Origin of the sequence: Chryseobacterium sp. T16E-39 (assembly GCF_002216065.1) — a bacterium.
Lineage (GTDB): Bacteria > Bacteroidota > Bacteroidia > Flavobacteriales > Weeksellaceae > Chryseobacterium.
Window position 1 is genome coordinate 115,344 of sequence record NZ_CP022282.1, and the last position, 57,671, is coordinate 173,014.

General features: G+C 35.8%; 58 protein-coding genes and 1 tRNA gene (2 of these 59 cut by a window edge). 34 read left to right on the forward strand and 25 right to left on the reverse strand.

Annotated features, from left to right (window positions below; genetic code table 11):
• The 17 genes from CEY12_RS00480 to CEY12_RS00560 all read left to right on the forward strand — a co-directional run.
• Positions 1–56: the final stretch of a carbamoyl phosphate synthase small subunit gene (locus CEY12_RS00480; RefSeq protein WP_089025826.1), read on the forward strand. It extends 1,018 nt beyond the left edge of the window; only the last 56 of its 1,074 coding nucleotides appear in the window; its start codon lies beyond the left edge, outside the window; the stop codon is at positions 54–56.
• Between the two features lie 59 nt (positions 57–115).
• The gene (locus CEY12_RS00485) at positions 116–469 is read left to right on the forward strand and encodes a four helix bundle protein (protein WP_089025827.1); all 354 of its coding nucleotides are present in this window, start codon (positions 116–118) and stop codon (positions 467–469) included.
• A 59-nt stretch (positions 470–528) separates the two neighbouring features.
• A complete protein-coding gene (gene carB / locus CEY12_RS00490) occupies positions 529–3,711 on the forward strand; it encodes a carbamoyl-phosphate synthase large subunit (RefSeq protein WP_089025828.1) in 3,183 nt (1,060 codons plus the stop codon).
• Between the two features lie 148 nt (positions 3,712–3,859).
• A complete protein-coding gene (locus tag CEY12_RS00495; protein WP_089025829.1) occupies positions 3,860–4,330 on the forward strand; it encodes a hypothetical protein in 471 nt (156 codons plus the stop codon).
• 149 nt (positions 4,331–4,479) lie between these two features.
• On the forward strand, positions 4,480–5,064 hold the full coding sequence (locus CEY12_RS00500; protein WP_089025830.1) for a hypothetical protein: 585 nt from the start codon (positions 4,480–4,482) through the stop codon (positions 5,062–5,064).
• 177 nt (positions 5,065–5,241) lie between these two features.
• Complete coding sequence (locus CEY12_RS00505; protein ID WP_089025831.1) at positions 5,242–5,745, forward strand: hypothetical protein; 504 nt, start codon at positions 5,242–5,244, stop codon at positions 5,743–5,745.
• A gap of 48 nt (positions 5,746–5,793) precedes the next feature.
• Positions 5,794–6,399, forward strand: a complete 606-nt coding sequence (locus CEY12_RS00510; RefSeq protein ID WP_089025832.1) for a hypothetical protein — start codon at positions 5,794–5,796, stop codon at positions 6,397–6,399.
• A gap of 193 nt (positions 6,400–6,592) precedes the next feature.
• Complete coding sequence (locus CEY12_RS00515; RefSeq protein ID WP_089025833.1) at positions 6,593–7,744, forward strand: ATP-binding cassette domain-containing protein; 1,152 nt, start codon at positions 6,593–6,595, stop codon at positions 7,742–7,744.
• A 20-nt stretch (positions 7,745–7,764) separates the two neighbouring features.
• Positions 7,765–9,633: a hypothetical protein gene (locus CEY12_RS00520; protein ID WP_157676716.1), complete on the forward strand. Its 1,869-nt coding sequence runs from the start codon at positions 7,765–7,767 to the stop codon at positions 9,631–9,633.
• A gap of 142 nt (positions 9,634–9,775) precedes the next feature.
• Positions 9,776–10,246 (forward strand): DUF1203 domain-containing protein, encoded by a 471-nt coding sequence (locus CEY12_RS00525; protein WP_089025835.1) that lies wholly within the window; start codon positions 9,776–9,778, stop codon positions 10,244–10,246.
• A 65-nt stretch (positions 10,247–10,311) separates the two neighbouring features.
• Complete coding sequence (locus tag CEY12_RS00530) at positions 10,312–11,085, forward strand: isocitrate lyase/phosphoenolpyruvate mutase family protein (protein ID WP_172820999.1); 774 nt, start codon at positions 10,312–10,314, stop codon at positions 11,083–11,085.
• A gap of 2 nt (positions 11,086–11,087) precedes the next feature.
• Entirely contained in the window at positions 11,088–12,131 is a 1,044-nt protein-coding gene (locus tag CEY12_RS22785; protein WP_089025836.1) for a bifunctional transcriptional activator/DNA repair enzyme AdaA, read from the forward strand.
• A gap of 45 nt (positions 12,132–12,176) precedes the next feature.
• Entirely contained in the window at positions 12,177–12,710 is a 534-nt protein-coding gene (locus CEY12_RS00540; protein WP_089025837.1) for a Crp/Fnr family transcriptional regulator, read from the forward strand.
• 54 nt (positions 12,711–12,764) lie between these two features.
• Complete coding sequence (locus CEY12_RS00545) at positions 12,765–13,316, forward strand: DinB family protein (protein ID WP_089025838.1); 552 nt, start codon at positions 12,765–12,767, stop codon at positions 13,314–13,316.
• Between the two features lie 74 nt (positions 13,317–13,390).
• Positions 13,391–13,996 carry a DUF2911 domain-containing protein gene (locus CEY12_RS00550; protein ID WP_089025839.1) on the forward strand — a complete coding sequence of 202 codons (606 nt, stop codon included), beginning with the start codon at positions 13,391–13,393 and terminating at the stop codon, positions 13,994–13,996.
• A gap of 4 nt (positions 13,997–14,000) precedes the next feature.
• Complete coding sequence (locus CEY12_RS00555; RefSeq protein ID WP_089025840.1) at positions 14,001–14,531, forward strand: GNAT family N-acetyltransferase; 531 nt, start codon at positions 14,001–14,003, stop codon at positions 14,529–14,531.
• Positions 14,528–14,887, forward strand: a complete 360-nt coding sequence (locus tag CEY12_RS00560) for a cupin domain-containing protein (protein WP_089025841.1) — start codon at positions 14,528–14,530, stop codon at positions 14,885–14,887. Before CEY12_RS00555 ends, CEY12_RS00560 begins: the two co-directional genes overlap by 4 nt.
• A 692-nt stretch (positions 14,888–15,579) precedes the next feature.
• Here CEY12_RS00560 and CEY12_RS00565 read toward each other — a convergent pair.
• The 3 genes from CEY12_RS00565 to CEY12_RS00575 form a co-directional block, all read right to left on the reverse strand.
• Complete coding sequence (locus tag CEY12_RS00565) at positions 15,580–16,317, reverse strand: dienelactone hydrolase family protein (RefSeq protein WP_089025842.1); 738 nt, start codon at positions 16,315–16,317, stop codon at positions 15,580–15,582.
• Positions 16,318–16,657: 340 nt separating this feature from the next.
• Positions 16,658–17,269: an HAD family hydrolase gene (locus CEY12_RS00570; RefSeq protein ID WP_089025843.1), complete on the reverse strand. Its 612-nt coding sequence runs from the start codon at positions 17,267–17,269 to the stop codon at positions 16,658–16,660.
• 276 nt (positions 17,270–17,545) lie between these two features.
• The gene (locus tag CEY12_RS00575) at positions 17,546–17,980 is read right to left on the reverse strand and encodes a type I restriction enzyme HsdR N-terminal domain-containing protein (protein WP_089025844.1); all 435 of its coding nucleotides are present in this window, start codon (positions 17,978–17,980) and stop codon (positions 17,546–17,548) included.
• Between the two features lie 6 nt (positions 17,981–17,986).
• Here CEY12_RS00575 and holA point away from each other — a divergent pair, with 6 nt between their 5' ends.
• From holA to CEY12_RS00605, 6 genes are all read left to right on the forward strand, one after another.
• Positions 17,987–19,024 (forward strand): DNA polymerase III subunit delta, encoded by a 1,038-nt coding sequence (holA, locus tag CEY12_RS00580; protein ID WP_089025845.1) that lies wholly within the window; start codon positions 17,987–17,989, stop codon positions 19,022–19,024.
• Positions 19,025–19,322: 298 nt separating this feature from the next.
• Complete coding sequence (gene trxB / locus CEY12_RS00585; protein WP_089025846.1) at positions 19,323–20,264, forward strand: thioredoxin-disulfide reductase; 942 nt, start codon at positions 19,323–19,325, stop codon at positions 20,262–20,264.
• A gap of 228 nt (positions 20,265–20,492) precedes the next feature.
• A tRNA-Ser gene (locus tag CEY12_RS00590) sits at positions 20,493–20,577 on the forward strand.
• Between the two features lie 349 nt (positions 20,578–20,926).
• A complete protein-coding gene (locus CEY12_RS00595) occupies positions 20,927–21,946 on the forward strand; it encodes a lipase family protein (RefSeq protein WP_089025847.1) in 1,020 nt (339 codons plus the stop codon).
• A 549-nt stretch (positions 21,947–22,495) separates the two neighbouring features.
• Positions 22,496–23,116 carry a DUF6134 family protein gene (locus CEY12_RS00600; RefSeq protein ID WP_089025848.1) on the forward strand — a complete coding sequence of 207 codons (621 nt, stop codon included), beginning with the start codon at positions 22,496–22,498 and terminating at the stop codon, positions 23,114–23,116.
• A 235-nt stretch (positions 23,117–23,351) separates the two neighbouring features.
• Positions 23,352–25,025 (forward strand): hypothetical protein, encoded by a 1,674-nt coding sequence (locus CEY12_RS00605; protein WP_157676717.1) that lies wholly within the window; start codon positions 23,352–23,354, stop codon positions 25,023–25,025.
• Between the two features lie 141 nt (positions 25,026–25,166).
• Here the strand turns inward: CEY12_RS00605 and CEY12_RS22425 are convergent, their stop codons facing one another.
• The gene (locus CEY12_RS22425) at positions 25,167–25,313 is read right to left on the reverse strand and encodes a bacteriocin-like protein (protein WP_172821000.1); all 147 of its coding nucleotides are present in this window, start codon (positions 25,311–25,313) and stop codon (positions 25,167–25,169) included.
• 30 nt (positions 25,314–25,343) lie between these two features.
• Complete coding sequence (locus tag CEY12_RS22170) at positions 25,344–25,487, reverse strand: bacteriocin-like protein (RefSeq protein WP_157676718.1); 144 nt, start codon at positions 25,485–25,487, stop codon at positions 25,344–25,346.
• A gap of 350 nt (positions 25,488–25,837) precedes the next feature.
• On the opposite strand from CEY12_RS22170, the gene CEY12_RS00610 reads away from it, so the two are divergent.
• Positions 25,838–26,713, forward strand: coding sequence for an alpha/beta fold hydrolase (locus tag CEY12_RS00610; RefSeq protein ID WP_089025850.1), 876 nt, complete (start codon positions 25,838–25,840; stop codon positions 26,711–26,713).
• Positions 26,714–26,808: 95 nt separating this feature from the next.
• Here the strand turns inward: CEY12_RS00610 and CEY12_RS00615 are convergent, their stop codons facing one another.
• The 7 genes from CEY12_RS00615 to bla all read right to left on the reverse strand — a co-directional run bounded on the left by CEY12_RS00615 (position 26,809) and on the right by bla (position 32,898).
• On the reverse strand, positions 26,809–27,930 hold the full coding sequence (locus CEY12_RS00615; protein ID WP_089025851.1) for an agmatine/peptidylarginine deiminase: 1,122 nt from the start codon (positions 27,928–27,930) through the stop codon (positions 26,809–26,811).
• Positions 27,931–27,998: 68 nt separating this feature from the next.
• Positions 27,999–28,814, reverse strand: a complete 816-nt coding sequence (locus CEY12_RS00620) for a GyrI-like domain-containing protein (RefSeq protein ID WP_089025852.1) — start codon at positions 28,812–28,814, stop codon at positions 27,999–28,001.
• 107 nt (positions 28,815–28,921) lie between these two features.
• Positions 28,922–29,317, reverse strand: coding sequence for a DUF3574 domain-containing protein (locus CEY12_RS00625; protein WP_089025853.1), 396 nt, complete (start codon positions 29,315–29,317; stop codon positions 28,922–28,924).
• Positions 29,318–29,499: 182 nt separating this feature from the next.
• Entirely contained in the window at positions 29,500–30,009 is a 510-nt protein-coding gene (locus CEY12_RS00630; protein WP_089025854.1) for a transposase, read from the reverse strand.
• A gap of 2 nt (positions 30,010–30,011) precedes the next feature.
• The gene (locus CEY12_RS00635) at positions 30,012–30,467 is read right to left on the reverse strand and encodes a MarR family winged helix-turn-helix transcriptional regulator (protein WP_089025855.1); all 456 of its coding nucleotides are present in this window, start codon (positions 30,465–30,467) and stop codon (positions 30,012–30,014) included.
• Between the two features lie 214 nt (positions 30,468–30,681).
• A complete protein-coding gene (locus CEY12_RS00640; RefSeq protein WP_089025856.1) occupies positions 30,682–31,710 on the reverse strand; it encodes a rod shape-determining protein in 1,029 nt (342 codons plus the stop codon).
• A gap of 432 nt (positions 31,711–32,142) precedes the next feature.
• Positions 32,143–32,898: a subclass B1 metallo-beta-lactamase gene (gene bla, locus CEY12_RS00645; RefSeq protein ID WP_089025857.1), complete on the reverse strand. Its 756-nt coding sequence runs from the start codon at positions 32,896–32,898 to the stop codon at positions 32,143–32,145.
• A 189-nt stretch (positions 32,899–33,087) separates the two neighbouring features.
• On the opposite strand from bla, the gene CEY12_RS00650 reads away from it, so the two are divergent.
• Positions 33,088–33,687 carry a DUF6624 domain-containing protein gene (locus tag CEY12_RS00650; RefSeq protein ID WP_089025858.1) on the forward strand — a complete coding sequence of 200 codons (600 nt, stop codon included), beginning with the start codon at positions 33,088–33,090 and terminating at the stop codon, positions 33,685–33,687.
• Positions 33,688–33,696: 9 nt separating this feature from the next.
• Here CEY12_RS00650 and CEY12_RS00655 read toward each other — a convergent pair whose 3' ends face one another.
• Positions 33,697–34,395 (reverse strand): LytR/AlgR family response regulator transcription factor, encoded by a 699-nt coding sequence (locus tag CEY12_RS00655; protein WP_089025859.1) that lies wholly within the window; start codon positions 34,393–34,395, stop codon positions 33,697–33,699.
• A complete protein-coding gene (locus tag CEY12_RS00660) occupies positions 34,395–36,155 on the reverse strand; it encodes a histidine kinase (RefSeq protein WP_089025860.1) in 1,761 nt (586 codons plus the stop codon). Before CEY12_RS00660 ends, CEY12_RS00655 begins: the two co-directional genes overlap by 1 nt.
• A 14-nt stretch (positions 36,156–36,169) precedes the next feature.
• Here CEY12_RS00660 and CEY12_RS00665 point away from each other — a divergent pair, with 14 nt between their 5' ends.
• A complete protein-coding gene (locus tag CEY12_RS00665) occupies positions 36,170–38,542 on the forward strand; it encodes an outer membrane beta-barrel family protein (RefSeq protein WP_089025861.1) in 2,373 nt (790 codons plus the stop codon).
• A 33-nt stretch (positions 38,543–38,575) separates the two neighbouring features.
• Here CEY12_RS00665 and CEY12_RS00670 read toward each other — a convergent pair whose 3' ends face one another.
• The gene (locus CEY12_RS00670) at positions 38,576–39,046 is read right to left on the reverse strand and encodes a hypothetical protein (protein ID WP_089025862.1); all 471 of its coding nucleotides are present in this window, start codon (positions 39,044–39,046) and stop codon (positions 38,576–38,578) included.
• 275 nt (positions 39,047–39,321) lie between these two features.
• Between CEY12_RS00670 and CEY12_RS00675 the strand changes: the two genes are divergently transcribed.
• Positions 39,322–39,747 (forward strand): HIT family protein, encoded by a 426-nt coding sequence (locus tag CEY12_RS00675; protein ID WP_089025863.1) that lies wholly within the window; start codon positions 39,322–39,324, stop codon positions 39,745–39,747.
• 26 nt (positions 39,748–39,773) lie between these two features.
• Here the strand turns inward: CEY12_RS00675 and CEY12_RS00680 are convergent, their stop codons facing one another.
• Complete coding sequence (locus CEY12_RS00680) at positions 39,774–41,420, reverse strand: serine hydrolase domain-containing protein (RefSeq protein ID WP_089025864.1); 1,647 nt, start codon at positions 41,418–41,420, stop codon at positions 39,774–39,776.
• 182 nt (positions 41,421–41,602) lie between these two features.
• Between CEY12_RS00680 and CEY12_RS00685 the strand changes: the two genes are divergently transcribed.
• Complete coding sequence (locus tag CEY12_RS00685) at positions 41,603–42,313, forward strand: DUF2071 domain-containing protein (protein WP_089025865.1); 711 nt, start codon at positions 41,603–41,605, stop codon at positions 42,311–42,313.
• A 28-nt stretch (positions 42,314–42,341) separates the two neighbouring features.
• Entirely contained in the window at positions 42,342–42,677 is a 336-nt protein-coding gene (locus tag CEY12_RS00690; RefSeq protein ID WP_228409755.1) for a TfoX/Sxy family protein, read from the forward strand.
• Positions 42,678–42,719: 42 nt separating this feature from the next.
• On the opposite strand, the gene CEY12_RS00695 is transcribed toward CEY12_RS00690, so the two are convergent.
• Positions 42,720–43,772, reverse strand: coding sequence for a serine hydrolase domain-containing protein (locus tag CEY12_RS00695; protein ID WP_089025867.1), 1,053 nt, complete (start codon positions 43,770–43,772; stop codon positions 42,720–42,722).
• Between the two features lie 185 nt (positions 43,773–43,957).
• On the opposite strand from CEY12_RS00695, the gene CEY12_RS00700 reads away from it, so the two are divergent.
• Positions 43,958–45,766 (forward strand): serine hydrolase, encoded by a 1,809-nt coding sequence (locus tag CEY12_RS00700; protein ID WP_089025868.1) that lies wholly within the window; start codon positions 43,958–43,960, stop codon positions 45,764–45,766.
• Between the two features lie 130 nt (positions 45,767–45,896).
• Entirely contained in the window at positions 45,897–47,147 is a 1,251-nt protein-coding gene (locus tag CEY12_RS00705; RefSeq protein ID WP_089025869.1) for a chloride channel protein, read from the forward strand.
• An 85-nt stretch (positions 47,148–47,232) separates the two neighbouring features.
• Here CEY12_RS00705 and CEY12_RS00710 read toward each other — a convergent pair whose 3' ends face one another.
• A complete protein-coding gene (locus CEY12_RS00710; RefSeq protein ID WP_157676719.1) occupies positions 47,233–48,252 on the reverse strand; it encodes a serine hydrolase domain-containing protein in 1,020 nt (339 codons plus the stop codon).
• 162 nt (positions 48,253–48,414) lie between these two features.
• On the opposite strand from CEY12_RS00710, the gene CEY12_RS00715 reads away from it, so the two are divergent.
• On the forward strand, positions 48,415–48,819 hold the full coding sequence (locus tag CEY12_RS00715; protein ID WP_089025871.1) for an ACT domain-containing protein: 405 nt from the start codon (positions 48,415–48,417) through the stop codon (positions 48,817–48,819).
• A gap of 3 nt (positions 48,820–48,822) precedes the next feature.
• Here CEY12_RS00715 and CEY12_RS00720 read toward each other — a convergent pair whose 3' ends face one another.
• The 6 genes from CEY12_RS00720 to CEY12_RS00745 form a co-directional block, all read right to left on the reverse strand.
• Positions 48,823–49,740 carry a helix-turn-helix domain-containing protein gene (locus CEY12_RS00720; protein WP_089025872.1) on the reverse strand — a complete coding sequence of 306 codons (918 nt, stop codon included), beginning with the start codon at positions 49,738–49,740 and terminating at the stop codon, positions 48,823–48,825.
• A gap of 81 nt (positions 49,741–49,821) precedes the next feature.
• Entirely contained in the window at positions 49,822–50,718 is an 897-nt protein-coding gene (locus CEY12_RS00725) for an SDR family oxidoreductase (RefSeq protein WP_089025873.1), read from the reverse strand.
• 105 nt (positions 50,719–50,823) lie between these two features.
• Positions 50,824–51,615 (reverse strand): SDR family NAD(P)-dependent oxidoreductase, encoded by a 792-nt coding sequence (locus CEY12_RS00730; protein WP_089025874.1) that lies wholly within the window; start codon positions 51,613–51,615, stop codon positions 50,824–50,826.
• A 51-nt stretch (positions 51,616–51,666) separates the two neighbouring features.
• A complete protein-coding gene (locus CEY12_RS00735; protein WP_089025875.1) occupies positions 51,667–52,248 on the reverse strand; it encodes a TetR/AcrR family transcriptional regulator in 582 nt (193 codons plus the stop codon).
• A 178-nt stretch (positions 52,249–52,426) separates the two neighbouring features.
• Positions 52,427–53,335: a helix-turn-helix domain-containing protein gene (locus CEY12_RS00740; RefSeq protein ID WP_228409756.1), complete on the reverse strand. Its 909-nt coding sequence runs from the start codon at positions 53,333–53,335 to the stop codon at positions 52,427–52,429.
• A gap of 82 nt (positions 53,336–53,417) precedes the next feature.
• Complete coding sequence (locus CEY12_RS00745) at positions 53,418–54,401, reverse strand: aldo/keto reductase (protein ID WP_089025877.1); 984 nt, start codon at positions 54,399–54,401, stop codon at positions 53,418–53,420.
• Between the two features lie 278 nt (positions 54,402–54,679).
• Here CEY12_RS00745 and CEY12_RS00750 point away from each other — a divergent pair, with 278 nt between their 5' ends.
• Entirely contained in the window at positions 54,680–55,624 is a 945-nt protein-coding gene (locus CEY12_RS00750; RefSeq protein ID WP_089025878.1) for an alpha/beta fold hydrolase, read from the forward strand.
• 406 nt (positions 55,625–56,030) lie between these two features.
• A complete protein-coding gene (locus tag CEY12_RS00755; RefSeq protein ID WP_089025879.1) occupies positions 56,031–57,122 on the forward strand; it encodes a DUF5700 domain-containing putative Zn-dependent protease in 1,092 nt (363 codons plus the stop codon).
• Between the two features lie 276 nt (positions 57,123–57,398).
• Here CEY12_RS00755 and CEY12_RS00760 read toward each other — a convergent pair whose 3' ends face one another.
• Positions 57,399–57,671, reverse strand: the 3' portion of a protein-coding gene (locus CEY12_RS00760) for an NAD(P)H-dependent oxidoreductase (protein WP_089025880.1). Its footprint extends 360 nt past the window's final position; only the last 273 of its 633 coding nucleotides appear in the window; the start codon falls outside the window, past its right edge — the gene reads right to left on this strand; it ends in the stop codon at positions 57,399–57,401.

Consider the following 57,671-nt stretch of genomic DNA (forward strand, 5'->3'; position numbering starts at 1 on the left):
ACGCAAACTATTTGTTTGACGAGTTTATTGATTTAATGGAGGACTTTAAGAAGTAAAAAAGATTTCAGATATTAGACATCAGACATCAGACTTTTGAAAATTAATTAAATGGGATATGCACAATTTTGAGAAATTACTTTTTTGGCAAAAATCAATACAGCTTGCAAAGGAAGTTTATATCATCTGTGCAGATTTGCCAAAGGATGAAAAGTTTGGTTTGGTTTCTCAAATTAAGAGGTCTGTAATCTCTGTTCCGTCAAATATAGCTGAAGGAGCTGGTAGAAATAATGATAGAGAATTTTATCATTTTCTGGGTATAGCAAACGCATCCTCTTTTGAATTGCAGACTCAGCTTATTTTAACGAAAGAGTTAGAACTACTAAATGAAGAGAAGGTTGATGGTTTAATATCACAGCTAAATGAAATTCAAAGAATGATTTATACATTCAAATCTAATTTAAAAAAGTAAAACACAATGTTGGATGTCTGAAATCTGATATCTAACATCTTGTATCTAAAAAAAGAAAAATGGCAAAACGTACAGATATAAAAACAATTTTGGTAATCGGTTCCGGTCCTATTATTATTGGGCAGGCAGCGGAATTCGATTATGCAGGAACGCAGGCTTGTTTGTCTTTGAGAGAAGAGGGCTACAAGGTAATTTTGATCAACTCAAATCCTGCAACGATTATGACGGATGTGGAGATCGCTGATAAAGTGTATATCGAGCCGATATCACTTCAGTTTGTAAGTCATATCATCAGAAAAGAACGTCCGGATGCGTTACTTCCTACTCTGGGAGGGCAAACCGGATTGAATATGGCGGTAGAATTGGAAAAATCAGGGATTCTTGAAGAATGTAAAGTTGAAGTGCTGGGAACTAAACTTTCAGCGATCAACAGAGCGGAAGACAGAGATTTGTTCCGTGAACTGATGAGAGAGTTGAATGAGCCGGTTCCTGAATCTGATATTGTAAACACAGTGGAAGGAGCGCTTAATTTTGCTGAAGAAATCGGATATCCGGTTATTGTTCGTCCAGCCTTTACAATGGGGGGAACCGGAGGAGGAATCGCTTCCAATGAAACTGAACTAAAAGAGATCGCTGAATTAGGATTAAAATACAGTCCGGTAACGCAATGTCTTATTGAGAAATCAATTGCAGGTTTCAAAGAAATTGAATATGAAGTAATGCGTGATGCGAACGATAATGCAATTGTGGTTTGTAACATGGAAAATATAGATCCGGTAGGAGTTCACACAGGAGATTCAATTGTTGTAGCTCCTTCACAGACACTTTCCGACAGAGAATATCAATTATTGAGAAATGCTTCTCTGAAAATCATCAGAGCATTAGGAATTGAAGGAGGATGTAATGTTCAGCTGGCTTTAGACCCACACTCATTCGAATACTATATCATCGAAGTAAACCCAAGGGTTTCCAGATCATCCGCTTTAGCAAGTAAGGCAACAGGATATCCGATTGCCAAGATTGCTGCTAAAATTGCAGTTGGACTTACATTGGATGAGATCATGAATCCTGTTACAGGAAAAACATACGCTTGTTTTGAACCCGCATTGGATTATGTGGTAACTAAATTTCCTAGATTCCCATTCGATAAATTCGAAACTGCTGACAGAAGACTTTCGACACAAATGAAAGCTACCGGAGAAGTGATGGCGATCGGAAGAAACTTCGAAGAGTCTTTACAGAAAGCAGTTCGCTCCCTGGAAACAGGTTTAAGACATTTAGGATTAAAAACAAAACAGGCTGCAGCATTAACTCCGGAAGATATCGAAAGAAGAATCAGAGTTTGTGATGACGAAAGACTATTCATCATATGTGATGCCTTAAGAAGAGGATATGACTGGGAACAGATTGTAGAATGGAGTAAGATTGATAAATTCTTCATTTATAAACTAAAAAAACTGGTTGACTTCGAAAAAACAATTGCTGAGCATAAATTTGACAAGGAGATTTTAATTCAAGCTAAAAAATTAGGTTTCTCAGATCAGAATATCGCTCACTTATGGGAATCAACACAAAGAGAGGTGTATAATTTCAGAAAAGAAAACGGAGTAGTACCAGTTTATAAAATGGTAGATACCTGCGCCGCAGAATTTGAAAGTGAAACACCTTACTTCTACGGAACTTATGAAGAGGAAAACGAAAGTATAGTTTCTGATAAACAAAAAGTAATTGTTTTAGGTTCCGGACCGATCAGAATCGGACAAGGGGTAGAATTTGATTATGCAACAGTGCACTCAGTATGGGCAATCAAAGAAATGGGGTATGAAGCGATCATTATCAACAACAACCCTGAAACGGTTTCTACAGATTTCTCAATTTCAGATAAGCTATACTTCGAACCTTTAACGGAGGAAGATGTAATGAACATCATCGACCTTGAGAAGCCAATGGGAGTAGTTGTTCAGTTTGGAGGACAGACAGCAATTAATCTGGCAGATAAACTGGCAAGCTATGGAGTGAAGATCTTAGGAACTTCACTGGAAGATCTTGACAGAGCTGAGAACAGAGATAAATTCGAAAAAGCCCTACAGGAAATGGGAATTCCTCAGCCTTTAGGAAAAACTTCAACCTCTAAGGAAGAAGCAATCAAAATTGCCAACGAAATCGGATATCCGGTTTTGGTACGTCCGAGTTATGTATTAGGAGGACGAGCAATGGAAATTGTATACACCGAGGCTGAATTAGCACATTATATGGAATTTGCGGTAGATGCAAGCCCGGAACATCCGGTATTGGTAGACCGTTATATTACTGGAAAAGAAGTTGAAGTAGATGCGATCTGCGATGGAGAAACGGTAGTCATTCCGGGAATTATGGAGCACATCGAAAGAGCAGGGGTTCACTCCGGGGATTCTATTGCGGTATATCCACCACAGAATGTTTCTCAAAAAGAAATCGATACTCTGGTAGACTATACTCAAAGGTTAGCAAAAGGATTAAATGTCATCGGATTAATGAACATCCAGTATGTTCTATTCGAAGGAAATGTCTTTGTGATCGAAGTAAATCCACGTTCATCAAGAACGGTTCCTTTCCTGTCAAAGATTACAGATGTGCCAATGGCTAACCTTGCTACAAAAGCAATTTTAGGTCAAAAGCTGAAAGATTTAGGATACGAAAACGGATTGGTTCCTAATAAAGAAGGAGTCTATGTAAAAGTTCCTGTATTCTCTTTCTCAAAATTAACGAAAGTAGACATCTCTCTGGGACCTGAAATGAAGTCTACAGGAGAAGTTATGGGGAAAGACACCACTTTGGAGAAAGCACTTTACAAAGGCTTGATCGCAGCTGGAAGAAAAGTTCCTATGCATGGTTCTATTCTATTTACAGTAGCGGATAAGCATAAGGAAGAAGCTGCTGACCTTGCGGCAAGATTCCATGAAGTTGGATTCAGAATCTGGGCTACAGAGGGGACAGCTAAATTCTTTGAGGAAAAAGGAATTCCTTGCAAAATAGGATATAAAATCGGTGAGGAAAATGTAAACCTTATCGACCTGATCCAAAAAGGAAAAGTACAATATGTAGTCAACACAATGACCAAAGGAAAACAAGTTGAAAGAGACGGTTTCCAGATCAGAAGAATGAGTGTTGAAAATGGAGTACCATGTTTAACATCAATGGATACAGTAGAAGCAATCTTGAAGGTGATCGAAAGCATGACTTTCAAAATGGATGCAATGTAATCTGTAAAAATCGAATATACATTAAAGCCTCGTAAGTTTTCTTGCGAGGCTTTTTGTTGAAAATCAAATTATTTGTATAATTTAGGCAATCATATTTTTATTGTGTAGGAATTCGAATGACGTCAAATACTTTTCCATAAAAAGATACATGAAGCACGCTATTAAATTGATATTTTACGGTTTAACTTTATTTTTATTATTTCAATGTTCTAATTATAGTAAAGAATTTGAGGATGAATTTAAAAATTCTGTTTCCGATGCTGATCAAGTACTATTTGAAGGTGACATATTACACCCTGCTTATGCATACATGAAAAATGGAAAATTGAAGGGTCTCGAATTCATTAGTCATCCTGAATGTGGGAACTATACCAGAAGATATTTTTTTTCAAAAAATGAAAAGATCAAGAAAATTATTGTTGAAAAAGATTATTTTAATGAAAGCTGCGGAAAAACTTTTGATTCTGTGTATGTAATCTATCCAATTACACAGAAAGTCATAGTTTATACAAAATTTACCAAAGGAAAAGAGATTAGAAGTGATATAATACAAAAGGAAATAATCTCGGTTGAGAGATATATAAAAGAATCGAAAAGTTGGAAATACATTAATAAATAGGGGTTCTTAAAACTGCTTTTAAATGTTTTGTAATATTCATTCTTTTTATTTTATCAAAAAAACAGGATAAAAATTAGGTTATAAGGGAATAAAAGTAATTCGATAAATATGTAAATTTAGCGCGTTAAAAATTTACTAAATAAAATTGAATGAAATCAAAATTTAAAATTCTTGTTTTAAGTGTTTCGTTAACGTCTTTAACGAGCTGCGCATTATCTAATTCTGTTCAGAAGATTAATTATCAATCCAACTTAAAAATTGATAATAAATTAACTTCCAGTAAAGTTGTTCAAATCGATCCAATGAAAGATACCAGAGGGTATCAGGATAACAAAGTTATTTTCTATAAGAAAAATATGTACAACCAAACCATGTCTGGTGCCTATATGGCTGAACAACCTGTTGCAGAAATTCTGACTGATGCAATAAAAAATGGACTTAAAGAAAAGAATGTTAACTTAAATAGCGATAACAAAAGTTTTACATTAAAATCAGAATTGCAAAAAATGGATTATGAAGCCATTTCCGGATTTTCTACTGTTCAGCTTATTCCTCAGATCACCGTAAAATTTCAGTTGATTGACAATGATGGAAAAGTTGTATGGACTGATTTGATAACAGGAAAAGCAAACACAAAAGGTGCTAAGTTTGAGAAATTTCTTCCACCAGCTATAGATAATCTTGTAGATCAGCTCGTTAACAGCCAGGATTTCCTGAATACGATCAAAGAATAACAGGTATTTAATACTAGAAAAACAGATATTTTTAACCCCGTAAGTTTTTTACGGGGTTTTTAGTTGATTTAAATATATGTTATCTTTTTTTGCTGATTTATTTATAAATTAGAGCGTTAAAATTCAAGCTGTTAATAATAATAAAAAACTAATAGAAATTTCTTCAAATTAAAAACCATGGCAGAATATAACGCAAAATCAAGTAATGCTTTGTCTTTTGAAGTAACAAAAGACGATCAGCTAATCGGGAGACTTATGTACAAAAGTTGGTTTAAGTTTAATGCTACAGTGGAAATTGTGAGTGATCTCAGTTATCAGATTGAGCCGAAAGGATTTTGGGGAACAACCATTGAAGTAAAAGACAACGAGCGTGTTTTATTAAAGTTCCGAATGAATTGGAACGGAGAAATTGTTGTACAGACCTACTTTAATAGTTTGAAGAAAAGCTATGTTTTTAAGCATAGAGGTATTTTTAAAGAATCATTTGTGCTGGCAGATGAAGAGGGAATTGAGTTTTTAGTGATGAAGCCGGATCTGAGATGGAGCACCATGAATTATGAATATCAGATTACTACATCTCCTGCTTTTGATACCCTTTCCAATAAAGAATTATTATTGATTAATTCGTTGCATTGTGCCAACTATTATATGTCTATGATGAGTTCTGCAGCTATTGTATAATCAAAGAATACTTGATCAAATTTACTATTTTATAAAGTTTAGTCTTAAATGAAATTATCTCAAAGAAATTTATTAAAAAAACAAGTAATAGAATTTTATGACACAAAAATTCATATAAAAACAAGGTATTTAGGGAATAAAAATGAGTTTGATGTCAGTTATGAAAGTATTCTACCTAATAAATATGATGTTAAGACAAATAATCTAATACTCTTTGGCGTTTCTGCCTTTTTCTATTTATTATCTGGAGCGGTGTATTACTGGAGATTTATTGAAGGTGATCAAACCGTTGAAGGAGAAGCTTCCATTGCATGGTTCATTGTTGGTACAATATTACTTTTTATTGCTTTAAGATCTATTGAAAATATTTGGAAAATAAATATTGTGAATAATCAATTTATTAAGATTTATAAGGATAGTCCGAATAAAACAGAAGTAAATAGTTTCATTACCAATATGTTTAAGCAAAGAAATAAATATTTAATTGAAACTTATGGAAAAGTAAACTCCAATTTAAACTATGAAAAACAGTACAATAATTTTGTGTGGCTGAAGAATATGGAAGTTATAAGTGAGCCTGAATTTTTTGAAAAACTTAAGGATTTGGATTTCACATTTGGAAAACAGAATAATAAGATTGGATTTTCAAAATAGTTAATGAGAGGATTAAAATGAAATAAAATATGTAAAAGTTAATAAATAGAGGGGTTTTCGAAAAATAGAAAAACCCTCTATTTATTAACTTTTTTATGTGATAAAAAGCTTTGGTGTTTTTATTTATCTGAATTACTAAAACCATTCAAAATTTATATCTTTAGAAAGTAAAAAATTAATAATTAAACACTAAATGACGAAACACCAGCAAAGAATCACGGATGTCTATCATTTTTTTGATAATAAAGACATAGTTCTTGGATTCAGAAAGTTGCTAGATTGTGCAATGGACACTCAAAATATGGAAATTTACAAAGAGGCCATTGCTTTAACCGACTGGAAAGAACAATATCCTGATCATATCGAAGAATTTATTATCAGCTCTAAAAATCTTCTTCAAAAAATTGAACAAATTCCTGTTTCAGAATACCCCGTGGAAAATTCTGTACTTTGTGCGACACATATTTCAAAATCTTATGGAAGCAACAGATTTTCTTTAGGGCCAGTTTCATTGGAAATAAATAAGGGCCAGGTTTATGGATTGGTAGGGGAAAATGGAAACGGAAAGACGACTCTTTTGAGGATTCTCGCCAAAGAAATTTCCCATAATCAGGGACAATTAAAATATTCATTTAAAACTGAACCCAAAAATGAATATGACCTTCGTTCAAAATTGGTCTATATTCCCCAAAGAACAGCAAAATGGTATGGAAGTCTCAAAGACAATCTGAAATTTGTTCTTGCAAACTATGGAGTGAATCCCGAAGAGAATGAAACCAGAACATTGATGATGATCGCACGTCTTGGTTTATGGAATTATAAACACCTGAAATGGAGTGAGCTGTCTTCTGGATATAAAATGCGTTTTGAACTGGCACGTACTCTTTTAAGAAAACCTGAGATTTTGCTTTTAGATGAACCATTGGCTAACCTCGATGTTGTTGCCCAACAGGTTATTCTGGAAGATTTGAAGGCTCTTGCCAATTCTGTGAACAATCCTATTGCTTTAATTTTAAGTTCACAACAATTATACGAAGTGGAAAAGGTTTCAGATAAAGTGATTTTTCTGAAAAACGGACAATACAAAGATAATTCTGATCTTAAGAATACTGAGGAAAACCATCTTATTATTGAGATTGATACTCCAAGTTCAAGAGAAAACCTCCTGGAAATTTTTAAAACTCTAAAATTAGAAAAACTCAACTATAACGGCGGAGTTTATGTTGCTTACTTTCCTATGGAAACGGAGTTTTATGATGTAATGGCAGCATTAGGAAATACCAAAACTGACATTGTTTATATCCGTAATATTTCATCTTCCACAAGAAGATTTTTCGTTAGCTAATCTTCTTTAATTCGATCACAATGCAAAAAATACATCAATTCAATCAATATCTGCTGGAGCGATATCCAACGATCTGGAATACAAAAATTATATGGATGCTTCTTATAAGTATCCTCATTCATATTCTTTTTTTCGCAATAGGGTACTGGTCTCATATGGACCCAAGGTCACTTCAAACCTATAGCGTAACAGACGATTACTTTAAAAGTGGCGTTATTTTCATCCACCTTATCATATCGATCTTAATGATCGTGGGTTGGCTGATCACCATGTTTAGAAATAATGCTTTTAAGAATTTTTATCCGGCTTCAAAAGGAAAGCTATTTGGACAGTTTGTTCAGTATTTTATGATCCTCTTTGCCTGTACGACGTTCTATTTTTCATATATGATTGGTTTCAGAATGTTTATCAACCACCAATATCCTGATAAGCGAATAGAAAAAAGTGTGGATGTTATTAACAGGGCTGCTCCTTTTCTTTCTCAGGATCTTGAGCAATATACACTGGATAACAGGAAGTTTCCCAGTGCATTTTCCGATTTATTCTGTGAAACAGATATCAATAAAATAGATACAAATAAAAAGTATTTTATTTATTATAATAGGGTGTATCAGTTTTACTCTACATACTCCAAAGTGTCTGATAAACAAGATTTGCGAGGGGATTTTATCGTACCTGAACCTGAAAAAAAGAAGAAAACACCTGTTATCTATTTAGAGCTGGATGGAAATAATACCACATTTTATTTTAAAAAAGAGGTGGTGGATCTATCACAGTATGTCAAAACAACTGGTCTGAGTTATTATAATTTTTCTGATGTTTTTTATGATAATAGTCCAAAAGGTGTTCGTTATCAGAGCGGAAACTATCATGAATATCGGGAAGAAAATTATACAAATAAGGCCTACAAACAAAAGGCATTTGAAATTAATAAAAGAACAAGCGAGCTTCTAGATAAAGGTAATTCAGCTGAATTAGAAAGTTTGCTTTCTGAATTTTTGAAAATATCCAAAGCATATAAAATACAGACGAATCTTGAGGCTAAAGAATGGGCTAAAATGATCTATTCTTCTCAAAATAATAATTTTGAACCTACCTATTTTATACGAAAAGTAAAAGATTATCAGGGAACCGGTGATCCGACTGCCTTAAAGCAATATGAGGCAGATTATGCAGTTTCGGAAACTGAAGCCGTGGTCGCTGATAATGGGACCATTGTAAAAGATTCAGTTGCGATAACGGCTCTTAACCCTGAAATCAATAAACAGATTTCTCCTGAGAAATACTTTAAAAATCACCTTACCAACTCCTATTTTTATACGGATTCTCTAAAAGATGTTCTAAATAATATTAATACAATAAAGAACTTTGATTTCTTTTCAGAGTACATTCATATCTATCTATGGATCGCTTTTTTCCTTGCTGCTTTTATTTTTAGTTTCAGAATCGTTGGATTACGGTCACTACTGTTTAGTGTTATAAGTATAGGTGTATTGATTTTGGCTATTACCTTATTATCTGTTTTGTATTCTTTTTTGAAGGTCGGAAAAGGGGAGTTCTTTGCTTCTTATCTTACACTGGCTGTTTCTGTGATCATTCTTATGGTACCCATATTTATGATGAGAAAAGCCGGAAAAATGATTTCTTCCATTTTTCTTACGATTTCAATGACGGGCTTTGCTCTATTTGTATTTCTGATCTTTGGAATTATCAGTCTTCATCAGAAAGAAAATTGTATGGATACGAGAACCGTGCATTCTTATATTGAATGTCCCACGGTTATTGATGCGATAGGACTTAATTTAAGCTATATTATCTTAGTATGTGGTTTTGTGTTTATGTATTTCTATACCACAATTCTTCAGAAATGGAAAGCAATGCCTCAATAGCTTAAACAAGATAAAAATCCTCATTTGTATTAAATGAGGATTTTTATTTTTTTAATTGATCATATAATAAGGTGTCGAAAAATACTTGTCTGTTTTTCGGTTGTAGTATGGATTTTCTGTATCTAAATTTGAAATAAAAAATATGACTAATTTTAGATTCGAAGCACTGAATGATGTAGACTTTGCTTATTTGAATGATTTATCAGAAACTGAACTTTCAGAAAAAAATATAAGAAAGTTGAAAGTAGACAAGTTTCCAGGTTTTCCGTGTAGGGTTACTTTGGAGGATGCAAAAGTTGATGAACATGTTTTTCTTCTTAATTATGATTTTCATAAGGCAGACTCTCCCTATAAAGCAAGCGGACCTATTTTTATAAGGGCAAACAAAGCAACCAGAATTTATGAGATCAATGAGGTTCCAACCATGTTTAACCACCGGCTTCTTTCTATTCGGGGTTATACCAAAGAAGGAATCATGCTTTTCGCAGACGTTTTCGAAGGAAAACTTTTGAAAGAAAAGATTCCGGTTATTTTTGAAAATCCGGACATTCAATATATCCATATTCACAATGCAAAACCTGGATGTTTTGGTTGTGCTGTAGCAAGAGCTTAAAAATACTTGTCCATTTTTCGGTTGCAAAATAAAGCATACTGTGATTAACTTTATAAAAAAATAAAATGACAAATATTCAAATTTTCAGAGATTTACATCATACTATTGAACCACTATTGATCGGGAATGTATGGAATGTACAAAGCGCTAAAATATATGAACAGCTAGGATACAAAGCACTGGCCACTTCAAGTTCTGCCGTAGCAAATAGCTTGGGTTATGAGGATGGAGAAGGGATGAGTTTTGATGAATATTTCTATATTGTTGAAAGGATATTAAAATCTGTACGTATTCCTTTATCCGTCGATTTAGAAGGAGGATATGGTAATACAAGTGATCATATTGTTTCTAATATTGCGAGGTTAGCAGCAATGGGAGTGGTGGGTATTAATATTGAAGACAGTATCGTGGTTGATGGTACAAGGAGATTATTAACCCGTGATGAACTCTATGAAAAATTCCAGCCTGTTGTATCAAAACTGAAAGAAAATTCTATAGAAATTTTTATCAACTTCAGAACAGATCCCTTTTTATTGGGAATTGAGAATCCTGTTGATGAAACATTACAGAGAATAAAGATTTTTGAAGAGCTTGGAATGGACGGTATTTTTGTTCCTTGTATCACTTCTGAAAATGATATTGAAACCATTGTCAATGCTACAGAAACTCCAATCAATGTAATGTGTATGCCCGATTTGCCCGATTTTAAAACATTAAAAAATTTAAAGGTTAAAAGAATTTCTTCAGGTAATTTTTTAAATGGATATATTTATAATCGTTTGGAGGATATGGGCCGTGTGGTTCTTACAGAACAAAGTTTTTCACCTATTTTTATTTAATTATGAGACTTACAGAGGATAGAATGTATCAGGCCTCTTTGGATAAGGATTCTACTTTTGAGGGAACCTATTGGATGGCTGTAAAAACGACAGGAATATTCTGCCGGCCTACCTGCACGGCCAGAAAGCCAAAGAGAGAAAATGTAGAATTTTTTCTGGACACTAAAGAAGCTATTCATCACGGTTACAGAGCATGTAAAGTATGCAGGCCACTCGAAAAACTGAATGAAACACCTTCTTACATTCAGGCATTACTAAATGAACTCATGCACGATGAATCTTTGAAAATTAAAGATGCCGATTTGCTAACCAGAAATATTGAACCGGTGACTGTACGTCGCTGGTTTCTCAAAAACCATGGGATTACTTTTCAGGCCTATCAGAGAAAACTGAGAATGAATAAAGCTTTCAAAAAAATAAAGAATGGAGAAAGTATCATTGAGGCAGCTTTAGACTCCGGATATGAGAGCCTGAGTGGCTTTAATGAACGTTTTAAAAATATCGTTGGTGTTTCTCCTAAACATACCAAAATGCAGGGAATTATTGATCTTAAAAGAATTGAAACTCCACTGGGAACAATGTTTGCCTGTGCCGTAGATGAAGGAATTTGTCTGCTGGAATTTACAGACCGGAAAAACATGGAGAAGCAGTTTGTATCACTATCGAAAGCATTAAATGCAGAGATCGTCCAGGGAGAGAACAAGCACTTTCAACAATTAGAAAGAGAATTGGAAGAGTATTTTAATGGGAAAAGGAAAACGTTTGATGTTCCATTGTATATGACAGGGACTGAGTTCCAGGAAAAAGTATGGAATCTTTTATGCGAGATCCCAATGGGAGAGACCAGGACATACAAGCAACAATCAGAGTTTTTAGGAAATCCAAAAGCTATCAGGGCTGTTGGCACGGCTAATGGGATCAATAAAATAGCCATTCTTGTTCCGTGTCACCGTGTCATTGGGTCGAATGGAGATCTGGTGGGATATGCAGGCGGAATCTGGAGGAAACAAAAATTATTGGAATTAGAGAAAGCGATATTGTTCTGATTTTATTTAATTTTATAGATTATTCTATTAGGCTATTTTGAATCTATGAGTTCTGTAAATATCATCCAAACACTTATTGATGCTGATCTTTTTCGGACTCAAAAAACAATTCAACGATATGATTTTCTGAAAATAAAAGAAGAGACTGACACCAATGTCTATTTCGTGGAAGAAGGAAGTGTCCGAATCTTTATCATGGATGAAGATGAAGAGCGGATTATCAGGTTTGGATACACCGGAAATATCATTGTTTCTTTGGATTCATTTTTATCTGACAAGCCATCGGATTTCTATATTCAGGCTATTAAAAAGACGAAAGTGAAAATAGCTTCAAAGAAAGATTTTTATGAATTTATCCAGTCAAGTGATGCGAATTTGAGACTATGGACTTTTATTTTAGAGGATCTTGTTTTGCAACAGATCGAAAGAGAAAAAGACCTGCTGATCAATTCTCCCCGTGAGCGTTTTGAAAGAGTTTTAAAGAGAAGTCCAAAATTATTTCAGGAAATCCCTAATAAATATATTGCCAACTACCTTCGAATGAGTCCCGAGACGTTATCAAGATTAAAAAAATCTTGAGTTCAATCAATATTTAAAGATCTTTAAATACAGAAATTTGTATAAAAAGAATCAATGAAAATTTCTTCGTCACAATTAATTTCCGAATTAAAGAGTATTACACAAAGTAATATCCAGTATATAGAAACAATTTTGCAGAAAACTGATCAGGAGGAGCTTAATCAAAGGACCTCTGAAAACTCCTGGAGTGCTCTCGAATGTATTGAACATCTTAATCTTTATGACTGTTTTTATATCCCGGAAATTTCTAAGCGAATCCACGCTTCCAAGACTTCTCCAAAAGCAACTTTTTCACCAGGGATATTAGGAAACTATTTTGCAAAATCAATGCTTCCCAAAGAAAAATCGAATGCCATGAAAACTTTCAAAGCAATGAATCCCATTCATAGCAGACTGGATAAAAATGTTATAAAGAAGTTTATTGAAGGGCAACAGCAACTACTCAACCTATTGGATAAAGCAAAAGATATTGATCTGGAAAAAACGAAGACAAGCATCAGTATTTCCAAGCTGATCAAGCTGAAATTAGGGGATACTTTACGATTTGTAATTTACCATCAAGTGAGGCATATCGAGCAGGTAAAAAAAGTACTCAGAAATGTTTAAAATTAAGAAAAAATTATAAGGATTGGGAAAGGCTGTCTTATTTTGATTTCGTATTTTTAGGCAAAAATTTACACGTGAAAAAATTACTATTTGCAGTTTGCCTGTCAGTGTCAGCTTTAAGTTTTGCTCAGGACTATTCTGTACCGGCGGCAAGTCCGCGTCAAAAGGTGGAACAACAGTTTTCTATGTCTAAGATAAGTATCGATTACGGAAGACCTGGAGTAAAAGGACGTAAAATTTTCGGGGAGCTGGTTCCTTACGGACAAGTTTGGAGAGCAGGAGCGAACTCATCAACAAAGATCACATTCGGACAGGCTGTTAATTTTGGTGGAAAAACAGTTCCGGCCGGGACTTATGGTTTATTTATTGTTCCAACAGAAAAAGAATGGAAAGTTATCTTGAATAAAGATTTCCAACAGTGGGGAGCTTACACCTATGACGCAAAACAGGATGTGGTGGATATTACCGTACCCGTAAATAAATTAGCGGATAAACAGGAGTGGTTTGAGATTACATTGAATCCTACAGACGAAAATTCTGGAAATCTGGTTATTAAATGGGATATGGCTCAGGCTGAGGTGGCTTTAAAACCGGCTAAATTAGATGCTGTTATCAAAATTTCCGATAAACTAAAAGAAATCAAAAAAATAGAAACTGACGCAGCTAAAACAAAAAGCTAAGACTATGAATTTTTCGATTCAACCTATTTTAGAAGATAAAGAATTTCAATTAATCCCCTTAATACAAGGGGATTTTGAATCTGTATATGAGGTAGCATCCGATCCCAAAGTTTGGGAGCAGCATCCAAATAAAGACCGTTACAAAAGAGAGGTTTTTGAAAGTTTTTTTCAAGGCGCTATGGAAAGTAAAGGTGCTTTTAAAATCATAGATAAGACTTCAGGAGATGTATTGGGAAGCAGCAGATATTATAATTTTGACGAAAAAGATAACTATATTTTTATAGGTTATACTTTTTATGGAACGAAATGCTGGGGAAAAGGAGTTAATCCAAAAATTAAAAAACTAATGCTGGATTATATCTTTCAGTTTGTGGATAAAGTCCATTTTCATGTAGGCAAAGAAAACCTTCGTTCTCAGATTGCTATGGAGAGATTGGGTGGAGAAAAGATTGGAGAGGAGGAAGTTGCTTATTTTGCTGAACCTACCAGAACCAATTTCGTCTATGAAATTAAAAAAGAAAACTGGGTAAAATGAAAAAATATAAAATTCAAAAATCCCCGTTTGTAGTTCCTACAACAGACGGAAAATTAATTGAAGAACATTGGGGAAATTCTACCCAGAATTCCAATGTGTCTATCGCTCATATGGTAGCACCTCCTGATTGGAGTGAGCCACACCAAACCCCACAGTTTGATGAGTTTACCATCATTATTTCCGGTAAAAAACAGTTTGAAATAGATGGTGAAATTGTCATCCTTGAAAAAGGGCAAAGTATTCTTGTGGAGAAAGGAGCGCGAGTGCGATACAGCAACCCTTTTACAGAACCATGCGAGTATATTGCTATTTGTCTTCCCGCCTTTTCTATGGATCTTGTGAATAGAGAGGAGTAGTTGGGAGTGGGAAGTTGAAAATGGAGAGTTGAAAGTAATGGAAGCTTGATGAGGGAGTATGAGTGTTTGAGTGTATTAGGAGAGTATTAGAGTAGAAGAAATTTCGATCTTTTTATAGCCTGGGGTGTGTTTGAGGGATCATCTGAAATGGTGTTTATAACGGACTATTGTCATTCAGAGCGAAACGGAGTGTAGTGTGGAATCTCTACACTATTTTTATGTTATCATTTCTACAAAACAAACCCCAATGCTCTTAGAAGGAAACTTTAGTTATTTTAAGTTTAATACTTACTGCATATGAAGAGCACTTAAGTTTTAAAGAAATCTCTGATTTCTTTTTATATTCACGCTTCATAGGCGAAGCCCATCTTTGCTATCTTACATTCTACACTATAATCATCAATCTTTGCGTTAAAAAACTTGACAATAATTAATCGCAAAGACGCAAAAGGTCTCAAAAGTCTTATGCTGTAAGATCGCGAAGGCGTTTCACTCAGCAAAGGCTCTCGTCAATATGTGATAAAGCAATATTTTAGAGCGATAGATTGACCATCAATCTTGTCTTCAGAGCACGAAATTAAACCCTGCAAGCGCAGTATGGAATCCAATCAGTGCATTAATGTCACAAATTTAAATACAATGATTTACCAATTGTTACACTTTTACACTGGTAAATTGTTACATTAAAAAAATTACTTCAAAACCTCCTTCAAAAACATCAACGTATGATTCCATGCTCTCTTCGCCATTACTTCATTGTAATCCGGAGATTTTGGATCTGTGAATGTATGTTTTGAATGTGCATAGGTGATAATCTGCCAATCTGCACTTCCTTCATTCATTTCTTTGATGAGGTTATCATAATCCTGTGGAGTAACCCCCTTGTCATCAGCTGGGTTTTCAATTAGCATCTTCGTTGAAATAGGGCCGTTTTTTCTTGTCTGGTCCTTACCAATACTTCCATGAATAGAAATAACTCCTGCTACAGGCATATTGGCTCTTGCTACTTCTAAAGCTCCGGTTCCACCAAAACAATATCCGATAACAGCAAATTTAGTGGCGCCATTTTTCTTCAATTGTTCTAATGCCAATGAAATACGTTTCTGATATTCTGTATAGTTTTGTTTATAGTGTCCTGATGCTTTTCCTGCTGCATCGCTGTCGGCAGGGATATTTCCTTCTCCATAAATGTCTGCTATAAAAGCAATATACCCTTGTTTTTCAAGTTCTGCAGCTGCAGTTTTAGCTTCGTCATCAATTCCTTTCCATGCAGGTAATATCAGTACCCCCGGAAGTTTTTTTCCGGCATTGGAGGTTACCATTCCATTCAGTTTTTGTGAGCCGTCCTGATAGGAAACCGATTTAAGATTCTGGCTGAATAATACTCCTGATGTCATGAAAATAGTGGTTAGTAAGATTGAACGTATCATAGTTGGTTATTATTTAAAAGTTAGTAGAGTTATTTGAATTAATGTTATGTATGTCAATGATTGTTAAAAGGTGAAATTGCAAAATTGCTGAATTGCAGAATCGCTTTTATGGTAGTTCATATTAACCATCCTCATTTTTTAATAAGTGAAATTGCAAAATCGTGGAATTGCAAAATCGCTTTTACACCAGTCAGTACCAACAATTCTCTATTTCTTAACCCTGTATAAAGTATTTGCTAAGATCGCGGATCTTGTAATCCGTACCTCCAGTCTTGAACCATCTAAATTAATAAAATAACTTATAATGAGGAGTAATAAAATGCTAATAATTGGATCTTTATCAGATTTTCAATCCCAAATCAATCAGTTCTTTTTCTAAATTAGTTTCGGGAAAAACCTGAATGGTATGGAAGCCCAAGGTTTTTGCCATTTCTATATTTTTGGGGTTATCATCAATGAAAACTGATTCATCAGCCTGAATATTGTAACGCTCCAATAATAGATGCCAGATCTTAGGATCCGGTTTTATTAGTTTCTCGGCTCCTGAAACGACTATTTTACCTCCGAAAAGTTGAAAGAAATCATAGTTTTCCAAAGCGTAAGGAAATGTTTCTTCAGACCAGTTCGTGAGTCCATAAAGGTGATAGTCTGTTTTGCTTAGTTTTTTCAGAACTGCCACATTTTGTGGGATATCACTTTTTAGCATGACATGCCAATTGTCATAATAGGCTCTTAATTCTTTTTCCCAATCCGGAAATTTCATAACCTGAATATCAGTTCCTTCCATAAGGCTTCTTCCCCGGTCTTGCTCTTCATTCCATTCTGACTGAGCGATATGGGTGAGGAAGTATTCCATTTTATCGTCATCGTTGAAATAGGTTTTAAAAAAATACCTCGGATTCCAATCCATAAGAACGCCTCCAAAATCGAATATAATGTTTGTGATACTCATATTAACTGTTGACTTTTATTTAAAAACAGAAAAAATTTAAAGCCTGTTATTTTGAAAAGTAAAACTCACATAAGACAAAAAATCATAGATTTTCAGAAATGTTTATGCGTTCTTTTATGGTGACTTTAAATTAATGTAGCTTAAATTTATGGAAATTTAATATCATGATCACTATCGGATGTATTTTAAAATTATGAATTATTAGTTAACCAAATAAGTTGTTTTTAACAACGAAGTATTAAAATTTAGCTATATAATCACCTCTTTTTTGAACAATTAATGATCGGCTTTATAAAACTGATATTGGTCATTTTCATAATAGGCATTAATATGCTGTAAACCATTCGTAAGAATAATTTCTTCAGCACCAATAATAGAATTATACCTTGCGGTCTGTTCAAAAGTTTTTTCTGTTAATTTGATCTGGGGAGCTTTACACTCGATCAAAATTTTTGGCTGAGTTTTTTCTGTGATCAGAAGGTCAATTCTTTTGGTGAGGCCATTTAAAACGATCTTCTTTTCTGTAATCAACGCAGATACAGAATAAGACTTTACCGTAAGATAATAGTGTATCCAATGCTGTCTTACCCATTCTTCAGGGGTAAGCAAAAGGTAAGTTTTACGAACTAAATCATAAATAAAAAACTTATCTTTGTCCTTCTTGAATTTAAAATCAAAAGTTTCTCTAAAATTCAGTTTTGGAAGTTCCATTAAAAGATGAAAGAATTAGATTTAATCCTCAAAAATATTAAAAATAAAGAAGTTTTACCGATTTATTTTTTCCACGGAGACGAACCTTATTTTATTGATGTTGCTATAAAGGCGCTTGAACATAACTTTTTGGAAGAAGATGAAAAGGCGTTCAATCAGACAGTGACCTACGGGAAGGATACTTCCTATCAAGAGATTCTTTCTTTAGCAAGACAGTTTCCTATGATGGGAGACAAGCAGGTGATCATTGTAAAAGAGGCTCAGGATTTAAAACTCAATGAAGAAGAAAACAGAATTCTGGAAGCTTATGTAGAAAATCCGGTGCCTTCTACGGTTCTGGTTTTTGCTCATAAACATAAGAAACTCGATAGCAGGAAAAAAGTAACAAAGGCTCTAGATAAAGCCAAAGTGCTTTTCCTCAGTGAATCGATCAGAGATAATAATCTTCCAAAATGGATTGCAGATGAATGTATTCAGTTAAATATCAAAACTGCACCTAATATTTCACACCTTTTAGCCGAATATTTAGGTAATGACCTGTCCAGAATTGCCAACGAACTTGGTAAATTAAAGATCATTCTTAAAGAAGGTGAAGTTCTGGATGGAACAATTATCGAAAACCATATTGGCATTAGTAAGGAATACAATGTATTTGAACTTCAAAAGGCTTTAGGAACAAAGAATGCTAATGCAGCATTTAAAATTGCCCATTTTATGGGAAAAAATCCTAAAAATAATCCTTTTGTAATGATGTTGGCCAGTCTGTATAACTACTTTTCAAATGTAATTATTTATCAGACGATGGCAGGGCAACCCCCACAGGTAATTGCTTCTCAAATGGGAATTAATCCTTATTTTATCAAAGATTATGCTGAAACAGCAAGATTATATCCTTTAAAGCATGCGACAAGGGTTGTTTCTATTTTAAGGGAATTTGATATGAAAGGAAAGGGACTTGGGGCTGTGAATATGAGCGAAGGAGAATTGATCAAGGAATTGGTGTATAAGATTATTAATGTAGATAAGTTTAAGATGAAGGTTTAAGGGAGTGGAAAGTGGAGAGTTGAAGGTTGAAAGTGTTTGAGAGTAAGAGTGTTTGAGAGTGTTAGATTTTGAGGGTGTTAGGGTGATGGAATTAAAAAAGATTACTTTTATAACACTGCATTTTTAAGCGATTTTACGATTCAGCAGTTTTACAATTTTACAAACTCAAAACCCATTACAACGATCATCGACAACCGACATATTGATTATTGACAAGTATCATTAAAATTCCTTTAATAAAACATTTAAAATTACGAAATTAGCGAACTTTAATTTTAATCTTTTTGAAAAGTAAATTATGGAGCAAAATATTTTAGATTGTGTAATCGTTGGATCAGGGCCTTCTGGATTTACAGCGGCAATTTATGCGGCAAGAGCAGATCTTAAACCTGAATTGTTTACAGGTTTGGAGCCAGGCGGACAATTAACAACAACAACGGAGGTTGATAACTTTCCCGGATATCCTGCAGGTATTACAGGTCCTGAAATGATGATGGATTTGCAAAAACAGGCAGAAAGATTTGATACCAAAGTTCATTATGAAATGATCACGAAAGCCGAGTTTTCTAAGGAAGTAGGAGGGGTACATAAATTATATGCGGGAAACAAGGAGATTTTGGCAAAAACGGTAATTATCTCTACTGGGGCTACTGCAAAGTACCTGGGTCTGGATGATGAGAAAAAATATAATGGTGGAGGTGTTTCTGCATGTGCTACTTGTGACGGATTTTTCTATAGAGGAAAAGACGTTGTGGTAGTAGGAGCAGGAGATACAGCAGCTGAAGAAGCGACTTATCTTGCTAAATTGGTGAATAAAGTGACCATGTTGGTGAGAAAAGATGAGTTCAGAGCTTCAAAAGCGATGATCCACAGAGTTCAGAACACACCTAATATTGAAGTGAAATTTCACCATGAGTTAATTGGTATTGAAGGTGAAAATAATTTGGTAGAAAGAGCGGTAGTGATCAACAATCAAAATCAGGAGAAATCTACAGTTGACGTTCACGGAATTTTTATCGCTATCGGTCACAAACCGAATACAGGTATTTTTGCCGGACAAATTAACCTTGATGAGAACGGATATATCGTGACTGAAAAAGGATCTACAAGAACGAATCTTCCTGGTGTTTTTGCGGCAGGTGACGTTCAGGACCATATATACAGACAAGCAATTACAGCAGCAGGAAGTGGATGTATGGCGGCAATTGATGCTGAGAAGTACCTTGCAGAGTTACATTAATACTCAAATCTGATACAATATATAGTAGACGCATCATGAATTTGATGCGTTTATTTTTTATCCTGTTTTAGGAGATTTTGCTGGCTAGTAAAGAGCTGGCTGAAAATAATCGAATTGATTTCTAGTGGATTATTTCATTTTGTTAAAATTTACCGGGAAATTATTTTGTCAGAATTAAAAAACATTCTATATTTGCACCACTGAAAACGACAGTATAACTGAAGTTAAGGAGAGATGGCAGAGTGGTCGATTGCGATAGTCTTGAAAACTATTGACTGTAACAGGTCCGGGGGTTCGAATCCCTCTCTCTCCGCTAAGAGGTAAAACTTAAAAAACAAAGAACCTACAATTTGTAAAAATTGTAGGTTTTTTGTTTTTTTGGAGATATATTCAAAATTTTCAAAAATGCTCAAAAAAGTTGTGGCAAAATCGTGGCACTCTTAAATCTCACAAAAAATGTCGTAGAATTGAGATTAAATGCTTGTAAATTAAATATTAGGAATATTTAACGACTTGATTTTAGAATGCATTAGTTCGACATTTATTAACTTTTAATAGTGTAGGTTATCCAGATTATATTTAAATTTAGATTATGGAAAAGTGTTAATTTCAGGTTTCATATACCTCAAATTTCATTCTTTACCAATAAAAACTAATATACTATGGAACAACAAGAAAAACCAACGGTAGCAGCTGTTGCTACTGAATCTGACAAAGTAAATGCCCTTAAGTATGCCGGCGCTATTCAAATGGCGGTCGGTGTTGGTAAATACGCTCCGCCGGACCAGGACTATTATCCTGATAAGGAAGCATATTATAAAGTATATAACGATCCTAGCTTTGCCCTTGTGCGAGATGTTGATTTTTTGGCTAATTTCAATATACAATACACAATACAGGTCAAGGAAAATGTGGCCACGATGGACGGCAAGGAGATCGTAATATTACCGGAGGAGTACTTATCCTACTATGGTTATATCGCAATGGAAGCAAATCCCACCGATCCTAAAAATCCGATTTGCGTGGTAGCCTTTCGTGGTACACAAACTCTTTTTGAATCATATGAAGATAAAAGATTTGCAGAGGAGTCCTTCATAGAGTATGACAATATGGGTAAATGCAAAATCCCACAAGGCTTTCATGAAATGTTGAAAAAGGCCCAGATTGTACCGCTGAAGAATAGTGGAAATACTGGCCGGGCTTCGTTATTTGAGTTTGCAAGAAATCCGGGCGTCCTTTTTGGAGGGAACGCGCCCAAATATATAACGGCTATAGGATATAGTCTGGGTGCTACAATGGCTACTTATTTTGCTGCACTGGCAACCTTGAAAGGCAGGGATAATGTCCGCCTCTTTACCTTTGCATCGCCAAGGGTAGGAAACTTTAATTTTATTACCTGGGCTGCCCAACTAATTAAAGAAAATAACATAGTTCGAAGTTATAACAGTGCCGATGAGGTTCCTACACTTCCTGACTGGCCTAGTATCAATGGTAATCGTTGTTTACATGTACCTGGTAAAGAATTTCAAGTGGATTCTACTAATGATTATAAACATGTTAGACCTGGTCCGGAATGTGCACATCAATTGTCCGTTTATATGTACCTGATGGACAGTAGTAAAAACCCCAATGTTGTTGGTGCTGGCGGTCATAAAGATTGTATGCCCGTAACAGAAAAATAGTAAAGGAGGGTGTCTCAAAAGGCACCCTCCTTTTTTGGGGATCTCCTGGATAGTTTTTTCTGTTCTTATGGTATGCCCGGAGGAAAAACACACTCCGTCATATTTAAAGCCTCTTTGCAACACCAGACTTGTATGCAAAAAAAATAGTGTAGGTATTAGGCGTTCGATTGTTATTCCTTTCAGTCCGCTACAAATGAAACTTTAGAAATTTATTAAGCCAGCAATTTGTGAAAATTGCTGGTTTTTTATTTTTCTATAAGTAGTATCTTCAAAAATGCTAACTGTTTTAGTTTACAACTCCTTTCAATACAGGAATGCTTTTATATGAATTTTTCAATTCTAATTTTAGTTACTACTTTAAAAAATTCCCATCTTACACATCTAGCATGTAAAAAACAATGTTCAGGATTATAAATTAGAACGTTGTTTCGTGATTAAGTTGTTTATTTTTAGTTTGTTATGTTATTTTTAAATAAAAGGTTCGCATTTATCCTATGGAACATTCCAAGGTTTCCCCATACCTAATTTTGCATCATAAATATCTTTATTATGAAAGCACTCCTGATTTTTTCGGTCATGTTGTTTAATTATTTTCAACCCGATATTGCACCACCGACCAGCAAAGAATATCTGAATTATTCTATTATAAAAGACAATAAAATCATTGGTAATATCCGTGTGGAACGTTCTTTGAAAGACGATGTTACCGAATATCTTTTTGAATCCCGAGCCAAAGTAAAAATACTTTACAGTATTGAGATTTATGACAAAATGGGGGTCACCTTTAAACAGAATATTCTGCAGCAGGCCAAACTTTATCGAACAATGAACGGGAAACTGAAAGTGAACAATACTGCTACCTGGAACGGAAGTTTTTATAATCTTTCGGACAAAGATGGAGCCAATGGTTCTCTAAAACAGTCTATTTTCAGCTCTACGGCAAGTCTGTATTTTAATGAGCCTGAAAAAATAAAATCTGTTTTTTCAGAGAAATTCCAAAAAATGATTCCTATCCAGAAGATTAATTCTAAAAAATACAAGATCGATCTGCCGAACGGAAACACTACTACGTACACATACAACAATGGAATTTGCACTTTGGTCGAGGCCAATACAGATTTTGCAAACTTAAAGTTTGTTCTTGATACAAACCTAAATAAGATCAATTAAAGAGCCATTACAATTGAATGTTATTTACTGGATAAATTCAAAATTAGAATTCTTTCTCAGGATCCTATCTCACTATTTGTTTAACATTTATTGCAGACGTGAGATAATTTTTGGTCAACTCAAAATTCATTAATGAGTGTATTTATGACCAGTATTTTCTTACCTTAGTAAAAGGTTTCACGTTTCTCGTAGGATCTAAATAAGAAATTTTTTTGAAAACTATAAATAGATATTCATGATGTTTCAACGTTCTCTAATTATTTTCGTCTTCTTATTCTTAGGTGTACAACAAGGTTATGGTCAATCAGCTGATATTAACCTTAAATTTAGGTATGAGAATAAAGTTAATCCTACAGGTATTGATGTATCTTATACTTTGTCCGAAGATTTTAGCAATAACACGGAGAGATTATTATTTTTATTAGATAAAATGTATCCATTACAAAGGAGTAGTGATACCGTGTCTAATTTGCAGGTAAAAGATAGGCTAGGAGTATTTCCTCTTAAACTTCAGACAGGTGATAAGTCAAATAGTTCAGACTATATAAACTGGAAGGCTCTACGTGCTCAGAATGGACCATTAACGGTTTCATATTATGTACCACTGGCGCCACGAATTGCTTTGAAAAGTGGACCTGTAAAAGACTTACAGGCTGCAGGGGATGGATTGTCAGGGGCAATCGGAAGTTTTCTGTTATTTCCTGACCATTCAAAGAAAATTACGATTAATCTCCATTGGACGTTAAATAACGGTCAGGAGGCTGTTTGCAGCCAGGGTTTTGGGAAAAATGTTTCGTTCCAGACATCTGTGATTGATCTTTTTGAAACACAATTTCTGGCAGGAAGCCTGTATTCCCATGCAAGCGCTAAAGCAAATATGGGATTTAGTATGTATGGACTGGGGCAGGAAATAAACAGTGAGTTGAATGCTTCTGCGGATTGGTATGAGAAGGCATATACAACCATAAGAGATAGTCTGAATGGGCCACCCACTTCCCCTTTTTATTATTTTTTCAGGTCTTACGACGGTAATCCGATGTCAAGTGGAAGGGCTACGAATGGATCGTTTCTTCTGTACCTTCCTAAACAAATGTCAATGAATGATGAAGATACAAAAGTACTATCAGCTCATGAAATGATCCATGTTTTTGTCTCGGACCTTATTGATCCTGATGGACTGACAGATTGGTATGTAGAGGGTATTGCCGATTATCTTTCAGTAAAATTATTGTACGATGGACAATTGATTAGCGAAAAAAAATATCTTGAAGTAGTCAATGAACAGGCAGCTGAATATTATACGAATACATTGAGGAATACACCGAACAAAAAAATACCAGAGGTTATGTGGTCGGGTACTAATGCATGGACTACGCCTTATACCAGAGGATCAATGTATTTTGCTGACCTTGAGGGAAAACTAAGGATGCACAAAACGAAAGTCACTGTGCTTGCACTGATTAACACATTGGATTCTATGAAAAAACGAGGAGAGCCAATCACTTCTGATTCATGGGTAAGCCTGCTGAAGAAAGAGGCCGGAGCATGGGCTGTAGCGGATTATGAAAGCATGTTGGCAGGCAATCTACTGATTCCGGTAGATAATGCTTTTGGTGAGAAGTTTAAAAGAAAACCTGTTAAGGCAAGATTTTTTGACCTGGGTTTTGAGTATCCAAAGTCTATCAAAGCTGGTGAGCAGATTAAAAATATAAAAGTCAATTCCCCTGCTGCAAGAGCTGGATTACAAGACGGGGATACGATCAACAATGCGGTAGACCTTATTCCGTTATACAGAAGTTATTCAAAATCTTTAACTATTGAGGTAAAAAGAAACGGTAAAGTAATTCCAATCACCTATGAGCCTCGTTCAACATCGGCCACTGCCTATATGTGGACGATTGCTAAATAGAAACAGCTGGCTAAAAATATTTAATCCAATCATTTGAGTAAGAGTATCTTTGGAATAATTACTTAATTTAAAGAGTTTGGTATAAATAAAAAACCTGCTATTAATTACTAATAACAGGTTTTTATTTTTACAATAAAGTTTTTAACTTAATATTTCACATGGTGCAAAACAATACAGCCATGGACATCTTTTTACTCCTGGAGGTGGACAGCATATTTCAGCACAGGTTACGGCTCCACCATTAGTGATCTTCAATTGATCTCTTGAAATTTTTTTTAAATTTTTCATAATAAAGTAATTTGGGGTTAAATTTGAAATTTATGGCTGATTTCCGCCACCACATCCGTCATATGCCGTGCACTGCCATTTGCCATTGATTAAGCATATTTGACCACCTGGACAGTTGATACCACCCTTAATTGTTTTCAAATCCTGTTTGTTGATTTTCTTTAAATTTTTCATAATAAATTTGGTTTAGTTCTATGCTAAAATTAATCAATTTTTATTAATAGAAATTAAGTTATCAAGAAAATGTTTTTGTTTAATTGCTTTTTATATAGTGGTTTTTACTTTTGTTTCGCAGGTATAGTGAAAATAATTTCTCATTTATGGAATCGATTAAATATCCGGAAAGGCTTTTGTTAATTGAGTTTTTTTTAAGCTAATGAACATCCTAAGGGCAAATGTTCCTTACGTAAAATCTTGCCTTATGGCAAGCTCGTTTTCATTGTGATTTGGTAATTTTGGTTAAGAGATTTGAAAGTGTGAGACTTGTATAATCAGAATATATAAACCAAAATCTAAATATTACTATGAAAAATTTAATCAAATTCAATCAACTCTTTAAACCATTGCTAATGGTTTTTGTTATGATGCTTACAGCATCATCATTATATGGACAGAAAATCAAACCGTCAAGTAGTGGATACGTACCTGTAAATGGTATCAAGATGTATTACGAAGTGTATGGAGAGGGTAAACCGATCATTTTATTGCATGGTGCTTTTATGACAATTGATATGAACTGGGGGCAGCTGATTCCGGAATTATCAAAAAATAGAAAAGTAATAGCAGTTGAATTGCAGGGACATGGACATACAGAGTTTTCGGAAAGGAAATTATCTCAGGCTACTTTAGCAAGTGACGTAGTAGGGCTAATGGACTACCTGAAAATTGAGAGTGCCGATGTTGCGGGCTATAGTTTTGGGGGGGCAATAGCGTATCAGTTTGCTATTCAAAACCCTAAAAGACTAAATAGTTTAGTGATTATTTCTGCCACCTATAAAAGTAGCGGCTGGATACCCGAAGTAGGCAATGCTTTTAAGAAAATGAAACCTGAAATGTTTACAGGTAGTCCTTTACAGACTGCATATGACGCTGTAGCACCTGATAAAACAAAATGGACAAAGTTCTTGCAACAGATGATGGCCACTGCCGGAGAACCATTCGATTTAGGTGATGCTAATATTGCGAAAATTTCTGCACCTGTATTAATTATAGCTGGAGATAATGACGGACTGGATAAAATTGAGTTGATGAAAACCTATAAATTACTAGGTGGTGGTGTTTCTGCGGATATGGGAGCGATGCCAAAATCACAATTGGCTATTGTTCCCGGACAGGGGCATGTAAGCCTGATGATGCAGACTTCAACAATTTTAAACTATTTGAATAATTTTCTAAAATAAACCAATGCTTTTGAAAAAGACAGATTAATTTCAACTTTAAAAACACTTAAGGTAAAAAGCAAAAGCGTATTCATTTTGAATACGCTTTCATTTTTCTATCTTGGCTGCTGTTGTGTTACACAATGCACCATTCCACCATTGGCAAATAGATTACGGCAATCGATTCCAACTACTGTTTTATCTGGGTACAGCTGTTGGATTATTTGATTTGCAACTACGTCGTTAGGGTCATTGTAATTGGGAACCAATACCCGGTTGTTTGCAATATAATAATTGATGTATGATGCGCGGCCAACATTTTTCCCATAAGTAGTCATCACATCATTTCTTGTCAAAGGAATCTTAACAAATTGATAAGTGGTACCATTTTTACCTGTTGCACTGTATAATTTATCAATATCATTATCCGGAACCTGCCAATAGGCAAGATCGTTAGAATTCATGGTGATAATTGTGGATGAATTGACAAATCTGGCAAACCCATCAATGTGCATATCTGTGATATCGAGGCCTGCTTTTCCTTCCAGCCAGATAAATTTAGTTATGCCTAAATTTTTGGTAAATATTGCTTCTGCCTGTTGTTGAGTCATTCCAGGATTTCTATTGGTATTAAGGATGGAGCTTTTACATGCCATTAATACCCCATTTCCATCAATTTCAACGCTGCCTCCTTCATTGATCATGACGGCATTAAGATTTACTTTTGGAGTACCATTGTCAGCTGCGATTTTAGAAGGAATTGTATTACAGTTGTTAAAATCAGCCTTATTACCCCAGCCATTAAATCCCCAATCCTGAATAAATAACTGTCCGTTTTTATCCTTTACATAGATGGGGCCATTGTCTCTTACCCAAACATCATCGGTTGGATAAAGCTTAAAATTGATGTTTGATAATGAAACTCCGGCGTTATTTAGCAGCCCCTCAATACGTTCTTTTTCTACACCATCATACGCAATGATATGAACCTTTTCACTTTGAGCAAGTTCTTTGGTCATAGCGACCCAGGTTGCATCCAGTCGGTTACGATAGGTCATACCGTATTGATACTGATGTGGCCATTGAAGCCATGTTCCCTCGTGGGGAGCCGATTCTTCAGGCATCTTGTAAACAATAGCATCGGGGCCGGTTGTATTTGAATTATCCGTAGACTCTCCCTGAGTACAGGAAAATAAAACAATAGGTAATAATAAAAGTGTGATTTTCTTTTGTTGCATAATTAATCTATTTTGATAGGACAAAATTAGATCGATAAATGCGCTCAGAGTTGTCCGGAATTGACAACTTACTTCAACGGCAACAAAATATAAGTTAATTGATCTTCCCGACCATCAGTATGTTTTTCATACTTTTCTATGATCGGGGAATGAGAGAATTCAAGACCGGAATTAAAGATCCATCGGGAATAGATCTTCGCATAGGTTTCGTCTATTGTTTCATAACCGCCATGGTGAGCAAAACGGGCATATTTACCTCCAAATATCATTTTTGAGGGTAATTTTTTATGTTTTGACTGCGATGTTGAACATGCATCATAGCGACAGTTTATTTCAGTTTTAATTAATGGCTCATCAACGATTACCCCAAAATATTCCGTCTCTGAAATAGGAAATTCATTTTGCATAAACTTTTCCCATAACCATTCGATTTCCTCATTGTTGTAATAGGTTTGAATGCTCTGATAATAGATCTGCATTGGCTTGAGGTATACCATTTCGGGTTCTAACAGGATGTCCGATGTTACTGGAATCAGATCGGGACCGCAAAGTAGCTTTTCCTTGCTTAATTTTGCTGCCTTTGGGGAAATCCCAAAATGCTGCTTAAAAGCTTTGGAAAAAGAGGCAATATTTGCAAAACCCACTTCAAGAGCAATAGAGGTAAGGCTTTCCTTACTGTAAAGAATTAATTTGTAAGCATTTTCTACTTTTAATCTTTGCTGGAAAGCACCGATGGTTTCCCCACAGCTATACTTAAAAATACGTTGTATATTTCTGTAAGAATAATGCGATACATCTTCCAGATCCTTAACAGAGATTGGTTCGTCATAATTTTTCTCGATAAAATGTATCGTCCTGTAAATACAATTCATCTGCTCTTCCATAAGCAAAGATATTTCAGATGAAAGCTACAAAAAATAAAGATAGGCTACTATACTTTTAGATTGATCGGGCAAACCTTTCATTTTTTAAGAAATAAATAAAATGAAGATTATGTTTTGCTGATAAACTTAACCCTAGGTTTACTATCTATCCTTAATACACTTTGTTGTTGAAATTTGCGGATGTATTTCTGTGTAACGCTGTCCAGTAATGCATTTCTTTCTTTGGTTGGCTTACCGATAAAAGTAACGACTTTTGTATTTTCTGATATCGTTAATTTTGTCTGTGTGTCTTTCCATTTACCCACAGCATCGGTTTCGGTGTATCCTTCAGGAAAATAGCCTGTTATCACGTTATCAGAGAAATCTTTCCATTGTTGTGGAGTTACATTTCCACCGGTAGGAATATTGGTGCCAAAATACAGGTCGGTTCGCTGCATTGTGGCACATGAAACAAGAGCTAAGCTTAAAATAGCCGGGATTATCAGTTTTTTTTGTGTTTTCATGAGGTTATAAATTTTAGTCGTGAGGGAAAAATTTTATGATACGATATCATTTTGTGGCTGGAAATAATAATTGCTTTTCATCGTTGAGATCCATTTATTAATCTGCAGTTCGGTCAACAAATATAAAATTTTATTGCAACAATTCAATCCGATAAAGCATATGATAAGTCCGCAAATTCAGATTATAGGCGAATTTGAAATAGCTTAACGCATAATGGAATAAGTCCTAAAGAGATAATTATAAAAATGAGAACTCTTACATAATTAAGTTTTTGCCATAATGATACTCTTGAAAGCAGGTCTTTTGGGAATTGTTGTGATTCTGCTATTTTCTGGAAATCTATAATTTGAGGAGCAAAGAAAGATAAAGTCCAGACTCTTACCATTACGTGAAGAATAAATAGTACTAATAACCAATTTTTAACAGGGTCGATTTTCCAGCAGAAAATAATACTAAGAATAAATGCAACTTCATGGATAGAATGCAAAACAATCCAAAAAACTTTAAGACTAGCTCCATTTCCATCAAGAAGTAGTTTAAAATTTTGGGGTGGGGAAGAAGCCCACTTAGGAACAAAAACAAGGGTTTCAAAAATCTGGGCTCCATTCATTAAAAAATAAAGCAACGTTGTAATACAAAGCCATACTTCGGCTCTTGTTACATAACTGATGGTTAGATTTTCTACATTCATGATTATTTTTGGTTTAAATGATCCGAGGTTTCTTTCATTATTGCTGTTGCCTCAGTGAAATACCGTTCAACAACTTGCAATTCATCTTCTGAAAAAGTAGATATAAGTTTAACCGTTTTTTGCTGCAATTCATCAAAAAGTGGTTGCAGTAATTTCATTGAATTGTCAATATTAGGAATGACGATTACCTTTCTTCTGTCTTCTTTAGTAAACTCTCTTCTAAGCAATTCTTTTTTTTCCAAACGATCAATTAATGCGGTTACAGCCCCTGTCGTCAGTCCTGTTAGTTTTGATATCTCACCCGCTGTAATTGATGAATGCTGTAATATAAGTCCTAAATACTTATGATCTGTTCCTGTTAAACCTGCTTTTCGTGCTATTGCCTCATGCATAATAATGGAAGCATCAGAGTATTGTTTGCTTATCGTTTTGAAATGCTCTATTTTTTTCTTATCCATTAATATAATTATTTATAAAGTATCTTAGGTGTAAAGATATTATTTTATAATGATATTTTAGTATGATTTCAATTTTTTATTTGTACTTATTGTGATCGACTGAGTGATAGCCGGTGTTGAAGGTATAGCATGTCCTTTTTGTCAGTATAAAAGGTTAAAACAAAAAAAGCCTTTAAATAATAGAATTTAAAGGCTTTCTTGTTTTTTATGATGACTAGTTACTCATAAGAAATCTAAACTTATTGATATTTTTAAGAGCGATACCCGTTCCGCGTACAACAGCTCTCAAAGGATCTTCAGCAACACATACAGGCAATCCCGTTTTTTTATGGATCCTGTCAGCCAGCCCATGGAGAAGAGCCCCTCCTCCAGCAAGGTATATCCCAGTTTTATAGATATCCGCAGCGAGTTCAGGAGGCGTTAGGGAAAGGGTTTCCATAACTGCATCTTCAATTCTCATCAAAGATTTATCCAGTGCCTTGAAAATCTCTTTATAATTGACCATGATCTCTTTGGGTTTACCGGTAATCATATCTCTTCCCTGTACAGGAATGTCTTCCAGAGGATATTCCAGTTCTTCCAGTGCAGATCCTATTTCTATTTTTATTCTTTCAGCAGTTCTCTCTCCAACATATAAATTGTAGTGTGATCTTAGGAAATAAGCAATATCATTCGTAAAAACATCCCCTGCTATTTTTAAAGATCTGTCACAAACAATGCCTCCAAGTGCAATGACTGCTATTTCTGTAGTTCCACCTCCTATATCCACAATCATATTTCCCTCCGGATTCTGAACGTCAATTCCGGCCCCAATAGCAGCTGCCATCGGTTCATAGATCAGTTTTACTTCTTTTGCATTAACCTTCAGCGCAGAATCCTTCACCGCTCTTTTTTCAACTTCAGTAATTCCTGAAGGAATGCATATTACAATTCTCAGCGCAGGCTGGATAAATCTGCCCTTGATTCCCGGTATCTGTTTTATAAATTCTTTGATCATGTGTTCAGAAGCATGAAAATCTGCAATGACTCCATCTTTTAATGGACGTACGGCTTTAATATTTTCATGGGTTTTCCCTTGCATAAGCTTCGCCTGTTCTCCGACAGCAATTGGTTTTCCTGTAGTACGGTCTATAGAGACTATGGAGGGCTGATCAATGATAATTTTGTTATTGTGTATGATTAAAGTATTAGCGGTTCCAAGATCCATTGCGATCTCTTGCGTAAACATATCAAATAGCCCCATCTTTTTTCGTTGTTTTTATAGGCTGCAAAGTACGGCTTTATGTATTAAAATAACAGCCTCTGAGTTATGTTATAGGCGTTAAATTTGTGTTAATTATCGTTTAAATGATTTCAATGGAGAGGGGACTTTCTATTGATAATTTTGCGATGCATTATTGAGGGATAAATTTCAGAGAAAAGAATAATGGTTTGCGGTAGGGGTAAAAAAAATCCCCAGAAAAATCTGAGGATAAAAACTAATAACCATGAAAACTCAAATTAAACATGAGTTGCTTATGGTATTGAAAAATTGTGCCAATAATTTACCGACAGAAATAAATTAAGACTTTTTAAGACTTTTTGTGAGAATATAAGAAAATAGCCCCATCAATTTTCTGAATTATAGAAGCAAAAAATGAAATTTTGGGGTTTAGGATAACATTTTTTATAGGTTTTATTTTTTAAAGAGCTTAATTGTATAATCAAGTAATTCTTTATTTCCATATTCCCCATGACCCGGAATAACAATTTTTACATTAGGATATTGCTTTTTAATATTTTCAACCGTATTTGACCAGGCAGAAACATTTGAATCTCCTAAATAACCTTTGCTGGCGCCAATTTCTTTTATAAGACAGCCTCCAAACATGATGTTTTCACTTGGAAAATAGCCAATGACATTATCTTTAGTGTGGCCTTCTCCAAAGAATTTTACAACGACATCTTCGTTACCTACTTTGAGAAGTAATGAATCCTGAAAACTGTTTTTAGGAATAGTATAGCGATTTTCTTTAGCCAATTCTATGGTTTTAAAATAAGCGTATGAAGAGATCTGATACTGATCAAATGCTTTTAGCCCACCTAAACAATCACTATGAAAATGAGTAGGAACGATAGCATTTATTTTACAGTGTAATGTTTCTTTAATCCATTTGATGAGCTTTTCAGAGCTTTTATCATTGGTAGGAGTGTCAAATACAACAGCTTCATTGCTATTGGTGACAATCAGACCATTACAGGGAACATTCCCAAAATCATGAGTTTGCTGAAAAGAGGTGTGCTCAAAAGAATTTTTAGAAATCTGAGTAATGATTAAATCATCACTTTTGTATACAACTTTAGGTTTGAACACCTCTTTTTTTTGAGAATTGCAATTTAAAGTAATTAAGGAAAGTATAATTATTAATGATATTTTTATAATGATTTTCATTTTGTTACGCTATTTTTGATAGAATTTAAACTTTGAATCCGGATCTTTATACGATGCTATTCCATATTAAATAAAATTAAGAAAAAAAGGAAGCCGGAAATAATATCCGAAGAAAAATTAAAAATACAACCAGAGTTCGGAGATACATTTAATTTTATAATCACTTCTGAATAATTTTTAAATAAAACGATGAATTATAAAAGCTTTGCAAAAAGGATTATTCAACTCAGGGAAGCAGATCTTGAATTTCGTGATCATCTTATCCGAAAAGGACAACTTGGAAATGGATATCATACAGGTATGGAGGAACTGCATAACAAAAATGCGGCAATATTGGGTGAAATCATCAGTGCTATAGGGTATCCCACAACAGATAAAGTGGGTACTGAAGCCAGTGAAGCAGCCTGGCTGGTTATCCAGCATTCAATTGGTCGCCCAGAATTTATGAAAGACTGTGCTGTACTCTTAAAAGATGAAGTGGATCATGGAAAAGCTGATCCCAAAAACTGGGCTTATCTGAGCGATCGGATTGCCGTATTACAAGAAAAGCCCCAACTTTATGGAACTCAGTTTGATTGGAATGAAAACGGAGAACTAAGTCCAAATGCTTTTGATAGTCTGATGCAGGTAAATGAGAGAAGACGGTCTATAGGGCTTAATACACTCGAGGAACAAATAGAACTGATCCGGAAAAGGGTGAAAAAAGAAAATCAACTTCCACCGAAAGATTTTGATGAGAGAAAAAAGGAAATGAACGAATGGCGAAAAAAAGTAGGCTGGATCAAGTAAATTGTAAAGTCAGATCATCTTATTTTTGAGTTCTTTATATTTTGAACGTCCGATGGGTAATATCTCACCTGTCTTAAGTATAAGTTCATATCGGCTGCCTGGACTGACGACGATCCTTTCAGCCTGTTGAAGATTGACCAGATAAGATTTATGAATTCGCTCAAATCTATCCGGAAGAAGCTGTTGCAGTAACTCAAGTGATTTGTCGTGAAGTTCCTGCTGCCCGTTTTTAAGACAGAGTTCTGTATAAATTCCTGCGCCTTTAATGTAAATAACTTCACTAATATTGATTAACCGGATTTGCCCTGATTTCTTTACTGCTAGGTATTTAACACCTTCCTCAGATTTTATGGCCGGACTGATAAATCGGTTCAGTGCCTGAAAAAGCCTTGTCTGATCAAAAGGCTTGGGAACAAAATCAAGTACACCATACGCAAAAGCGGTAATGGCTTTATCAATATTAGCTGAAACAATAATCGTGTGAAACGAAGCGGCCACCATTTGCTCCAACACTTCAAACCCATTGTCTCCATTGAGATTAAGATCCAGCAAAAGCAGATCAGGAAGTTGGAGGGTAATTTCATCAAGTCCTTTTTGCAGGGAATCACAGACTACAATCCGGACAGGCTTATTGCCAAAAAATTCGGTTGTCATCCGTTGCAAACGACGGGCGATTCTGGCTTCGTCTTCTATGATCAGTATATTCATTATGATAAAATTTGAATGGTGGATCTCCAACCTTTTTCTGTGGCACCAGAAATGAATTTCCAGTTATCTCCATAGCTTTCAGTGAGACGTGCTTTGATATATTTAAAACCATTGCCACCTGTTCTGTCTGTTATTATTTGTTGATTCTTTGCGATGGTTTCAAATACATATTGCTTACTTTCCTTTGAAGCGGAGTAATGCAATACAAAAGTAATGGTGTTTCCGGGAAGTGGTTCACTATGGGTAATGCCATTTTCCAGCAATGTATGAATAATAGCGGGAGGGATGAGCTGTGTTTCATCTATCCCGATTTGCTCCCACCGATAATTGATTTCTTTACGGAAACCCATAACAGAAAGATGCTGACGGCAAAGCTCCAGTTCCTTTGTCACAGGGATCAGGGTTTGTTCAGAAATTTCATTCATAATGTCAAATTCTGAGGCTAATGCTTGTATAAAAAGGGCTCCTTCCTTTGGAGATTCTTCAACCCAATCCATCATCGAGGTCAGGGTGTTTCTTAAAAAATGAGGTTGAATATTCTTTTTAAGCAGTTCCAGTTGCAGCTTTGAGGATAGGAGTAAAGCATGCTGATGTTCAGCTTCAATCACGCTGGTTCTGATCGAATGCAGATAGAGCATACACAATACAATTATTGTAAAACTGATAAATAGTCCATAATCATAAAATATAAATTTAGCCACCAGAGCACTTATGATAAGGCCCACCAATAAAATAAAGCCACCCTTTTCTTTTTGAATAATAGCATTCAGGACGACGATAAAGTTGGCGATCAGCATGGCAAGGCTATAAAGGCGGGCAGTCAGGTCATAATGTCCATAATTTGATACATATAAAAATATTAATGTTCCAAGTAAAGCAGTCATTAACCATATTCCCTTTTTAAACTTAAACTGGATGATAAAATAGGCAGGGACGAGTAGTGCATTAGCAAATGTAAGCCAGCCTATGATTTCCAGCCGTATAAAGAATTCAGAGTAAGGGATCACCACATGAAATTTCAGGTATTCCATGATCAGTAAAGCGAAGAAAAGAAGACATATGGTGCCAAAGATCAGGATATCCCAGTGTCTGCGTTTGCTGTTCAGGAAAAGAAAAAAGTAATACACTGCTGCAATAAGAAAAGCACCGGCCATCAGGTTCATGTAGGACATAGTAACCAATGGTTTTGTCAGTAAAGAATTATAAGGGTCTATTTTAAATCCGATGCTGCGTTGGACATGCGGAAGTAAGGATTGTGAACTCCTTAAGGCAACCGTATGAAAACCGGGTGAAATCAGATGATCCGGAATCCTGAAATAACTGCTTTCTGTACCAGGTATTTCAGGTTTGCCATTTTGAGGAATTTTTCCGTTATTCCCGATAAATACGCCATCCCAATAAACATCAAATGATCCAAAGGATTCAATCTGGAGGCCAAGGGGTAAGAATTGGTCTTCAACCTGACGGATTTCCAGATGTGTCCGGGACCAGAAGATATTGTTGCCGGTATTGCCTCTATCCTTAGTCCAGTTTTTATCATTATAGTCTTTGGAAGCCCAGGCTAAATCATCACCTGTTTTGTAAACAGGTATGGGGTCTTCCGTACGAATCACAGATGGGTTCAGTATGCCGAGAAATATCAGCAAAAACATAAAATGATGCATATTGTAAATATACAAGGTAATTCGTAAAAAAGGATAGCCGTTTGAAAGCCTGTAGAGCAGTTCACATGTTTTTACTTCTACCGGAATGACCGGCATTCTAATTTTACATCATGAAACAAATAATACTTTTTCTGATCATGGTAACTGTACAATACTCCTTTGCACAGCAGGCCCAGATAACCGGCATGATTAATGAAAATCCATCTACTCCTTTGGCCTATGTCACTGTAATACTAACTGATAATACAGAAAAGCCTGTTGTTACCAGTATTTCTGACACAAAAGGAATATTCCGGTTGGATAATATACCTGTTGGGAATTATACAATCAGTTATAAATTGATGGGTTTTAAAACCATTATTAGACCCATAAACATTAGTCTGGGGGGGAGTGTAAACATTGGAACCATAGTTTTAGAGCCTGATGCAAAATTATTACAGGAAGTTGCCTTAAAAGGGCAGCGTGGATCGGTGAGTTTAAAACTTGACAAAAAAGTTTTTGAAGTCGGAAAAGATGTGCTCTCCCAATCAGGAGCGGTAACGGATCTTTTGAATATGGTCCCTTCAGTGAGTGTAAATCCTGGCGGTGGGATCAGTTTACGGGGCAACAGCAATGTACTGGTATTGATCAACGGGAGGCGAACGGGATTAACACAGGGAAATGCGTTGGAACAATTACCTGCTGACCAGGTGGAACGGGTAGAAGTGATTACTAATCCTTCTTCCAGGTTTGATGCAGCCGGTTCGGCCGGAATCATTAATATTATCCTGAAAAAGAATAAAAAAGCAGGTTTTAGTGGTCAAATGCGTGTTGTGGGTGGTATTCCGAACGAAACCAGGATCAGTCCCAGTATTAATTTTAAATCGAATAAACTCAATTTGTTTGCTACTTATGGACTGAGATTATCCGATTATGTGGGATTATACACCATGCAACAATCTACCGGGCTTTCTGGTACACCGGTTTACCTGAATCAGCGCCAGGATGAGAACAGGCATGATGATGCCAGATTGCTGTATTTTGGTGCAGATTACCAGATCGATGAGCATAATACAATTACTGCCGCATTTCTCCGAAATTCGACAAGGGATCATGATAAGTCAAGGCTGAACTACCTTTACTCAGACAAAAGAGGTGTGCTTGATAGTAGTTTAACTCGTAATGGAGAATCCTGGGAGAAAAGAAGCTATAATCAGCTGGAATTTAATTATACCAAAAGCTTTGATCGAACAGGTAAGAAATTGACGGTGGATATGCAATATGATTTTTGGGACAGTGACAAGGAATGGAATCTGGAAACCAGTCGGATTTTCCCCTTACCCAATACATTTCCAACGATCAGGACAAGTTCAATCGGGGGAAGTAAAGACCTGATGATTAAAACGGATATGATACAACCACTGGATAGTACCTCCACACTTGAATATGGATTAAAAGTAGAGGATCGCAGGGTAAACACTGATTTTATTGCTGAACAACAAAATGTTTCAGGTTGGGAGATCATTGACCAGATTGATAATCATCTTTTGTATAAAGAACTGATCGGAAGTGCCTACGTACAATTTTCCGGGAAGAAAGGTGATTTTAGCTACCAGGGAGGATTGCGTGGTGAACTTACCCGGATAGGAATTGAAGACCGAATGGGCAGTTATACCAATAATAAAAATTATGGACGTCTATTTCCAACGATCAATATGAGTTATCATTTTAACAAAGAAACCACTCTGCAGGGGAGCTACAGCAAACGGATCAACCGGCCGTCCCTGAATATGATCTATCCTTTCAATGAACTGACTGATTTGAGTACCCGTTATGTTGGCAATCCGGATCTTAATCCATCTTATGCTCATGTATTTGAACTAGGTTTTTTAAAGAACTGGAAGACGCTTACTTTTAATCCTTCGCTGTATTATCAAAGAAATAATGGAGTTATTGAAGATTATACCTACAGAAACCCTGATGGACTTTTCATTACAATGCCAGTCAATATCGATAAGGAAACCCGGATGGGTATGGAATTGTCGTTATTGTATAATCCTGCTAAATGGTTGCAGGTTAATGCGGAACTTAATTTATTTCATTATGCTAAAAAAGGTCTTTATCAGAATCAGATCTTCGATTATTCAGGGGACACTTTTACTTCACGGGTAAGTGCCCAATTGAAATTGAAAGATAAGCTTGCTTTCCAGACGGTATATAATTTCCGGGGTGCTAATGCTACAGCACAAACCCATACAAATGCGGTACACAGTATTGATTTTGGATGTAGTAAAACTTTCTTAAAAGATAAGGCTACCGTTACATTTGATGTCAGTAACCTTTTTGCATTACGGAAATTAACAAGTAGTACGGTAGGATCAGATTACGTAATCAATCAGATGAATATTCCTAATGCTGCGCGATATAGGTTGACACTGGTCTATCGTCTTAATCTAAAAGATAATCAGAATGTGAGACAGGCAAAAAGTGGAAATCGGGATTAAAGAAATCTCATCATGTCAGAAACTGATCTTAATTTAGCATTTTAGAATAAAGCCAAGACCCATTTTAAAGTTGGTATTATAAAGAGACGAAGGCATTTTTTTCTTTTTTAAATAATTAAGTATTAAGCTGTCTAATTCTTTACGCTGTTTTTTAGTCAAATTGCATTCTATAGCCTCATAATCCTTATTCATCTTTAATAATTGACCCGTGTCATTGATATGAAAAATATAAACCAGCCTTAATTTTCTGCAAGGAGTGCAGCCCACTGAAATTCTATGTTTTATCAAGTACGGCGAGATACATTTTCCCATAACATCATCATTGATAACAGACCAATCCAATGTTTGAAGATCGTTTAATTCATTTGTTTTGACGGTTGCTTTTGGACTTGTTGTTTTCGGGGCTGCCGATGGGGTATGGTTGAGTGATTTTTTATCCTTTTCACAACTGAACAGGAGGAGCAATAGGCAAAAAGAAAATAGGATTGAGGGTATTGCTTTCATAATATGTTGACAAAATTGGTAAACACTTTAATTTTCTGATAGAAACCTTTTTAGCTATTGTAAGATTCTGATAGGAGCGAATAAAATATCATGTAAATTTATAAAACAATTATTAAGAATATCATGCTATTTCATATAAGTTGTTGATATATAATCTTGTTCATCTTTCATTTCTGCTGTTTATGAATATAAGCCAGTTCCTTTAATCATGTACTTTGAATATTTTGGCGCCAACATCTCAAGACATTTTATTATTTTTATAGAAAATAAACATGATGACCGACTGTATTTTTTGTAAAATAATCAACAGAGAACTTCCCGCCAGTATTATTCATGAAGATGATCATGTGATTGCTTTTATGGACATACAACCCGTTAATCCGGGGCACATATTGGTCGTTCCAAAAGTTCACAAAGAACTTATTGCGGAAGTTGATGAGGACTTAACTTCCAGGATGTTTAAGATCGCAGCTAAAATTAATCGTGCGATCAGAAAATCGAATATACATTCTGAGGGTATTAATTATTTTCTTGCGGATGGTGAGGCGGCTGGACAGGAAGTTTTTCATACCCATCTGCATATTTTTCCAAGATTCCGGAATGATGGTTTTGGGCTGAGGTTCAGCGAAAATTACACCCAGCTGCCACAACGGGAAGAACTGGATGAAATTTGCGTAACGATTAAGGAATCGATGGAATAGTAAGTCTTCAAACGGCGTTATTATGATTAAAGGACGGCAGGAAGGATATATTTTTCCAGCATTTTTGCTACTTGAGGGTGCGCATAATTTTGTCCATATGCACTCGCTGTAATAACAATTACTAAAGGCTGGTCCTTAAAAATAAGGATGTAATTTCCTCCATTACCTGCACAGTAGAATGCTTCCACCTTTTTACTGCCTGTATCAAAGGTTTTGTTCCAAAAAAGATAGCTGTAATACTCGTCCTTTCTGTCTTGAATTTTAACCTGTTTTGTGAGAGTCTTTTTTACCCAATCCTGGGGTATGATTTGTTTTCCATTCCAGATTCCATTGTTTTTATAAAGCTGCCCGTATTTTGCAAAATCCAATGCATTCATTTGAATACTCCCGGCTGTGTTTGGGATGTTCTGCGGAGTATATTGCCATTTGTAATTTTTAATTCCTAAAGGATGAAAGAGTTTTTCTTCTGCAAATTTTTCTAAACTCGATGGAACCGATTGGTTGATGATGTCTCCAAGGACGATCACACCTGCGGTAAAGTAATGCCAGTTATTTTTTAAAGCCGGATTATAGGGCAGATTCATTGTAAAATCAACCCAATTATTGGTTGGATACATATTTTCTTCATTTCCTGGAGAGTTTTCATTTCCATCATCTCCATCAAACCCTGATGACATCGTTAAAAGCTCTTTAATCGTTGCGTTGTCTTTTCCTGAAGAAAATTGATAAGACTGTAGATTATAAAAGGCGTCCAATTTTTGATTTTCATCTTTAATGAAATGATCACCAATTGCTATTCCCATTAAGGTTGAGGCGAAAGATTTTCCAACAGATCTTGGGTCGTGCAATGTGCTTCTGTTTTCCCCGTTAAAATATTCTTCAATCTGTATTTTTCCATCATTAATGACAACGATGCTGTTGATTTGTTTAAAAATACCTTCATCAATAGAGCCTTTCAGTTCTTTTATTTTGTTTTCATTGAATTTTTTAGAGGAAACTTCAAGACCTTCATAAGGAGTGGGTTTGTTGAGTAAAATGGAGTTGATGTCAATTTTAGGATGGCGTAACACCTGTAAGATCAATTCACCTTTTGCCAGTACAGGACTGACTTTAGTTTCATTATTTATATGGACATAAGCCCGGATTTCCATGCGCAGGTGATGCTGGCCATCCTTTAATGCTTCCTCTCCGCCGTTTGCCATAAATCTGTTCCAAAAAGACTCACTCCACGATCCCTGACCATTCGTATTATTGATCAACGGTCTGTTGAGTACGACGGCAGTATCCTGCACTTTCTGATAGGGAGCACCAGGTAAAAGATTACTTTTATAAATTTCCTTATTATCTATCCAAAGTGTGAATTGATAATTTCCTTTTCTGAATAAGGAGTCTTTGACAATATTTGGAGAAAGTTTCGATTTGTAGGTTGTAAGAGGATGATCAAAGAAAGCGATAAACGAAAGATCACTTTTGTTGGTCAATGTGTATTTTTTGATCAGATCATTTTCTTTAATCTGTTTTGCGTTTTTAAATGATGACAGGAATGCTATTTTTCCAATATTTTCAGAGTACAGCTCACTGCCTGAATCTGATGGGGAAGAAAGGTTGTTCTGGGCATTGGCCTTTTGAACAAACGCTAGGAAAATAGTACAGAGTAAAATTATATTTTTCACAGGATTAAAGATTATTGACTTCTGCAAATCTCATGAAAAAACAGGAAGAAAAATAGAACAAAATTAACATCTCCCTTTATGTATAATAAAAATTGATGTCTGTTGAGATGTGAAAAATTGTAACCAAAATGAATTACATTTGTTTTGAATAGAGAAGGTGATACACTAAAAAAAATACAGAAATGAAACTGCCTACCATACATGGATATATAGACCGAAGGATATTGATCAATTTTACAGCTGATCCCAAGATTGTAGAAAAAATTGTTCCCTCTCCGTTCAGACCGAAATTGTATAAAAATAAAGCAATAGTAGGTATTTGTCTTATCAGGCTTAAAAATATAAAAGCGTTTGGGTTACCAGATTTTATGGGTTTTGGTTCTGAAAATGGAGCCCATCGTATCGCCGTAGAATGGGATGAAAATGGTGAACTGAAATCAGGAGTTTACATTCCGCGCAGAGATACTTCATCCAGAATAAACAGCCTTGTAGGAGGACGCATTTTTCCGGGTAAGCATTATCATGCAAAGTTTAATGTAAAGGAGAAAGATCAAAATTATCATATCGATTTTACAAGCTCCGATCAATTAGTTACTTCAATCGATGCAAAAGAAGCTTTAACCTTTGATACCCATTCAATATTTGAAACTTTGGAACAGGTGTCAGATTTTTTTCAAGAAGGAAGCCTGGGGTACTCCCCAAATAAAGATAAGTTTGAGGGACTTCAGCTGAACACTTATCAATGGGAGATGAAGCCGTTGGAGGTTTTGGATGTAAAGTCAACTTTTTATGAAAATGAACACCTTTTCCCAAAAGGTTCTATAGCCTTTGATAATGCATTATTAATGACCAATATTGAACATACATGGCATACAATGCCCAATAAATTCTAAGTGATATATAAAATCAAAAAGACAGATTATGTATAATGAAACACTCGTCAACCGGATACGTGAAGCCTTAATAAATGAGAAAGATGTCGTTGAAAAAAAGATGTTTCAGGGACTGAGTTTTATGGTGGATGATAAGCTGTGTATTGGAGTTCGTAATGATGAAATCCTATGCAGGATCGATCATGAACAAGCGGAATTAGAATTGGAAAAAGAATATTGCCGTCCGATGATACATGGTCAAAGGATCGCGAAGGGGTATATTTTTGTCAGTGAAGATGGATATCACCGGAATAAGGATTTCCAATACTATATAGACCTTTGTCTAGATTACAATAAAATTGTGCAGAAAGCTAAAAAGAAATAATCTCTGCATACTTACAAAAGAGACAGAAAAAATAAGTTCTTTCTATTTACCAATAACCATAAACTGATCCAACCTTTTAGCAAGTTCCCCCTGTTTACAGCCGGCAATAAAATACACAAATCCCACTTTTGAATCTTTGTAAAACTGAAACAATGAGTTGTAACAGTTACCATTGCTGCCCCCGTGAGAATACTTTAAGCCGTATGGTGTCTGCTCAACATACACACCTAATCCCATGGAAATTTTCAGGTTCGGATCCATATCCTCTTCATGAATTTCTACTTGTGGGACAGCCATAGCCTGGAAGATACTCCCTGGGATATAGCTTTCCTTTAAAGACTCAATTACAAATTGAGCATATTGCTTAGGTTCGGTGTAAAGGCTGTAAGAGGGATGTGGCTTTAGATAAGGTTCATTTCGGGCTCTTTCACTGTTGTTATCTTTTACTCCATCCGCCAGGTGTTGCTTTACATAGTCATTGTATACCAGTGAAGAATTTTTCATAGACATCGGTTTCAATACATACTTTTCAACCAGTTCATTTACTTTTTTGCCTGTTAAATGTTCTACAACAAGACCAAGATATTCATAACCTTCACCTGAGTACCCGAATTTGGTTCCGGGAGTAAAGTTAATGGTCAGCTTATTATTTTCTCTCCAGTTCGGAAATCCTGTAGTATGATCAAGAACCATTTTTGCGGTTATAAGCTTATATCGGTCGTCGTAGGCAATATCAGGATAAGGGTAATATTGGTAAAGGGGGGTATCCAAATTAAGTACTCCTTCCTTGACAAGTTGAAGAACGGTATAGGCAAATATCGGTTTGGTCATCGACGCAGCTTCAAAGAGTGTATTTTTGTCGACTGGTTCCTGTTGGGCATTCATCATTCCGGTGGATTTCGAATATACGATTTTATTGTCCTTGATTACTGCTACTGATAATGCGGATATTTGCAGAGAATCCATTTGTTTTTTAATAAAAGCGTCCATTTCTTTAGAAGATACGTCCTTACCTTTAACGGTTTTAATTTGCGCGGATATGTTTTGACAGGCAAAAGCAAACATACAGATGATACAGATATTAAAATTTTTCATGTATTTCTTTTTATTAAAGTTAAGCTACTCATTAAAATTTGAATCTACTTATTAACAAGACAATTATAAATGTATAATGGTTACAGACAAAATATTGTTTTATTATTTTAAAGAATAGGATAAAAAATAAGGTATTTAATATTCATAAAAGTTACTTATTTTTAATACACCAAATCTACAATACCATGATGATTAAAGCTCCTATTTATATTAGCCTTGTATTTGGGCTGTTAGCAAGCTCTCTATCTGCACAAACAGACGTTCAGTTAAAAAATGAAATTTCAAAAGTAGAATCGGGATTGATGCCAGCTGTCCGCTTTCAGGGCGAGCCCACCTGGACTATAGAATCCAGAATGAAATATTATAATGTTCCCGGAGTTAGTATCGCTGTTATTAAAGATTCTAAAGTAATCTGGGCCAAAGCTTATGGACTGGCAGATGTAGAAAATAGAACCCCGGCAACAACCCAAACATTATTTCAGGTAGCCTCTATGAGTAAGCCTGTAAGTGCTTATGCAGCATTGAAAGAAGTGGAGCTTGGAAAAATAGATCCGAATGCAGATGTCAATTCTTATTTGAAATCCTGGAAAATTCCGGATAATCAATTTACCAAAGAGAAAAAAGTAACCCTTAAAAATATTGTTAGCCATACTGCAGGCTTTACTGTAGGAGGTTTTCCAGGATATGAGGTCGGAAAGCCAGAGCCTACATTGATTCAGCTTTTAAATGGGCAAAGTCCGGCGAATACACCTGCAATATTCGTTAATAAAGAACCGGGGAAACCATTCCGATATTCCGGTGGCGGATATTGTGTAATGCAGCAGATGCTTATGGATATTGAGGATAAAGATTTTGCCACGATAATGAAAGAAAGAGTTCTTAAACCGCTGAATATGCAAAACAGTACGTACGCACAGCCTTTGCCGGAAGCTCAATCCAAATTGGCAGCTACGGCATACGCTGAAAACGGATCAAAAGTCCAGGGAAGATATCATATCTATCCTGAACAGGCACCAGCCGGTTTGTGGTCTACAGCTGAAGATTATGCCAAGTTTATTATCGATATTCAAAATACACTGAGTGGTAAAAGCCAAACGGTCATTTCGAAAAAGATGGCGGAGGAATTTACAAGCCCTTTTATTGAACCTTTTGTCGGGTTGGGAATTTTCCTTGAAAATAAAAACGGACAGGTCTACTTTTCTCATGGAGGTTGGAATGAAGGATTCTCCAGTCAGTTTACAGGAAGTAAAGTTAGTGGTGATGGAATCGTCATCTTAACGAATACCAATAAACCTGAATTTGTCAATGAACTGCTTCGTTCGGTTGCCACCGTATATCAATGGCCCAATTATATGCCACCGGTTGATAAAATTTTACCTTTAACATCCAATGATCTAAATAATACTATAGGTCGTTATAGACTTGATACATATGGATTTTGTAAGATTTATCAGGAAAAAGGAAAACTGATGGTGATCAATAATGTGGAATCTCCGGCTGAACTTATTAAAGTAGGGGAAAACAGCTATACACTAAGGAATTGGGACTATAAGATAACGTTTCAAAAAAATGCTAAAACAGACAAAAAAGAGCTTGTTCAGATTTTGCTTGATAAGAAGACCATTCGATTAAGAGGTGATCAGATGAGTAAAGATGAAAAAACACCTTTAGAACTGATTCTGGAAGGACAATTCGATAAAGGCTTAGCAGCTTATCAGAAAGCCAAAATTACCGACCCTAATAATGAACAGCTTTCAGAAGGTTCTTTAAATGGAGCCGGTTATGCCTTACTTCGACAAAAGGATTTCACCAAAGCCATTGATGTTTTCCGTGTAAATACCATATTGTATCCTAAAAGTGATAATGTATATGATAGCTTAGGTGAAGCCTACCTGAATGCAGGACAGAAAGATAAAGCTAAAGAAAATTACAAAAAGGTACTGGAAATCAATCCTAATCAAGAGAATGCAGCTAAAGTTTTAAAAACTTTATAAGATATATGTAGAGCCAAAAAATTATTACTAAAATATCTAGACGGTTTAAAATCAGGAAAATATCATTCGCTATTCTTTGAATCCATTTCCATAAAGCTTAAATTTGTGAAAAATTGAATACATAAAGGTCATGACAAGGAAACAAATTCAAAGACATCACTATTTCAGATTAATTTTAGTATCTGCTATCATTAGTATTTGTGCCTCTTCTCTGGGATATTCCTTGAAGTTTATGACCGAACATTTTCAAAAATTACTGTTTCACTTTGCAGAGAAGCAGAACCGATTATACTTTATTATTCTTCCGACAATAGGGATCACGGCGATCTATTTTCTAAGAAAATATCTTTTCAAGAACCGAAAGAATAAAGGGATTACTGAAATTTATAAGACAGTTGATCAGAGAAAAGATCATTTACCACTATTTAAAATTCCGTCTCATTACTTTAACGGTTTTCTTACGGTGGTTTTCGGTGGTTCCACAGGGATTGAGGTGTCGACCGTGGTGGCAACAGCAACTATTGGAAATGCGGCGTATGAAAAGCAATTTTCTGCGAATATTTATAAGTTGGAATTGATTTGTGCAGGAGTTGTAGCTGGAGTAGCCATTTTATTTGGAAGCCCTATTGCCGGTTGGCTATTTGCCATGGAGGTTATTGCAAGGAAATTCAACAAAACACTTTTTATCAGTTGTACAGCTTCCGCGATAGTTTCCGGGATTTTTCTATATTTTGTAAAGAGTGAACCGTTGCTTCCTTTTGAGATTACGGGATGGAAATGGAGTGCAGTGCCATTCTTTGTGCTTTTGAGTTTATTAGGCGGTGTCTTATCAGTATATTTTACGTTTCTGGTAATTAAAATTAAAGATTTCTTTTCAGGGATCTCCAATAACTTTTTGAGGGTTAATCTTGGTGCTTTGATCGTAGGAGGAATGATCTTTTGTTTTCCTTTTTTATATGGAGACAGTTATCATTCGCTTTCAGAAATCCTTACCCATCCTGAAAGCTATTCTTTCCTTTTTCTTGCTTGTCTGATCTTTCTAAAACCATTAGCTTCTTCATTAACGCTTGGAGCTGGAGGTGATGGAGGTGTTTTTGCACCGAGTATTGTTGCAGGAGCATTTTTAGGTTTTACATTCGCCTTTTTTTGTAATACATTTTTTGGTACTTCTTTGGTCTACTTGAACTTTGTTTTAGTAGGAGCAGCTGCTACTTTATCAGCTTCTATTTATGCTCCTTTTACTGCACTGTTCTTGGTTTGTAATCTTGCTCCGAACGGGTACCTGTTATTCTTTCCGATTTTATTAGGTTGCCTGATCTCCAAAAATCTGGCAAAAAGAATATTGCCTTATAATGTGTATACGTATAACATGAAAGCGTAGAGGATCAATTTTTGAGATTGCTTCGTACCTCGCAATGACTTTGTGCTTTTATTACATAGATCAAGCAGATTGAAGACAAATATTACTACTTCTCATCCAAAATAGCTTCTATCGCTTCAGCAATCTCATAAACATTCCCCTGTTTTTGATTAGATAAGATAATAATCGTTCTACCTTTTCCTGTGTCGGTCTGTACAAGAGCCTGATAATGGATGGCACTGCCATCATGCACGTGAGTAATGACCTTATCACCATCCATACTTCCATTCCCTAAACCGGATTGTTTATCTTGGCCTACAGGCATCATTATTTCGCGTGTGGAAGAGGGATTGATTAGACAAAAAGTATCTATACAATGTGCCCATTTGTAAAAATCTTCCAAATTCAGGCTGGTCCAGCCGGATATGGGAACTTCTAATCCATCTTGTTTAAAATTATTGTCAAATGATCTGGCCATGAATGGATCTTTATCCGTAGGGTCCACTAATCCATTGGTAATACCTGCTTTTTTTAGAATTTTTTGTAAAACAAATTCATTAAAAGGCATTCCCGTTACTTTTTCAATTATTCTCCGGCGCAAAAAAACATTGTTATTATTATAGGCGTAACTACTTCCTGGTTCAAAATCAAGTTTTTGAAGGGATTGTAGATCCTTCCAATGGTCCGCATCGCTATGTACCGTTTGCCATTTTATATCCGGGAGTCCACTGGTATATTGTAATAAATTTTTGATGCTTATGCTTGTGGCCCACGAAGGTAAGTCAGGAAAAAATTGGGATACTTTATCATTGATATTTAATTTGCCCTGTTCCTGGAGCATCATCAATCCAACAGCGTCAAACTCTTTAGCAATCGATCCGATATGAAAACGATATTGGGTTGTGAGAGGGATCTTTTTTGAGGCATCTGCATAACCTATAGCTTTTTTTACCATTACCTTTCCATGGTCTGCTATCAGTATATTCCCATTGAAAAGACCAGATTGATGAGTTTTATCCAAATAGGAATTGATTAAAGCAATTTTATTTTTTTGACCAAATGTCAATGTTCCTATTAAAAATACAGCAATAAAAAGAATGATGCGGCTGTGGTTAGATGAGGTCATGATTTTTTTTTCAAGGTACAATATAATTGTATTTGATGTGTTTTTTTTAACCAAATAATTAGTAATGATAGATTTTACATTGTTTGATGTCATTTCACCTGCTATTTTTTATCAATTGATAAATGCTTCCTGAAACATATCCTTTAGTTTTGTACAAAAAAAATGTCAGGAGAAACAGATTTAAAGATATTGCTGCAAAATATGGAACCGGTATTGAATGCCGGGGAATATGTCTTTTGTAAAGTTGAAAAACTTAATCATATTCCTGATATAGAGAGACTTCTGTTTTTCTTCCGTGAAAAAGAAGCAGTAACAGTTGTTTTGGAAAAATCTGTTGCAGATAATTGGCAGCTAGGATACGAATACATTTCTTCATGGATCACTCTGAATATCCACTCCTCATTAGAAGCCGTGGGACTTACAGCAGCTTTTGCCAATGCCTTAAAGCAAGAACATATTAGCTGTAACGTGGTGGCTGCTTATTTTCACGATCACATTTTTGTAGCTAAAAATGATGCTGAAAAAGCGATGGCAGCATTGGAGAAGTTGAGAGACAAAAAAGAGTAATTTTTAATTAAACATTTCCCTGAATCCAAGTGGAGTAGTATTGGTCATCTTTTTAAAGAATTTACTAAACGATTGTGGATGTTCAAATCCCAGTTCGTAAGCTATTTCACTGACGCTATGTCCTGTGGTACTTAGTTTTTCTTTAGCTTTTTCAGTTAATTTCTGATGAATAAAATGTTGGGTACTTTGTCCGGTAAGATTTTGGAGTAAAGTTCTTAAATACCCTGTTGAAATGTTTAGCTGCTCCGAAATATACTGAACGGTGGGAATTCCATTATTCACAATCATCTCACTGTTGAAATATTGGTTGAGGAGTATTTCCAGGCGTTCCAGAATTTCATGATGGGCTTTGTCACGGGTGATGAACTGTCGTTGATAAAAACGGTTGGAGTAGTTGAAAAGCGCTTCCAATAGAGAAACCATTATATCACTGCTGAACTTATCTGTATTGGTATTGTATTCCAGACGGATGTTTTCCATTAATTGCTGGAGGATCTGTTCTTCATCGTCAGAAAGGAAAAGGGCTTCATGAAGGGAATAGTCGAAAAACTCATATTGCTTGATGGTTTTTGCCAAAGTCTTATTCCATAGAAAATCAGGATGGATCATCAGCATCCAGCCTTCTGCAGGGCGTGACTGCTCTTCTCTTTCAATACGTAAAACCTGATTGGGAGCCATAAAAAAGAGAATTCCTTCATCAAAATCATAATCCTGCTGACCATATTTGTATTTGTGATTCATATTCCTTTTTACAGAAAGGGAATAAAAATCAAATACCAGACTTTCATTTACTTTTTGCGGCGGGCTTTTCATATCAGCAAAATCAATGATGCTTATGAGTGGATGCTTAGGTTTTGGTAAGCCTCTCAGGGTATGAAACTGTGAAATGGTTTTGATTCTGATGGGTTCTGTTGATGCCATAATCTTTTGATAAAAGAGAAGAATATACTCAATTTATTCAGCATATTCTTCTCTGATGTGATACAGTAAATTTACGATTTATTAAGCAGGAAAGTAAACTTCACCTTCCAATTCCGGCAGTAATTCAATTTCAGTAGGCTGCCAGTTCAATGTTTTCTGCGTTTCAGTACTTGATGCCAAAATATTGAACTTGGCAAAATGCGCAAACCAGGTAAAGTGTTCTTCAACTTCACTGGCAGCAATCGAACGTGTTGGCAAACCTAGTTTTGAACCTATGATTTCGGCGATTTTTTTAAACTCGATTCCCTGTTCAGCAACGCCATTATAGCGGGTTCCGCTTCCTGAGTGTTTTTCTACAGCGAGGCGGAATAATTTAGCTGCATCCTTGCGGTGTACGGCTGGCCAGAAATTTGTCCCGTTGTCGATAAAAGCTGAAAAACCTTTGGCTTTTGCAATGCTGATCAGAGATGGGATGAAGCCTATTTTATCTCCAAGATCATGAACGACTGGTGGAAAGCGCATTACTGCTACATGCACTCCCTTAGCAGCAACTTTATCAGCTGCGCGCTCTGTTAAAATCCTTGGAATTGCATCCCCTTCAGGCATGTCATTTTCCGTGACGATTCCTTCTTTTTGGATCACTCCGATTCCGGAAGTAATGATAAACGGTTTTTCTGTTCCTTCCAATGCAGCACCTATAGTTTCGATGACCATCCCATCCAGGACACACATTTCTTTAAACTTACTGAAATCATGGATAAATCCAAGATGAATCACGGCATCGGAGCTTTTTACAGCATCGATTAATGTTTCGGGTTGACTAAGATCTCCATAGTAGACCTCTGCACCTGCTTCCTTCAATCTGTTGGCTGCCTCTTCTGATCGGGCCAGTCCCAGAACTTTGTGTCCTCCGGTTAATAATTCTTTTACGGTTGCTGAGCCTATAAAGCCTGTGGCTCCTGTTACGAATACTTTCATTTTTATACTTGTTTTTTTACTCTACAAAGTTGTTGAGAAAGCATTTTTTCTACGTAGCCAGAACGCATTTTGTTGTAGCCGGAAATTTCAAAAGTTGAGTCTAATTTATACTGTTTTCAAAACCCCACCGTCCGCTCTTAAACTTGCTCCATTGGTGGCTATAGATAATGGGCTTGAAAGATAAGTTGCCAGATGAGCGATTTCTTTTGGATTAATAAATCTTTGCAATAATGAGTCTGGATTGGTTTGCTTGATAATCGCCGCTTTCATTTGCTCAATGCCAATATTTTGATGGGCTGCAATCGTCTCAATATTAGCTGCAACACCTTCAGAGTAAGTAGGGCCACCGAGAATAGTATTCACTGTCACTTCTGTTCCTTTGGTAAGTTTTGATAAGCCATTGCTGATAGCCATCATAGAGGCTTTTGTCATTCCATAGTGGATCATATTGGCAGGAATATTGACGCCTGATTCACTGCTGATGAAAATGATTCTTCCCCATTTCTTTTTCAACATCTCGGGGAGTAATTGTCTGGAGAGTTTTACAGAGCTCATAACATTAATTTCAAAAATGCTGTACCAGGCTTCATCGGTGATCATTTCGAAGTCTTTCAACTCGAAAATTCCAACATTATTGATCAGGATGTCAATATCATTCAATTGTTCAAGCAGGTCATGTACTTCTTCTTTCTTTGAAAAGTCTGCGGCGATTCCGGATACTTCTGTATTGGGAAATTCCTGTTTGAGTTGATTAACTGCATTTTCGGTTTTCTCTTTTTCCCTTCCGTTAATGATAACTTCAGCATCTTCCTGTAGTAATTGTCTGGCGATTGCAAAACCTATTCCTTGGGTTGAGCCACTGATGAACGCTCTTTTTGAGGTCAATTCTAAATTCATTTTGTTGTTATTTTATTTTTGTAATGATCAATCCAAAAATGGATAAAAAAATTAGCTGAGGACAGCTAATTGCATTTCTATTTGTTGGGACAGTATCTTTTTGTCGGGATATATTCTCCTTAGGGTATTCAATCCACACCAGAAGGTGATGAGATATTTTCCTAGTATCGAAGCATCGGTTTGATTTTTAATTTCTTCTATTTGCTGTGCTTTACGAATGCTTTCTGTGTACATTTCCTCTACCTCTTTTAGAATTTGTATTGATTCTTTTTCCAGCTCTTCATCAATGTAAGTCATTTCTACAACGGTGTTGGCAATAATACAACCCTTAAGATGGGCAGCTTGGTCTTCGGTAGCAATGCTTCTGAAAAAATCTTTGATCATTTCAATCGGAGATTCGCTTTTTTCCAATTCATTTTTAAATTCTGCAAAAGCTTCTCTTCTTTGCTGCATCGCTTCGCGAAAGACCTGTTTTTTGCCTCCTTTAAAAGTATTGTAAAAACTTCCGCTTCCGGTTCCCGTAATGGATAGCAGGTCACTTAAAGAAGTGGCAGTATATCCTTTTTTCCAGAAAATATCCTGTGCTTTTTCTATCAGTTCTGTGCTGGCGTGAATGTTGGGTCTTCCTCTCATTTTATTTTTGTAATGATCGATACAAAAATAGAGAAATATTTTTTCCTAGCAGCAATTTTTCAAAAAATTCTTTGATGATGGTTCAATGATACTGCTGTTGAGATTGCTTCGTTCCTCGCAATGACAGGGTATTATTGTATCTCGCGGATTACGCAGATCAAAAAAATCGTTCTACTCATCAATTAAACGACTCTCTGAATTCAACCGGACTCATCTTCGTCATTTTCTTAAAAAACTTACTAAAAGACTGTGGGTGTTCAAATCCTAACTCATACGCAATTTCACTGATTGATAATTGAGTTGTTGACAGCTTTTCCTTAGCGAGATTATTAAGCTTATCATGAATATGCTGTTGAGTGCCCTGGCCAGTCAATGATCGTAAAAGGTCACTCAGATAGCTGGGAGAAATACTGAGTTTTTCTGCCAGAGAATGCACTGTGGGAATTCCATATTCAGGCAGGGAAGAAGTATTGAAATATTGATCAAGCGCTTCTTCAAATTTTTCCAATATGCTGTGATTGGCGGCTTTTCGGGTGATAAACTGACGTTTGTAAAATCGGTTGCTATAGCTTACAAGAAGCTCTATTTGTGCAATCATTACATCCTGGCTGAAATCATCAATCCTGCTTTTTAATTCTTCTTCCATGATGGCAAATACTGCCATAATGGTTTCCTTTTCCTGTTCTGAAAGATGTAAAGCTTCATTGGCGGCATAGGAAAAGAAGCCGTATTCCTTAATCTTTTTAGCTATTGGATAGGACAGAAGAAAATCAGGATGGAACAACAGGATATAGCCGGAACTCGCTCTGCCATCGGGACTTTCAAAGACCTGATTGGGAGCAGTAAATATGAGTCCACCTTCTCTGAAATCGTAGTAATTCTGTCCGTATCTTGCCTGGTTGCACATTTCTGTTTTATATGCGACTTTGTAGAAATTCAGAATCATGGTTTCAGACATTTCTCCAGGCTGAACCGTAATGTCTTTGATATTGATAAAACTCACCAAAGGATGTAAGGGCTTTGGGAGCCCTAACACCTTATGCAGATCGGATAAAGATTCAAATTTTTGTGGAATATTTTTATCCATTTCAATGAATGTATTTAATCAGGAAATTCTTGTACAATTTAGGAATAAATCTCTTTGTGAAATTGATTCTTTTTAGGTAAAATTAATCTTTTAATGTTCTTAGTCTGGCAATGTCTTCGTCTCTTCTGTCACCGTAAATCTGAATGGTAGATAGTGCTCTTTCTATCTGATCAAATTCACTGTCGTTGAGTATAATATCCGCTGAACCCATGTTTTCTGCGATCCTTTGCAGATTTCTGGAACCGGGGATTGGAACGATGAAATTGTTTTTATGCAGCATCCATGCGAGAGAGATTTGTGCAGGAGTTGCTTCTTTGAGCAGGGCAAATTCATGCAACAGTTCAAGCAATGGCTGATTGGCAATAATATTATCTTTCTCAAAACGGTTGATGACTCTTCGGGCATCAATTCCTTTAAACTCAGTTTCTGTATTTACCTGACCGGAAAGAAAGCCATTGGCTAATGGTGAAAAAGCTACAAATCCGATTCCGAGCTCTTCACATGTTGGGATCACATCCTTCTCAAACTGTCTCGCCATAATTGAATATTCACTCTGAATGGCTGTGATCGGTGTGACCGCATGGGCTTTTCGAATTTCCTCTTCTGTAGCCTGCGACTGGCCCCAGCCCAGGATTTTTCCTTCCCTGATCAGTTCACCCATACAATACGCAATGTCCTCAACAGGAATATCTTTGTTAACGCGGTGTTGATAATACAATTCGACATGGTCTGTTTTCAGTCTTTTTAAAGAATTTTCCACTTTACTTTTGATGATCTCCATTAGTTTCCCCGTGGAATATGATTCTATGCTTTCCTGAATCCAGAATTTGGTGGCAATAGTTACTTTATTTCGGATTCCTGTTAAGGCTTCACCAAGTAACTCTTCGTTGCTGCCCATTCCGTAGGCTTCGGCGGTATCAAAAAAGGTACAGCCCATGTCGTAGGTGTTGTGAAGTAAGTCAATGGATTCTTTCCGGTCAGGTATAGAACCATATCCCTGGCTTAGTCCCATACTGCCATAACCGATAGCCGATACTTCGAGGTTTCTCAATTTTCTTGATTTCATTGTATTCTTATTTAAAATTAATGATACAAAGGTCACCTTATTGTATTGGCTTGACGTAGCCGGATTGAGGGATCACGTAGCCTGATTACGGAAATGATCTGAAATCAAAAAAGTTTAGTAAAAAAGAATGAAAACCGGAAAGAGGAAGAGGCTGTAATTTTTTTAAGTTTCCAAATGTCTGATTAACCCCTGAAATTGTCTGTTTCAAATACTTTGTCAGTGTTCTGCCTTTCTGTAGGGGCTATGTTTGCACCATAATCATACAAAAATAAACAACAATGAAAGCATTCAGAACCATTTCAGCAGCAAGTATTTTATGTGTAACATTATTTTCAGTAGTGACGGTTTCCTGCAGTGAGGAAAGCGAGATCATTACCCAGGAAGTACAGGTGGTGAACCATCGTAACGCCAAAACAAAATTTATTAAAGTAAAAGGTAACGACATCGCCTACCGTACATGGGGGAAAGAAGGTGGAATACCTCTGGTATTATTACCTGGATTAGGAGGTTCTATGGACGACTGGGATCCGGCGGTAACCGATGGGTTGGCTGAGAAATATAAGATCATCATCTTTGATAACCAGGGGGTAGCTTCTTCAAAAGGAACAACACCGAATACCGTACAGGGAATGGCTGATGATGCCATCGCTTTTATCAAAGCGCTTAACCTGACCAAAGTGAATATCATGGGCTTTTCGATGGGTGGATTTGTCGCTCAGCGGGTTGTTCTGACGGAGCCAGCTCTGATCAATAAAGTGATCTTAACCGGTACCGGACCTAAAGGAGCGATCGGATTATCCAACCTGCCGAATATCATTGCCGGAACTGCAGGATTGGGACCTGAAGAATCCTTTTTGAAGTTTGGATTTACCCAATCTGCTGCGAGTGTTGCTGCCGGAAAAGCTTCTTATGAAAGAATCCAGCTCCGTACCACAGACAGAGATCTTGCATTAAGCGATGCAACATCCAATGCACAGTTTACGGCCGTTTTAAGCTGGGCACAGCCTGATCCTAATTCGCTTGAAGATATAAAAATGATCAAACAACCTGTTCTGATCGCTCATGGAGAAAATGATCTTCCCGTGTCGGTTCAGAATGCACAGAATATGAAACAAAATTTAGAGCATGCCGATCTTGTGGTCTTTCCGGATTCCGGACATGCGTCTTTCTTTCAGAATCATAATGCGTTTGTGGCGAAAGCCGTTGCGTTTTTAAGTGAGTAGTTTTTGTTTTTAATTGAGAGCCTATCGGTAACGGTAGGCTTTCTGTTTTTGTTACATGCAAGACACTATTTATGACAATGATCATCAGGGCTGTAGTATAGTTCTATTACCCTATTTTTGAACAGATCTCGATACATTTTTCTAACGAAAAACACTCGATCTGACGGAAGATCAAAGTTTATATAAGTATAGAGAAAATTGGGTACGTCACTTCGAGTAGATTTTGAAAAAATCGTATCGAGAAGTTTCTGTTTTTGAAGGGTGAAATTTAATTTAGATTTTTTAACCCCAAAACATCATTTATTTTACCAGCTGGATTTAACAATATGCCCCTACAAAATTTATTACACAACATTTGTGTTTTTTAGTACTTTAGCCATACACTATTGTATTAAAAAATAAATCAATGAAACCGAGAATTTTACTTACTTTTTTTCTTTTTCTCACAGCCCAATTGGCTTATTCTCAAACTTTCGATGATTCGTCATGTTGGGAATATTTTAAAATCACTGAAAGTTTAAAGAAGAATGAACCCCTTGATAAGAAAACCTGGAATCAGTTTCTGAAAAATGAGGCTATACAGGTTTATCTGAAGGATCAGGGAGTAGACAGTACCTATACAGAAAGCTACAGAAAGACGATGGAGATCGTTTATATGCCAAAAAACAGCAGCATATTGCAGGAAAAACTGAAAGACCGAAACAACAACTGGTGGATCTATAATGTGAACGAGTATAAAGTGAATGAGGACCAGATGAAAAAGTATCTTACAGAGATCAAAAAAGACCCTAAAAAGTATTTTGAAACCTGCTATCAATATACTTATCAGATGCTTCCAAAGAAGAATCATACCACAGCTCCTGAATATAAAATTACGATCATTCCTATTCACAATGATGCCCACGTGGAAAGCAAATGGATGGTGTTCACACTTCTTGCAGCATATTTTCACGACAATAATAAAATGGGAGTACTGGGAGGTCATGAATTTCAGCATGTATTAAGGCCCCGTCTGGTATTTGATGTCGAAGATCAGGATAAAGTATTGGTGGCAATTCTTCAGAGAATATTAAATGAAGGAAGTGCGGATCTTGTTGACAAGCGGTACGAGGGTGATGATGCGATGAAGCTTTTGGAATTTCAAAGAGAGTATGGTAAAGAATTTCTCACCGAGGGAGCGAAAGTGATTAAAAATATGGACTCTCTGCTATCCGTAAAACCATTAGACCGTTCGAAATTAAAGATCAATAAACTCATCAACAGCTGGAGTACAAGTGGTCATATTCCGGGGTATTATATGGCGAATATCATTGAAAAGGGAGGATACAAAAAAGAGTTGATCAAGCATATTGAAGATCCTTTCGAATTTGTTTACCTCTATGATAAGGCTTCTAAAAAGGTTAAAGACGCTTATATATTGTCTGCTACAACAATGGATCTTATTCATGAGCTGGATAAAAAGTACAGACCTAAAGCCCAAGTGCAACAGCACTCATAATAATTCTCTCTATTAAAGAGCACGGATTTTATCTCCAATAAAGAATTTTGTTTTTATTGAATACAATTCCAGGATACTTATCCACAATATTGTCATTCCGTAGGAATCTAAACGAAGCTTTTAAAAATGCATTGTTGAGATTCCTACGGAATGACATATCTGGGTAAAATATAATACGTTTATATAATAGCACTTATCGAAAATTTTAGATTTTCCTGCACCTTAAAGCAGCATTATATCTATAAAAAAACTTTGCGTCTTAGCGATTAATCAACCCTAATTAAGCTCTACAAAAAGCTCCTCGTTAGGCCTTCTCACTTTTTTAAGATTCACGAGCCAGTCATTTTCTTCATCTCTATACCCTAAAGCCAAAAGAACTGTACTCTTCAATCCCTGCTCACGAAGATTAAGGATCTCATCATACGCTTCACTGTCGAATCCTTCCAGAGGAGTAGCATCTACTTTCACATGGGCAGCGGCAAGAAGACCAAACCCCAATGCAAGGTAAGCCTGATGGGCAGCACCCACAAAATGCTGTTCCTTACTTCT

Coding starts and splice junctions, on each gene's coding strand:
- CEY12_RS00485 (WP_089025827.1), top strand. CDS start 116: ATGCACAATTTTGAGAAATTACTTTTTTGGCAAAAATCAATACAGCTT.
- carB (WP_089025828.1), top strand. CDS start 529: ATGGCAAAACGTACAGATATAAAAACAATTTTGGTAATCGGTTCCGGT.
- CEY12_RS00495 (WP_089025829.1), top strand. CDS start 3,860: ATGAAGCACGCTATTAAATTGATATTTTACGGTTTAACTTTATTTTTA.
- CEY12_RS00500 (WP_089025830.1), top strand. CDS start 4,480: ATGAAATCAAAATTTAAAATTCTTGTTTTAAGTGTTTCGTTAACGTCT.
- CEY12_RS00505 (WP_089025831.1), top strand. CDS start 5,242: ATGGCAGAATATAACGCAAAATCAAGTAATGCTTTGTCTTTTGAAGTA.
- CEY12_RS00510 (WP_089025832.1), top strand. CDS start 5,794: ATGAAATTATCTCAAAGAAATTTATTAAAAAAACAAGTAATAGAATTT.
- CEY12_RS00515 (WP_089025833.1), top strand. CDS start 6,593: ATGACGAAACACCAGCAAAGAATCACGGATGTCTATCATTTTTTTGAT.
- CEY12_RS00520 (WP_157676716.1), top strand. CDS start 7,765: ATGCAAAAAATACATCAATTCAATCAATATCTGCTGGAGCGATATCCA.
- CEY12_RS00525 (WP_089025835.1), top strand. CDS start 9,776: ATGACTAATTTTAGATTCGAAGCACTGAATGATGTAGACTTTGCTTAT.
- CEY12_RS00530 (WP_172820999.1), top strand. CDS start 10,312: ATGACAAATATTCAAATTTTCAGAGATTTACATCATACTATTGAACCA.
- CEY12_RS22785 (WP_089025836.1), top strand. CDS start 11,088: ATGAGACTTACAGAGGATAGAATGTATCAGGCCTCTTTGGATAAGGAT.
- CEY12_RS00540 (WP_089025837.1), top strand. CDS start 12,177: ATGAGTTCTGTAAATATCATCCAAACACTTATTGATGCTGATCTTTTT.
- CEY12_RS00545 (WP_089025838.1), top strand. CDS start 12,765: ATGAAAATTTCTTCGTCACAATTAATTTCCGAATTAAAGAGTATTACA.
- CEY12_RS00555 (WP_089025840.1), top strand. CDS start 14,001: ATGAATTTTTCGATTCAACCTATTTTAGAAGATAAAGAATTTCAATTA.
- CEY12_RS00560 (WP_089025841.1), top strand. CDS start 14,528: ATGAAAAAATATAAAATTCAAAAATCCCCGTTTGTAGTTCCTACAACA.
- CEY12_RS00565 (WP_089025842.1), bottom strand. CDS start 16,317: ATGATACGTTCAATCTTACTAACCACTATTTTCATGACATCAGGAGTA.
- CEY12_RS00570 (WP_089025843.1), bottom strand. CDS start 17,269: ATGAGTATCACAAACATTATATTCGATTTTGGAGGCGTTCTTATGGAT.
- CEY12_RS00575 (WP_089025844.1), bottom strand. CDS start 17,980: ATGGAACTTCCAAAACTGAATTTTAGAGAAACTTTTGATTTTAAATTC.
- holA (WP_089025845.1), top strand. CDS start 17,987: ATGAAAGAATTAGATTTAATCCTCAAAAATATTAAAAATAAAGAAGTT.
- trxB (WP_089025846.1), top strand. CDS start 19,323: ATGGAGCAAAATATTTTAGATTGTGTAATCGTTGGATCAGGGCCTTCT.
- CEY12_RS00595 (WP_089025847.1), top strand. CDS start 20,927: ATGGAACAACAAGAAAAACCAACGGTAGCAGCTGTTGCTACTGAATCT.
- CEY12_RS00600 (WP_089025848.1), top strand. CDS start 22,496: ATGAAAGCACTCCTGATTTTTTCGGTCATGTTGTTTAATTATTTTCAA.
- CEY12_RS00605 (WP_157676717.1), top strand. CDS start 23,352: ATGATGTTTCAACGTTCTCTAATTATTTTCGTCTTCTTATTCTTAGGT.
- CEY12_RS22425 (WP_172821000.1), bottom strand. CDS start 25,313: ATGAAAAATTTAAAAAAAATTTCAAGAGATCAATTGAAGATCACTAAT.
- CEY12_RS22170 (WP_157676718.1), bottom strand. CDS start 25,487: ATGAAAAATTTAAAGAAAATCAACAAACAGGATTTGAAAACAATTAAG.
- CEY12_RS00610 (WP_089025850.1), top strand. CDS start 25,838: ATGAAAAATTTAATCAAATTCAATCAACTCTTTAAACCATTGCTAATG.
- CEY12_RS00615 (WP_089025851.1), bottom strand. CDS start 27,930: ATGCAACAAAAGAAAATCACACTTTTATTATTACCTATTGTTTTATTT.
- CEY12_RS00620 (WP_089025852.1), bottom strand. CDS start 28,814: ATGGAAGAGCAGATGAATTGTATTTACAGGACGATACATTTTATCGAG.
- CEY12_RS00625 (WP_089025853.1), bottom strand. CDS start 29,317: ATGAAAACACAAAAAAAACTGATAATCCCGGCTATTTTAAGCTTAGCT.
- CEY12_RS00630 (WP_089025854.1), bottom strand. CDS start 30,009: ATGAATGTAGAAAATCTAACCATCAGTTATGTAACAAGAGCCGAAGTA.
- CEY12_RS00635 (WP_089025855.1), bottom strand. CDS start 30,467: ATGGATAAGAAAAAAATAGAGCATTTCAAAACGATAAGCAAACAATAC.
- CEY12_RS00640 (WP_089025856.1), bottom strand. CDS start 31,710: ATGGGGCTATTTGATATGTTTACGCAAGAGATCGCAATGGATCTTGGA.
- bla (WP_089025857.1), bottom strand. CDS start 32,898: ATGAAAATCATTATAAAAATATCATTAATAATTATACTTTCCTTAATT.
- CEY12_RS00650 (WP_089025858.1), top strand. CDS start 33,088: ATGAATTATAAAAGCTTTGCAAAAAGGATTATTCAACTCAGGGAAGCA.
- CEY12_RS00655 (WP_089025859.1), bottom strand. CDS start 34,395: ATGAATATACTGATCATAGAAGACGAAGCCAGAATCGCCCGTCGTTTG.
- CEY12_RS00660 (WP_089025860.1), bottom strand. CDS start 36,155: ATGCCGGTCATTCCGGTAGAAGTAAAAACATGTGAACTGCTCTACAGG.
- CEY12_RS00665 (WP_089025861.1), top strand. CDS start 36,170: ATGAAACAAATAATACTTTTTCTGATCATGGTAACTGTACAATACTCC.
- CEY12_RS00670 (WP_089025862.1), bottom strand. CDS start 39,046: ATGAAAGCAATACCCTCAATCCTATTTTCTTTTTGCCTATTGCTCCTC.
- CEY12_RS00675 (WP_089025863.1), top strand. CDS start 39,322: ATGACCGACTGTATTTTTTGTAAAATAATCAACAGAGAACTTCCCGCC.
- CEY12_RS00685 (WP_089025865.1), top strand. CDS start 41,603: ATGAAACTGCCTACCATACATGGATATATAGACCGAAGGATATTGATC.
- CEY12_RS00690 (WP_228409755.1), top strand. CDS start 42,342: ATGTATAATGAAACACTCGTCAACCGGATACGTGAAGCCTTAATAAAT.
- CEY12_RS00695 (WP_089025867.1), bottom strand. CDS start 43,772: ATGAAAAATTTTAATATCTGTATCATCTGTATGTTTGCTTTTGCCTGT.
- CEY12_RS00700 (WP_089025868.1), top strand. CDS start 43,958: ATGATGATTAAAGCTCCTATTTATATTAGCCTTGTATTTGGGCTGTTA.
- CEY12_RS00705 (WP_089025869.1), top strand. CDS start 45,897: ATGACAAGGAAACAAATTCAAAGACATCACTATTTCAGATTAATTTTA.
- CEY12_RS00710 (WP_157676719.1), bottom strand. CDS start 48,252: ATGACCTCATCTAACCACAGCCGCATCATTCTTTTTATTGCTGTATTT.
- CEY12_RS00715 (WP_089025871.1), top strand. CDS start 48,415: ATGTCAGGAGAAACAGATTTAAAGATATTGCTGCAAAATATGGAACCG.
- CEY12_RS00720 (WP_089025872.1), bottom strand. CDS start 49,740: ATGGCATCAACAGAACCCATCAGAATCAAAACCATTTCACAGTTTCAT.
- CEY12_RS00725 (WP_089025873.1), bottom strand. CDS start 50,718: ATGAAAGTATTCGTAACAGGAGCCACAGGCTTTATAGGCTCAGCAACC.
- CEY12_RS00730 (WP_089025874.1), bottom strand. CDS start 51,615: ATGAATTTAGAATTGACCTCAAAAAGAGCGTTCATCAGTGGCTCAACC.
- CEY12_RS00735 (WP_089025875.1), bottom strand. CDS start 52,248: ATGAGAGGAAGACCCAACATTCACGCCAGCACAGAACTGATAGAAAAA.
- CEY12_RS00740 (WP_228409756.1), bottom strand. CDS start 53,335: ATGGATAAAAATATTCCACAAAAATTTGAATCTTTATCCGATCTGCAT.
- CEY12_RS00745 (WP_089025877.1), bottom strand. CDS start 54,401: ATGAAATCAAGAAAATTGAGAAACCTCGAAGTATCGGCTATCGGTTAT.
- CEY12_RS00750 (WP_089025878.1), top strand. CDS start 54,680: ATGAAAGCATTCAGAACCATTTCAGCAGCAAGTATTTTATGTGTAACA.
- CEY12_RS00755 (WP_089025879.1), top strand. CDS start 56,031: ATGAAACCGAGAATTTTACTTACTTTTTTTCTTTTTCTCACAGCCCAA.